This window comes from Bradyrhizobium sp. USDA 376 (genome assembly GCF_054063675.1).
In genome coordinates this window covers 4,114,803-4,170,496 of record NZ_JBSSGN010000001.1, presented here as the reverse complement: position 1 = coordinate 4,170,496, position 55,694 = coordinate 4,114,803, and the positions used below count along the sequence as shown (strand labels likewise).

Genomic DNA, 55,694 nt, shown 5'->3' with positions numbered 1-55,694 from the left:
TGAACGCTGCCGGGCGAGCGCAGGCAAGCTGGAATTTTGCGGAGCTTCTATCCAGCCGCCCGCCGCGGCGTCAGATTGGCGGCCCCTTCCGCCGGCGGCGCGACGTGCATCAGAATGGTCTGGGTCGCCGAAGCGACCTCGATGCCGTTCTGCTGGAAGCGCTGCTTCATGCGGCGATTGAATTCGCGCTGCACCGGCCAGCGGCCGGCCTCGGTGCAGCGGATCTGGCCGACGATCGACACCATGGCGCCATCGACCTTGTCGATGCCCCACAATTCGAGATCGCCGCGGATCAGCGCGCGGAAATCCGCCTCGCGCCGCATCTCGTCGACGATATCCTTGAGGATCTGGCCGGCGCGGTCGGTGTCCTCCTTGTAGGCGACATTGACGCTGACGGAGGCGTTGCCGGCACCGCGGCTGGCATTGGTGATGGTGGTGACCGCGCTGAACGGCACGATGTGCACGGCGCCGTCGCCGGCGCGCAGGCGAATGGTGCGGATCGAGACGTTCTCGACGACGCCAGTCAGCCCCGAGACGCTAACGGTGTCGCCGACCTGCACCGTGTTCTCGAGCAGCAGGAACAGGCCGGTGATGAGATCCTGCACCAGCTTCTGCGAACCGAAGCCGATGGCGATGCCGACGATGCCGGCGCCCGCGAGCAGCGGCGCGACATTGACGCCGATCTCGCTCAGCGCGGTGAGTCCGACGACGGTGGCGATCAGGCAGAGCAGCGCGGTGCGCAGCATCGGCTGGAAGGTGCGCAGGCGCGCCGCGCGGGCGTAGTGCCCGTCCCTGGACAGCGAATTGATCTGGCGATCCAGCAGCGCATTGCTGATTTCCCAGATGGCCGCAGCAATAGACACGGCAATGCCGATCGTCACCACCGCCGAGATCAGCCGGCCGCCGATCTGGCCGCCGTAGAACCAGACGATGGCGTCCACGCCCCAGACCTCGAGCACGGCCACGAAGCCGATGAAGGCGATCGCACCCGAGACGATCTTGCGCAGCAGCGGCAGATAGCGGTTGGCGCGGATCTCCAGCCCCGGAAAGCGCTGCAGGATCTCCGGCTTGATGCGGAAACCGCGGTCGATCAGGCTGAGCGTCAGCATGATGGCGACGCGTGTGATCACGGCGACCACGATGGTCCCGACGAAATATTGCAGCAGCAGCGAATAGCCGTTGCGGATGTTCAGCGCCCACACCGCCCACAGCGCCAGATCGAGTGCGATGGCGAGATAATGCCAGCCGCCGGCGATGCGGTTGCACAGACGCGCCGCGATCCCCTGCCGTTCGGCGGGGGCGCGAATGGCCTCGGCGACCTGGCGGCGGCACTGCAGAATGATGACGACGACGAAGAGGTGCACGACCAGCATCACCATGCGGATCAGCGCGGCGTAACCGGCGCGATGCAGCCCGAGCAGCAGCGCCACATTGGCGAAGGCGATGCCGGTGACGCCGACACCGACGATGCGGCGCGCCCAGATCTCGATATAGGCCGCGGTCTCGGCCCGCACCGGGAATAGGCCGAATGGCCCCGCCAGCGCACGGACCAGGCAGATCAGCCCGCGCGAGAACGCATAGGCGTTGACGACCGCGAGGATCACGAGGCGCACCGTCGTGGGCTCGCCGATCTCCGTTCCGAGCAGCGCGGTGGCGATGCCGACGAAGACGAACACGGGAAGCAGCTCGAGCACGAAGCGTCCAAGCACGAAGGGCAGCCGCAGCATGACCTGCCAGACCCGCGCCAGACTGTGGCGGCGCTTTTGCAATTCAGGTGCTGGCGTCACGTCGGCCACCGATGACGGTGGATCGGCAAGGGGCAGCGCCTGTGCCGGCAGGCGCGCGGTTTGCGGCACGCGTCCTTCCAGAAACGCGACCGGACGGCGGATCAGACGGAAGATCACCCATTCGGCCGCGAGCGCGCAGCCGAGCACCAGCGCGAGCTTCCAGGCGATCTCGATCAGGAGATTGTAAGCCGCGGGGTCGTTCGCGGTGCGCATGATCCAGTAGTAGAAGGCCGGGAAGTGCGTGAGCGTCCGCGCCATGCCGGCGATCTCGCTCGATATCTCGCCGATCTGCTCCGACACCGTGAGCATGAGCTGCGCACCAAGGCCATCGGCCGCAAGCGGGATCGGCGATTTCTGTTCGGGCGCAGGCTGCTGCGGACCGGACGCATTGGCGATCGCGCGCAGCGTGTCGATCATCTGCGCGCGCTTCTTGTCATCCTGCAGGGTTTCCAGTGCGCGCTTCGCCTCATCGGGCGACAGCGCGGTCGCACCCTTGACGTCCGGCGCGGGCGGCGCGGCGCGAGCCGGGGAGACAGACGAGATGGCGAGGAAGAGCGCTGCGAGAAGCGCCGGGACAAGCTTATGCGACACGCGGATTCCCTAGAAAAAATGAATGCGCCGGCGGCGACGGAACCGCCGCCGAAGCACATGCGTCATGTCGGATGACTGCTATTCGCCCCTGCCCTGTGTCGGAAATTGGCCTTTGAGGCGACATTCTCTTGGCATTTGCCGCAATGCAGGATCAGAGACGGCGCCGCCTCGGCCAGGCGAAACGCCATTCAAACGCTGTGCGCGCAAACAGCCCGCCCGTCATTCCGGGATTCGGCCCGGAATGACGGCGAGGAGGAGGAGAGTGAGCAGTATATGAAAATGCATTCGTCGGGGCGGCCTCAGCACGGCCATCACAACGATCGATGTGATGCAAAATACAGCGCCGGGAAGGTAGGGGCCATGCCTCACTGATGCAGCCCGCTAAACCTTGACCCGGCGTGCCGTTCGCGGTTTCCGCCGCTATGCGATAGTCCGAACGAGCTCCATCGCAATTAACGCGGCTGGATTTGCGGAGGTGGCGTCATAGACCTCCCCTTGCTCATGAAGTGGACGTTACGCGTCGCTTGTTTGCGACCACGGAGATGCTCCTCCTGAGACACAAAACTGTCAAGCAGGATCGATGACCGAAGGATCACATTTGAACGCGCGAGTTCCCTGGACGGCTGCGCCCCCATCATGAATCGCCGGCCGCGCTCGGCAATGGGGAGCGCTTCCGCGCGATGTCGCCGACATTGAGGAGCAGCGGGGGCATGGTGACATCATGCCCCTGTTTTGCCCGACGAGTCAAACAAGCTTCTTAAAATCCGAACAACAGCGAAGCGTTCGCCAAGCCATTGATTCCGCAGGTACCGGCTACTGTGCATGGGGTTGTTTTCGCAGTTATTGTCCGTGACCGGCGCAGGCCGCCTAGAGAAACATGTCTGCCAGGTCGACCGTCGATGACTTTCCGATCTGGTCGAAGTTTCGCGCCAGCCAGCTTCGCGCCGCATCGCGGCCCTCGTCGCGCAGGCGACACAACAGGCTCCATTCGGGGTGGAACTGCGTGGCCGTGCCGAGCTGCGACATCAACAGGTCGTTGCCGATCCAATGCATGTACATGCGGCTGTGCCTGTCGCTGTCGAGCTCGCCATCGTCGATCAGCCGCGTGGCGAAGGCGATCGCGCGCATCTCGCGCATCAAGGACGAATTGAAGCTGATCTCGTTGATGCGGTGGAGGACATCGGCCGCGCTGGTCGGCAGCTCGTCGCGCCTGATCGCCGTGACCTGCACGATGATGACGTCGTGACTGCCCTTGCGATAGATCAACGGATAGATCGCGGGATTGCCGAGATAGCCGCCGTCCCAATAATGCTCGCCGTCGATCTCGACGGCCTGGAAATAGGGCGGCAGGCAGGCCGAGGCGAGCACGGTTTCCGCCGTGAGCAGCGGGCTCTGAAACACCTTGATCTTGCCGGTGCGGACGTTGGTGGCGTTGAGAAACAGCTGCGGCGCCTCCGGCGAGGAATTGAGCCGGTCGAAATCGACCACGCGCTGCAGCAGCGAGCGAAGCGGATTGAAATGAAAGGGATTGAGCAGGCCCGGCGGCAGCGTGTGTGTCAGTGTGTGGATGACGGCATGGACCGGATGATATTCCGGCGGCAGCTTCAGCGCCTGGATCCACTGGTTCAGCGGCGACATCAGATCGTACGCCATGTCCATGCGCGACACTTCGTACCAGAATGCATGCAGGCTCTCCCGCGCGGCCTCCGCACCTCCGTGCGCCATGCCGGAGGCCATCACGACGGCATTCATGGCGCCGGCACTGGTGGCGCTGATCGCCTCGATCGCGAGCCTGCCGTCTTCGAGCACCTGGTCGAGCACGCCCCAGACGAAGGCGCCGTGCGCGCCGCCGCCCTGAAGCGCGAAGTTGACGGTCTTGCGGTCCGCGGTCCGATCAGCTGTCACTTTGCTTGCTTCTTGCCTCCCGTCCCCTCTTTCTCCAGCGCCTTGCGCACCTGCTCGAACTCCGCGAGTGAGGCCTTGTCGGCACGGGGAAAGCGCAGATCGAGCTTTTCGAGCGTCGCGTTGATCACCGAGCCGATCACGACGCGGGCGAACCATTTGTGATCGGCGGGCACGACGTACCAGGGCGCATGGGAGGTCGCCGTGTGGCGCACGATGTCCTGGTAGACCGCCTGGTAGCGCGGCCACAGCGCGCGCTCCTTGATGTCGTCCATGGAGAACTTCCACTGCTTGGCCGGATCCTCCAGTCGGTCGAGGAAGCGCTCGCGCTGCTCGTCCTTGGACACGTTGAGGAAGAACTTCAGCACCACGGTGCCGTTGCGGCAGAGATAGCGCTCGAATGCGGCGATGTCCTCGAACCGCTCCTTCCAGATGTTCTTCGTGACCAGCTTTTGCGGCAGCTTCTCCTTGGCGAGAATCTCCGGATGCACGCGCGTCACCAGGCATTCCTCGTAATGGGAGCGGTTGAAGATACCGATATGCCCGCGCTCGGGCAGCGCGACGACGTGACGCCAGAGGAAGTCGTGGTCGAGCTCCTTGCTGCTCGGCGCCTTGAAGGCCGTGACTTCGCAGCCCTGCGGATTGATGCCCTCGAAGATCGCCTTGATCGCACTGTCCTTGCCGCCGGCGTCCATGGCCTGGAACACGATCAGCAGCGACCAGCGGTCCTGGGCGTAGAGCTTCTCCTGGAATTCGATCAGCCGCTTCTTGTTGGCGTCGAGAATCGCCTGCGCCTTCTCCTTGTCGAGATCGCCCTTCTCGTTGGTCTTGTGGTCCTTGAGGTGAAACTTGCCCGAGCCATCGTAGCGAAATGGCGTGATGTAGCGGTCAAGTTCATGTGCGAGCGATTTTGACGGCTTCTTGCTCATGAGCGCGGGATACCTTGCGTTGCGGCTTCAGTCGGTCGAGCAAGCTACCAAGGATGCCCTTGGGAAGGAATATGATGAAGAGCACGAGCAGCACGCCGTAGACGAGATTGTCCCAGCCGACCGCCTTGGTGCCGAAACCGATGCGCAAGGTCTCGGCCAGGAGAATGGTGATGATGGCTCCGACGGTCGGTCCCAACGAGACGAACAGGCCGCCGACGATCGCCGCGAACACCATCTGCAGCGACACCGCGATGCCGCTGACCGTGTCGGGGGTGATGAACATCTGGTACTGGCAGTAGATCGCGCCTGCGAGCGCCGTCATCAACGCGCTGAGCAGCGTGATCTTCAGCTTCTCGGCGGTGACGTCGACGCCGGCCGCAGCCGCAGCGTCCTCGTCCTCCGAGATCGCCTCCAGCGCATAGCGGGCCATGCTGCGGTCGACCCAGTGCCAGACCACGATGCCGAACAGCCAGACCGCGAGTGCGATCAGATACCAGGTCGTCTTGTCGTCGAACTGCAGCGCCAGCAGCTTGTTGCCGGACGCGCGGTTCGGGGTGTAACCGAGCGAGCCGCCGGTATAGTCGCGCGTCGCCGTGATCACCTGAAGCACGATGCCTGACAGCGCCAGCGTCACCAGCACGAAATAATGCCCGGTGATGCGGAAGCGGAAGCAGGGATAGCCGACGATCATTGCCAGCGCGCCGGCCGCCGCCATGCTGATGGGAATGCCGATCCAGGGCGACAGTCCCAGGTGATTCCACAACAGCGCAGTGACATAGGCGCCAATCCCCATGAAGCCGCCATGTCCGAGCGAGACCAGGCCGAACCGCCCCATCATCGACCACGAGGTATAGGCGAACGACCAGATCAGGATCAGCACCAGGATGTGCAGATGATAGGGATCGCGATAGACGAAGGGCAGCGCGACCAGCGCCGCCAGTCCTACCCCCCATGCAGCAAGACGTCCCTGCCCCGTCATCGGCGCCTCGCAAGCAGGCCCGCGGGCCGGATGAACATCATGACGATGAAGAAGGCGAAGGCGAGCACATAGCCCCATTCGAGGTCGGAGAACAGGCCGCCGAGCGAGATGATCTCCGCGAACACGAAGGCAGCGATGAAGCCGCCGATGAAATTGCCGAGGCCGCCGAGCACGCAGATCAGGAAGGTGATCGGCCCGAAGGAGAGGCCGACGAAGGGATGCACGTCATATTGCAGCACCAGGAGGCAGGCGGCGAGGCCGGCGAGCGCGCCGCCGAGCGCGGAGGTGATGAGGTAGATCCGCTTGGTGTCGACGCCCATCAGCGCCATGATCTGCCGATCCTGCGAGATGGCGCGGATCGCGGTGCCGGTGAAGGTGCGCGTCATGAACAGATAGACGGCGACCATGCCGACCAGTGCGGCCACGAACGAAAGCAGCCGTGCGTAGCTGAAGTTCATGTCGCCGAAGGCGAGCACCGGCAGGCGGATGCCGAGATTGCGGAAGTCGATGCCGAAGGCGACGGTGGCAAAGCTCTGCAGCACGAACAGCACGCCGCCGGTCGCCAGCAGCTGGTTGATCGGCGGCGCAGTCAGCAGCGGCGCGATCACGAGGTAGTGCAGCGCCGCGCCAAGCACGGCGACCAGCAGGATGGTGAGCGGGGCGGCAACGAAATAGCTGAGGCCATAATACTGCACCATGAAATACATGCCATACATGCCGATCATCACCAGCTCGGCGTAGCAGATCCAGGTCACGTCGATGACGCCGAAAATCAGGTTGAGCCCGAGCGCGAGCAGCGCCAGCACGCCGCCGAGCAGGATGCCGTTGATCACGGCCTCCAGCAGATAGATGTCGAAAATGTCCAGGAACGCCTGCATGCCCGTCACACCCCGAGATAAGCTTCCTTGACCGTGTCGCTCGCCAGCATCTCCGCCGAGGTGCCGGACGCCCGGATCGTGCCCGCCTCGATCAGATAGGCGCGGTCGACCACCTTCAGCACCTGCTGCACGTTCTGCTCGACGATCAGCACCGTCAGCCCGCTGGCGCGGATCCGCTTCACCAGCTCGAACACCTGCTGCACCACGACCGGCGCAAGTCCGGCCGACGGCTCATCGAGCAGCAGCAGCTTTGGATTGGACATCATCGCGCGGCCGATCGCGCACATCTGCTGCTCACCGCCGGACATGGTGCCGGCCATCTGGTGGCGGCGTTCCTTCAGGCGCGGAAACAGGTCGAACACCACCTCCAGCCGCTCGGCGTAGCGGTCCCGCGCCTCCTTCATGAAGGCGCCCATCTTGAGATTGTCGTCGACCGTGAGCTGCGGAAACAGCCGCCGATTCTCCGGCACATGCGCGATGCCGAGGCTGACGATCTTGTGCGCCGGTGTCGCGACGACATCGACGCCTTCCATTCGGATCGATCCGCGCGAGGGACGGATCAGGCCGGAGATGACGCGCATCAAGGTGGTCTTGCCGGCGCCGTTGGGGCCGATGACGCCGACGGCTTCGCCGGCCTTCACGTCGAGATTGACGTCGAACAGCGCCTGGAAGGTGCCGTAGCCGGCATTGACGCCGCGGAGCTCCAGCATCGGCTAACCTCCCGCGCGACGGCGCGCTTCGGCGGCCGCGGCCTGCGTGGTCTCGGCATCGGTGCCGAGATAGACCTCGATGACGCGCGGATCGCCGGCGACCGCGCTCGGCAGGCCTTCCGAGATCTTCTCGCCGTGATCGAGCACCATGACGCGGTCGACGACGCGCATCAGGACGCCCATGATGTGCTCGACCCAGATGATGGTGATGCCGAGCTCGTCGCGGATGTTGCGCAGCATGTCGGCGGCCTGGTCCATCTCGGCCTCGTCGAGCCCCCCGAGGCTCTCATCGGCGAGCAGCAGCTTTGGCGCGGTGGCGAGCGCCTTCGCAAGTTCAAGCTTCTTCAGCCCCGCTGCGCCGAGGCCATCGACGCTGGCATGGCGATCGGTCGGCAGGCCGACCATCGCCAGCGAGCGCTCGGCCGCCTCCTCGGCCTTGGCGCGGCTGTGGCGGCCCTGGCCGTAGAAGCCGGCGAGCGCGACGTTCTCGAAAATGCTGAGGCGACGGAACGGCCGCGGAATCTGGAATGTGCGGCCGATGCCGCTGTTGATGATCCGGTGCGGCGCGAGGCCCGCGATCTCGTGGCCGGCAAACAGGATCGAGCCGGAGGTCGGGGCCAGCGTGCCGGAGAGCATATTGAAGATCGTGCTCTTGCCCGAGCCGTTGGGGCCGATCAGGCCGAGGATCTCGCCCTGGTCGACCCGGAACGACACGTTATTCACGGCGGTGAAGCCGCCAAACCGCTTCACCAGCCCGCTGACTTCCAACACCGGAGCGCTCCGCTACTGGTTGCTGTAGGTGGTGCCCTTCGGCAGCGGCAGCACGGCCTCACGCTGCGCCTGACTCTTGGGCCACACCACATAGGACTTGTCGTCGACGTACTGGATCACGACGGGGAACGAGCGTTCGTTCTGGCCGGCCATTGGCGAGCCCTCGCCGTGGAATTTGACGCCGAAGCCGAGCATGGTGCCGCCTTCGGGTATGTCGGTGTCGAGTGCGGCCTTGCGCAGGGAGTCGGGATCTATGCCGCCATATTTCTTGATCGCTCGTGGCAGCACGTCGGTCAGGAACAAGTAGGTGTTGGACGCAGCCATGCCGACATGGGCCGAACGGATGGCGACGCCCGGCTTGCGCTTGTCGAACTCCTCGCCAACCGCCTTGATGATCGGCGGCAGCTTCGCATCCATGCTCTTCTGGTTGGCGAGCCAGATCGAGATCGGATCGGTGTTGAAGACGTAGTTTACATCGGCGCCCAGGCCTTCCTTTAGCTTCTCATAGACCCCGTAGCCGGCACCATGTCCCACCAGTGCGCCGAACTTCAGCCCCTGTTCGCGGGCTTGCCGGAGCAACAGGGTGATGTCGGGATTGTAGCCGGTGTGGAAGATGACATCCGGCTTGGCTCGCTTCAGCTTGGTGACCAGCGCAGACAAATCCGGGGCCGTCGCCGAATAGCCCTCCCTGAGCACGATGTTGAAACCGGCCTTCTTGGCGCCGGCCTCATTGCCTTTGGCAACGTCGACGCCGTAGGCGCCGTCCTCATGGATGATGGCGACCCGCAGGTCTTTCGGATCCTTGCCTAACTTTTCCTTCGTGTTCTGCGCGATGAAGTCCATCGTCATCATACCGAACTGATCGCCGGAGGCCTGCGGGCGAAACACGTATTTGTAGTTCTTGTTCTCCAGCACCGCGGAAGAAATGCAAGTCGTGATCCACATGAACTTCTTCAGCTGCTCGACGCGCGCTGCCACCGGCACGCACTGCGCCGAGGAAAAGAAGCCGAGCAGCATGTCGACCTTTTCCTGCTCGATCAAACGGACCGCTTCATTGATGGCGACATCCGGCTTGCTCTGAGCATCGGCATAGATTGCCTCGATCTTGTAGCCCTCGACGTTCTTCGCGCTGTACTGATCCAGCATGATCCTTGCGCCGGTATATTGCAGCTCCGAACCGCCGCCGGCGAGCGGGCCGGTCAGATCATAGATGACGCCGATCTTGAGCTTCTTCTCTTGGGCCTGGGCCGAAGCCACCAAGCCCGTCGCTGATATCGCGACCAACAGCCCACGTACCAAGCGGGCAGCCATGCGCAGGCGCATCTAAACCTCCCTGGACGATTGTGCATTGCATTCTTGTTGCTTTTGCTTTTTTGCCCATCACATGGGCTGCGCGCGGCGATGTCAAGCCTCGCGCTCAGCGCGAGGCGAACTGCTGCTCGACAAAGGCCGTGACAAATCGCGGCATGGCCGGCGTGAGATCGCTCATCCCGCGCACGAGATGAATGGCCGACAGTTCCGGCTCGGTCTCGCGTGCAAGATTGGCCTCGATCCGGGCGCGGGCCACATCGCCGGGCATATCCAGGTTGATGACCTGCAGCATTGCAATCGAGGGGCCGGTGACGACGCAATGCCAGCCCGGCTCGACCCGGTAGTCGGCCGCAGTCAGGCCGGTCTCTTCCCCAAGCTCTCGGACGACACTGCCGGGAATGTCGAGCACCCCCTCCGTGACATCGTCGAGATCCGGCGTGCCCGAGGGGAAATAGACGCGGCCGGCATTGGCGGTATGGGGCGCCATCTCGCCCATGATGAAGGCGCCGTCGGACGCGCGCAGCGCACCCATGCCAAAGCCGTTGAACACGGCCTTGTCGGGAAAGCCCCAGTCGCGCCAGGCGAGGAAGCTTGCGAAATCGGTCTCGAAATAGGTCGCGGTCAGATGACCGTCCCTGAACATTGCATCGCGCCCGAGCAGGACGCGGCCGTTCCAGATCTTCGGCCGCTCACGCTGCTTCTCGGCGAAATGCGCCGCGATCTCCGCGCGCCGTTCCTCCGCGAACGGCCAGACGATCGGTCGCACGGCAAGGTCAAGCGTCGTGACGCGATGAATGACCGGTGACGTCATGACGCCTGGTTACCACGCCTTCGCGTCAGCTATTTGGCGCTCCCGGTGGTCTTCTTGGCCTGATCGACGAATTTGTTGGTGAAGGTCTTGCTGACGTCGATCTTGGCGTTCGCCACCTCGGGCGAACCGACGCTGAACACCGCAAGCACGGCGTCGGCGCCCTTCGGGTCCATCTTGCCGGTCTCGGAGAACATCGGAATCGTGTTCTTCAGCGCGGCGAGATAGAGGTCCTTGTTCTTGCCGACCGTCTCCTCCGGCATCTTCGCCATGATCTCCTCGGGCGAATGCGAATGGATCCAGGCAAGCGTGGCCAGGATCGCGTTGGTCAGCGCCTGCGTCTCCTTCTCGTGGCCATTGACCCAGGCCGCCGTCGAGTACAGCGCGCCGCCAGGATATTCGCCGCCAAAGGTCTCGAGCGTATCCTTCTGCGTACGGGTGTCGCTGAGGATGCGGAGATCCTTGTGGCTGCCCTGGAGCACGGTGACGGAGGGATCGAGCATCACGGCCGCGTCGATCTGCCCCTGTTCCATCGCGGCGACCGCGGTGGCGCCGAGGCCCACGCCGATCACGGCGGCGCTGGTGGGATCGAGCCCGTTCTTCTTCAGCATGTATTTGAGGAAGAAGTCGGTGGAGGAGCCGGGTGCGCTGACGCCGACCTTCTTGCCGGCGAGATCCTTGACCGACTTGATGTCATTGGTGCGCGAGGGCGCGACCACCAGCACAAGGCCGGGATAGCGGTCATAGACCACGAAGGACTGCAGCTCCTGCTTCTTGGCGGCGAGGTTGACGCAATGGTCGAAATAGCCGGAGACGACGTCGGCGCTGCCGCCGAGCACGGCCTTGAGCGCGTCCGAGCCGCCCTTGAGGTCGACCAGCTCAACATTGAGGCCGGCCTTCTCGTACTCGCCGAGCTGCTTGGCCAGCACCGTCGGCAGGTAGCACAGGCAGGAGCCGCCGCCGACCGCGACGGTGACCTTGCTTTGGGCTGCGGCAAGCGAGGTGGTGAGCGTCAGCGCGAGCAGCGCGCCGGCGAGCCTGGCAATCGTGTTCTTCATTGGTTTCCTCCGTTCGGCCGGCGGCACCATAGAGCAGCGGGCCTGGCTTGAGAAGCACTGCCTAAGTGGGCTGGCCATCGGCCCTTCGGCGCAATAGCATGGCTGAACAAGAACAATTCCTGATGGGGAGGATGATCCATGAATCGCCTTGTTGCCGGGCTGTCGCTCGCCGCCGCCTTTGCCGCCGGATGCGGCGCAAACCAGCTGCTCCGGCCGGCGCTGGCCGCCGAAAACATCACCGCACAGCTCATCCACACCGGCGAGATGGAGGGTGATGCGCTCGGCCCCGCCAACAATGTCGGCTACCGGTCCAAGATGTTCGCAAGCGCCGACGGCGCCACCGTCTCGATCCAGGTCGGCAATGTGCCCAAGCACATGCATCCCAACACCAACGAGATCCAGTACATCCTGGACGGGACCGGGACGATCTGGCTCGGCGACAAGGAGGTCACGGTCAAGCCGGGCGACCTCGTCATCATTCCGAAGGGTACGGCGCATGGCGGCACCAAGCCGATCAGCGGTCAGGTCAAGGCGATCGCCATCAAGACGCCGCCGCAGGCGCCGGATGACACCAAGCTGCTGGATTGATGACGGTGAGCTCCCTCTCCCGCTTGCGGGAGAGGGCTGGGGAGAGGGTGCCTCCGCGCCGGGACAATCCCCCAGAGGAGAAAACCCTCACCCGGCGCTCCGCGCCGACCTCTCCCGCAAGCGGGAGAGGTTAACTGCCGCCGCGGCTCGCACCAATTCTTGCAATAAGCATTGCAGCTAGCCGCGCCCATCCGATGCGGTCGGCCGCCACACCAAAAGGCGCCGCTCGACCAACGTCACGCCGTAGTCGATCAGGATGACGAAGGCCGACAGCACGAACATGCCTGCGAACACGCCGGCAACGTCGAAGACGCCCTCGGCCTGCTGGATCAGATAGCCGAGCCCGGCCGCCGATCCCAGATATTCGCCGACGACCGCGCCGACCACAGCGAAGCCGACCGAAGTGTGCAGCGAGGAGAACATCCACGACAGCGCCGACGGCCAGTAGACGTGCTGCATCAGCTGCCGCTCGCTCATGCCGAGCATGCGGCCGTTGTCGAGCACGGTACGGCTGACTTCCTTGACGCCCTGATAGACGTTGAAGAAGACGATGAAAAACACCAGCGTCACGCCGAGCGCGACTTTGGACCAGATGCCGAGCCCGAGCCATAGCGCGAAGATCGGCGCCAGCACGACGCGCGGCAGTGCGTTGACCATCTTGACGTAGGGGTCGAACACCGCGGCGACCAGCGGCTGGCGCGCGAACCAGAATCCGATCAGCACACCGCCGGCCGACCCGATCACGAAGGCAAGGATCGATTCCGTCAGAGTGATGCCGAGATGCTTCCAGATCACGCCGGACGCGAACCACTTCACGATCTGGCTGAACACGTCGAACGGATTGGAGAAGAAGAACGGCGGCAGCAGGATCTTGCCGAACACGGGGACGGTCGACAGCACCTGCCACAGCACGATGCACACGACCGCGACCAGAACCTGCAGCGCAAACAGCGTCGGGCGCGACATCAGACCGCCTCCGCCGCGTGGGTGGACTGCGCATAGCCCTTCATCACCTCGTCCTTCAGCACGCTCCAGATCTCGCGATGGAGCGCATGGAACTCCTTGTCGAGGCGCACCTCGAAGATGTCGCGCGGACGCGGCAGGCTGACGCGCCAGTCGCCGATGATGCGCGAGGACGGCCCCGCGGACATGATCACCACGCGGTCGGCGAGCGCAATCGCCTCTTCCAGATCGTGCGTCACGAACAGCACCGCCTTGCGGTCGGCGTTCCACAGGTCGAGCAGCAGATTGCCCATCACCTGGCGCGTCTGCGCATCAAGTGGCCCGAACGGCTCGTCCATCAGCAGGATTTTTGGATCTCGAATCAGAACCTGTGCCAGCGCCACGCGCTTGCGCTGACCGCCGGAGAGCATGTGCGGATAGCGGTTCGCGAAGGCGCCGAGGCCCACGGAGGTCAGCCATTTTCGGGCCTGCGGGAGCGCCTCGCTGCGCGACGTGCCCTTGATCTCGAGCCCGATCGCGACATTGTCGAGCGCGGTCTTCCAGGGGAACAGCGCGTCGGCCTGGAACAAATAGCCGGCATCCCGGTTCAGCCCCGCCAGCGGCCGGTCGAATATCTTGACACTGCCCGCGGCGGGCTTGAGCAATCCGGCCGCGACATTGAGCAGCGTCGATTTCCCGCAGCCGGTCGGGCCGACGATGGCAACGAACTCGCCCTGCGCGACCGCAAGGTGCGCCTTCTCCACCGCCGTATAGACCCGGCCGTCCCCCAGCCGGAACGCAACCTTGGTATCTTCCAGCGCCACTGCCGTTGGCGTCGTCATGTGTTTCCTCCGAATTCAGGCGATGCCTTAGCCTCTCGCGCGGCCAAGTTCAATCAAGCCGCCAAGCGTGCTACGCATGGGCCTGGCCGTGCTCCCCCTCCAGGGGAGGGTAAGAGAAAAGCGAGCCTACCCGCGATGCCCTCCAAGCTGGCGATCAGCTACCAAAAGGTAACCAGGAGATTCGGCTCCCTCACAGCCGTCGACGATGTATCGCTCGACATCGCCGAGGGCGAATTTCTGGCCATCGTCGGCGGCTCCGGCTCGGGCAAGACCACGCTGCTGCGCCTCGCCAACCGGCTGATCGAGGCCGATGGCGGCACGATCATGGTCGAGGGCGAGGACGTGCGGAACGTCGATCCGGTCGCGCTGCGGCGCCGGATCGGCTACGTTTTCCAGAGCGGCGGGCTGTTTCCGCATCTGAGCGTCGCCGACAATGTCGGAATCACGCCAAGACTGCTGGGCGAGCCGGCAGCGACCATCGCAAGGCGCGTCGACGAGCTGCTGGAGCTCGTGCAGCTGGACCGCACCGCACATCGCGATCGGCTTCCCGAAGCACTCTCCGGCGGCCAGCGCCAGCGCGTCGGCGTGGCGCGAGCGCTCGCCGCAAAGCCCCGCATCGTGCTGATGGACGAGCCGTTCGGCGCGCTCGATCCCCTCACCCGCGATGCGCTCGGCGAGGATTTTCGCGACCTGCACCGCAAGCTCGGCCTGACCACCGTCATGATCACGCATGACATGACCGAGGCGATCCTACTCGCCGACCGCATCGCCGTGATGCGCGGCGGAAAGGTGCTGGCGCAGGGCACGGCCGCAGAGCTCTCGGGCAGCAGCGACGATTACGTGCTCGAGCTGTTGCGCACGCCGCGGCGCCAGGTCGAGCGGCTGAATACGTTGCTGCCGAAGAGCGGTGCGGCATGAGCCTCTTCACCGATCCGCGCTGGGGCGAGGCGCTGTCGCATCTGGCGGACTATCTCGGCAACCATGTGCGGGTGAGCCTTGCCGCGCTGGCGCTTGGCCTCGCCGTCAGCCTGCCGCTTGCGATCCTGACACGCAACCGTCCGGCGCCGCGCGGCATCCTGCTCGCGCTCGCCAGCATCGTGCAGACCGTGCCGGGACTTGCACTGCTCGCGCTGTTCTATCCGCTGCTGCTGCTGGCGGCGTCGGTCGCGCTCACCTGGTTCGGCGTTTCCTTCTCGGCGTTCGGCTTTCTGCCGGCGATGCTGGCGCTGGCGCTCTATTCGATGCTGCCGGTGCTGCGCAACGGCATCACCGGCCTCAACGGCATCGATCCTGCGCTGATCGAGGCCGCCAAGGGCGTCGGCATGACGCCGCGTCAATCGCTCGTCATGGTCGAGCTGCCGCTGGCACTGCCGGTGATGATGGCGGGCATCCGCACCGCCGCGGTGTGGGGTGATCGGCACCGCGACGCTCTCGACGCCGATCGGGCAGACCAGCCTCGGCAACTACATCTTCGCCGGGCTCCAGACCCAGAACTGGGTGTTCGTGCTGTTCGGCTGCATTGCCTCGGCCCTGCTCGCGCTCGCAGTCGACCAGCTGCTTGGCCTGATCGAGAGTGGCCTGCGCCGGCGCAGCCGCTTGCGCGCGGGCCTCGGTGCGGTCGGAATCGTCGCGCTCGTCGCCGCAACGCTGGTGCCGACGATGGGACGCTCGTCGTCAGGCTATGTCGTCGGCGCAAAAACCTTCGCCGAGCAATATGTTCTGTCGGCGTTGATGAGGGACCGCCTCCAGGCGGCGGACCTCTCGGCCACGGCACGCTCCGGCCTCGGCTCCAGCGTGATCTTCGAGGCGCTGAAGGCGGGCGACATCGATCTCTATGTCGATTATTCCGGCACGCTCTGGGCCAACCAGCTCCATCGTACCGACATCAAACCGCGCGCGGAGCTGGTCGCCGAGCTGAAGACGGCGCTCGCGAAGGAGAACATCACCCTGCTCGGCGAGCTCGGCTTCGAGAATGCCTATGCGCTGGTAATGCCAAGAAAGCGCGCCGAGGCGCTTGGCATCCGCACCATCGCCGACCTCAGCGCACATGCCTCGGCGCTGTCGATTGCCGGCGACTACGAATTCTTCTCGCGCCCCGAATGGGCGGCCCTGCAAAAGGCGTATGGGCTCCAGTTCCGCGCCCAGCGCCAGATGCAGCCGGACTTCATGTATGCGGCGGTTGCCAGCGGCGAGGTCGACGTCATCGCCGGCTACACCAGCGATGGTCTCATCGCCAAATACGATCTCATCGCGCTCGACGATCCCAAACACGCGATCCCACCCTACGACGCCATTTTGCTGCTCGCGCCCAAGCGCGCCGGCGACGAGCGGCTCAAGACGGCGCTGCAACCGCTGCTCGGCAAGATCGACATCGCCACCATGCGCGAAGCAAACTTGCGCGCCAGCGGCAACGACGCGAATTCGTCGCCGGATGCGGTGGCGAAGTGGCTGTGGGGGAAGGTGGGCAAGCAGTAGGCCGGGATTTCGTAGGGTGGGCAAAGGCGCGTAAGCGCCGTGCCCACCGTCTCTGGACACGCGCGACAGGATGGTGGGCACGCTTCGCTTTGCCCACCCTACGATCCAGGTCTCGCGCAGCGATCAGGGCTACAATCCCCGGATCATCCCCGCATTGATCAGCAGCCGGTTCAGCCGCCGCGCCTCGGCGCCGTCCTTGCAGCCGTAGAAGAGGCCCTTGCAGCGGAGCATGACCGCCTTCTGCTCGGCGAAGGACGGGTCGAGCGGGATGCCGGCGGCTTCCTGGATCACCAGAGGCAGATACGGGCCGTCGATCGTGTCCATCACGGCATCGCTCTTGACCGGCTCGAAATTGACAGCGTCGATCGCGTAATAGGTCGCATAGAGGCGCGGATCGTAAGCGTCGAGCTTCTTGCCGATCGCGCCCTCGTCGAGCCCGGGCTCGAGCAGCTTCGGCGCAAATTCGGGCTGATGATCGCCATAGCGCACGATCAGGAAGGGCTCGCCGGGAAAGGTCTTCTTCAGGCCGGCGACGAACGCCTTGTACTGCTCGGCGCTCATCGCCTGCCGGCGCAGATATTCGTCGATCGACGCCACATTGCCCGGCGCGCGCCAGTTCGGCAGCAGGTCCGGGCGGAAGCGGGTCTCCCAGGGGAAATGATTGGCACCGAGATAGATGAAGGTGAACAGCGGCTTGTTCGGCGGCTGCTGGCCCATCAGCTGGAGCGCCTTGTCGTAGAAGAAGCTGTCGGGCTCGACATCCTTCGCGCCGAGGTCTTTCGAGTCGAGGAAGCGCTCGATGCCGGTCGTCATCTGGAAGCTGCGTGCGCCCATGAAGCCGCCATAGGCGGGATAGAGCGACAGCGTGTCGTAGCCGCAGCGGCGGAGCGCCAGCGGCAAGCCGCGCTCGACACGGCCTGTTGCGATGCGCGTCACGAAATAGGCGAAGCGACCGAACGAGCGCGAGGAGAGCCCTGCGAGCACGTTGTATTCGGTGAACCAGCTCGGCCCGCCATTGCTCTCGGCGAGGAACGTGCGCTGCTTGCCGTCCCACGACTTGAAATGATCGCCATAGCGCGGCGGCACCTTGATGCCCTGAGCGGAGCGGATGTCGAAGCTGGATTCATCATGGATCATGATGATGTTCGGCCGGCGGCCGGCGGGATGGCAGGCATCGACCAGCGGCATGTTGAGCCGCTCGTTGGTTGCGGCGGCGGACTCCATGAAACCATATTGGATGAAGTCGGAGACCGAACTGACGCCCGAGCGGAAGAACTTCGAGAGATAGCCGTCATCGTAATAGCCGCGCCAGGCCTCATCCGGATGGTAGAGCGAATAGCCGACCAGGGCGGCGAGACAAGCGAGCTTGCAGGCGAACGCCGGCAGGCGGCGGATGCGGAACGGATCGAGCCACCACAGCGCATACATCAGCGGCAGCGTGACGAGGCCCGCCAGGATCACCGACCAGCGCAAATTCGGGAAGATCGTGAACAGGAACGCGACGGTGTCGCGGTCGATCATCATCAGGTCGATGAAGTTGACCGTCATCTGCACGACGTCGTGCTTGAGCCGCGACAGCAGCACCAGCACGACGACCATGGTCAGCGACAGCGCACCCGACAGCGCCGGCCGCCGCAGCAAGGTGATCCAGAAGAAGTTAAGGATGCCCCAGGCCAGCGCGAAGGACAGGCGCGAGCCGAAATCGGTCTCGGTCTCGTACATCAGCGCGAGCGCCGCCAGATGCGGCGCTGCAACGGCGAGCAGCCGCCAGATGCCGAGCGCGGCGACGCTCGCCAGCACGGCGGTAGTGGCAGAAGGACCTGGATTGGGCGCGGACGCCATCAACGGCACGCAACTCTGGTCCGGCGCGGGTATGCAAAGCCGTCTGGCCGGCCACAAGACGGCCAGGGCGTCCGGCGCAGCCGGAAGCCTGCACCGTGTCATAAAATTGTAACGGAACAGTCAAGAACAGGCAACGCGTGCCGCGATCCGACGTTCGCTTAATGGTGGTGGGTGGCGAAGTGCCGTCCGCCTTATCCCCTCAGCGCTTCGCGATCCCCGCGATGAACAGGTCGATCACCCCTTCCGCCATCCGCCCGATCTCACCCTCCTCCACGCCCCAGCGCGGAAAGTGGCCGTCGAGATTCATCCGGGCGAAACCGTAGACCAGGGCGCGGCCGGCGATCTGGATGCGCTTGAGGTCGGCCGACCGCAGCAGGCCCTGCGCGGCCGCGTCTGCCAGCATCTGCTCGGTCAGGGCGATCAGCTCGGCGTTGTCGCGCGTCAGCTCCGGCGAGCTGCCATGGGCGAAATAGCGCCCCGTCGAGATGATCTCGAAATGCGCGGGGTTGCGCAGGGCCCAGCGCAGATAGGCGAGACCAAAGGCACGGAAGCGGCCGAGCGGGTCGGCGGCCGGAGCCTCACCCAGCGCCGCCTCGATCTCGGTTCGGAAGCGGCGCTGCGCCTCCCCGGCCGCGGCTGCCATCAGCGCATCGCGGTTGGGGAAGTGTCGGAACGGCGCCCCCGGGGATACCGCGGCCCGGCGCGCGGCCTCGCGTACCGACACTTCGGCGCCTTCCGCGGCGAGTTGCAACGCGGCATCGATCAACACGCGGCGGAGATCGCCATGATGGTAAGGCCGGGCTTCAGACGCTTGGCGGCGGGCGCGCGGCTTGGAGGTCGGACGGGCGGGCATGACACCCCCTTCTAGCATCACTCCATCGTGAATGTAAGCAGCGATTACACCGTTGACGGATACGCGATCCCTAAATGTAATCGATGCTTACATCCAGAAGGAGATCGCCATGTCGCAACGTCAAAGCTGGCTGGAAGGCTGGCGGCTGCTGGCCGCGCTGGTCGTGAGTCTGATCACCCTGAGCCTGTGGATCCCGTCGATGCGGCACTTCGAGGTCGAGGGCATGCGGATGGTGATCCGCTTCACGGCGCGAAGCTCGCTCACGCTGTTCTGCCTTGCCTTCAGTGCCGCGGCACTGGCGCGGCTGTGGCCGAATGCCTGGACGCGCTGGCAGCGTCGCAATCGCCGCTATCTGGGCCTCAGCTTCGCCGCCTCCCACGCCATCCACGCGGCAGCCATCGTCGCCTTCGCCAACATGGATCCGGCCGGCTTTGCCGAGGCGACCTCAGCGGCCTCCTACATATTCGGCGGCATCGGCTATGCCGTTATCATTATCATGAGTGCGACCTCGTTCGACCGCACCGCTGCGCTGCTCGGGCCGCGCGCCTTTCGCGCGCTGCACCTTGTGGGCGGCTACTACCTCTGGTTCCAGTTCATGGTGTCGTTCGGCAAGCGTGTGCCGGCGATGCCGCTTTACGCCGCCTTCCTCATTCCGCTGCTCGTCGTGATGGCGCTGCGGCTGATCGCGATGGCCGCCAATCCACGTGGGCGGACGGCCGAGGCGAGCTGAACGACGGTCACCCCTGCGGCAGCAACCCGAGCCGCTTGGCGATGATGCGGTCGAGCGTCCGTTTCGGCAGCACGGCGCCAATCAGATGGCGCAGCGGATCGGGCGTGATCTGGTAGCGCACCTTGGGGCTCGTCGCCGTGAGCGCTTCGAACACGATTTCGGCGACGCGCTCGGCCGGCAGGCCCTTGGCGCCGAGCTCCATCATGAACGCCATGACCTTGTTGAGGGCCGGCATATAGGGCGAATTCCTGTAGACGGAGAGATCGATCTGTTCGGCCTTGCTCCAGATCGGCGTCTTGACCGCGCCGGGAGCGACGATGATGACATCGATGCCGAACAGCATCAGCTCGCGGCGCAGGCTTTCCGACAAGCCCTCGACGGCGTGCTTGGAGGTGCAGTAAGGCGCCGACAACGGATTGCCGTTCTTGCCTGCAACCGAGCTGATCATCACGATCCGCCCCTTCGGCCCCTTCAGCGAGGGATCGGCGCCGAGCAGCGGCCCGAACGCCTGTGTCGCGATCACAGGACCGATGACGTTGATGTCCATCTGGCGGCGGAAATCATCCGCCGACAATTCGAGCACGGGACCGGCGACCGCGATGCCGGCATTGTTGACGAGGCCGGCCAGCGTCTCCCCGCCCAGCGCCTCGCGGACTTTTCGCGCAGCAGCGAGAACTGCAGCCTCGTCGGTCACGTCGAACAGGAGCGGCGTGAAGTTCGCACCGAACTCCCCCTGAAGCCGGTCGGCATCGGCTTGCTTGCGGACGCTGCCGAAGACACGATAGCCACGCCCGATCATGAGTTTTGCGACGGCCCAGCCGATGCCCGTGGACGCGCCTGTAACGACGACAGACCGCATGATCTCCCCCTCGCGTTTCCCACGATCATGTAGAGGGGAAGGTGCCGGTGCGCAATGCCGCCCAACGCTCCGGCAGGCGCAGCAGTTTACGTGGCTCAGCTAATGGACAGGATCCCGCCCGGCCCGCTCGCGAAGCCGGTAGAATTGGAGCGCAGCCTTTGCGGTACTTGGCTTCAACCGAAGGAAGCTCGCAAAGCACTCCTCCAATCGCTCTTTCGACCGCTCTTTCGACTCCTGGGCGGAGCCGGGCTGAAACGTCAAGATCGCCTTCGTCGTCTCCCAGGATAGCCCGATCGCCTTCGCCAGGATGAGAATCTGCTCGGGCTCAGAGCGGACCAGCGCGCGCTCGATCGCCCCGATCGGCAGATCGGTCATGAGCGACAGCGCAACCGCTGTCTTGTCGAAGCTTCGCTCGCCGATGAAGCCGAGCACGCGCGCCTCGTCGAGTTGCCCGCCCGAATGCAGGGACCTCACCTCGGCCAACGCCCGGGCATGCTCGCTTGAGCCTACGCGCGCCATGGACTGCAGCTCATCGGAGCCCTCCGCGATGGCGCTCCGAATGAGGGCCGCCTGGCGTGGATCGGCTGCCTCCAGCTTGCGCCTCACCATCTCGGAGGCATGAACGAACAATTTCAGCAGGGTCTCGCGCGGGATGTCGGGCCGAGCCCAGATGCACATGGCGAGCGCGCCATTGTCCCGCGCCCGCCTGACGAGCCCAGACATTCCCTGGGGCGAGAAGCTGGCTCCGCCGTTGCCGGCGGTCCGCAGGGCGACAGCGTTGTTGCCGCGCTCGACGAGGACATCGGTGACGGGTTCTCTCAAGCGGATGCGGCCGGCGATGGCCAGCAGGTGATCCTGGCTCTTGGTCCGCGCATTCTCCGCCAAGCTCGCCTCGTCGAGCCGTGGCGAGTGCTCCAGGACCGGCGCCGCCACCTCCGGTGCGTCGTCAAACGCCAGCATGCGGATCGTCCGGCGCGGCGCGTCGGGCAATCTGGAAAGCCTGCTCCCGAAGGCCGCCCGGGCGGTGCATTCAATGTTCTTGAGGAGAGTGCTCATCACCTCGTCGAACAGATCGATCTGCTCGTCCGAAAACTTGCCCGAGCCGAACACGAAGAGATCGGCGACATGCCGCAGGAGCTCGGCGCGCTTCGACAGCTCCGGGTTCGCCAGTGCGATCTCGAGTTGGTCGATCAGGCTGTTCTCCAGATTCATCTCCCGTACTGGCGGTGGAGTTGTCTGTGTTCCTGCGGAGTTCATGAGATCACGCGACGTTTTGCGCCGGCACCGGCGCATCGAAGCAGATTTCGGAGTTCGGCACGGGTCGCCCGAACAGGTATCCCTGGACGAAGTTCACGCCCGCCGCTTGCAGAGCCTCGAACTGAGCGACGGTCTCGACCCCCTTGCCCACCGTGGCGACATCGAGACCGTGCGCCAAAGCCACGGCGGAGGCGACGACCGCCGCGCAATCCCTTCGTGTCGTGCAGCCCTGCACGATCGCCCGGTCGATCTTGAACTTGTCGAACGGGAAACTCTGGAGGTAGCTCCCCGCGGAATAGCCCACACCGCAATTGTCGAGGACGACGCCGACACCGAGGTTCTTCAATTGCCGGACCGTGAGCAGATGAGTCGCCAGATTCCCGTCCAGGAGCGCAGAGTCCGGTATTTCGAGCTCGAGCCGCTCCGGCGACAATCCCGATTCAACCAGCGCGCACAGGACGACGTCCAGTATGTTACCCCGGTGAAACTGGGCGGCACTCATGTTGACGGCGACCCGGATGTGTGGCGGCCAGGCCGCCGCGTCCAGGCAGGCCTGCCGCAAGATCCATTCACCGAGCGGCAACATCAGTCCGGCCTGCTCCGCGATACCAAGGAACTCCAAAGGCGCCAGCATGCCCTTCGACGGGTGATGCCAGCGCACGAAGCATTCCAGGCCCGTCATCTTGCGCGTTCGAACATCGATGACCGGCTGGTAGTGCAGCTCCAGCTCGTCGCGAGCCATTGCCTCCCGCAGCTCACCTTCCATCGACTTCTGTGTGTCGGCAGCTTCCGTCATCTCGGGCTGGAAGATGCGAAAATCGTTTCGGCCGGCGGATTTCGTCGCGTAAAGCGCGACGTCCGCCTTCTGCAGCAAGGTGTCCGCGTCGACGCCGTGCTCCGGCGCGAAGGCAATTCCGACGCTGGTGCCGACACTGACGCGATTGCCGTCCAGATCGAAGGGTTGATCGATCAGCTCGATGATTCTCAGCGCCAGCGCGATCGCGCCTTCGCTCTGATTTTTCTCGTTCTCCTGGATGATCGCGAATTCGTCGCCGCCGAGGCGGGCCAGCACGTCAGTGTCCCGCAGCGACGACCCCAGCCGCCGCGCGACCTCGACCAGCAGCTGGTCGCCTGCAGCGTGACCGAGCGTATCGTTGACGATCTTGAACCTGTCGAGATCCAGCATCAGGACGGTGAATGTCGTGCCGTGGCGCTGCAACCGCTTTGCAGCTTCGTCCAGTTTTTCGGAGAACACTGCGCGGTTCGCAAGACCCGTGAGAAGGTCGTGTTGCGCCAGATATGCGATGCGTTTCTCGCTTCTCGCTCGCTCGGTAATGTCCTCGTGGGTCGTGAGCCAGCCGCCATCGGGCATCATGTGACGCGCGATCGCGACCACCCTGCCGTCGGCAAGTTCCCGGATCTCGCTGAGCTGCTTCACGTTCTGGGTGAGATAGACATCCGGCGCGACGTCGACGAAATGCGTGCCTTGCTCGCGACGATACTCGAGAATCTGCGCCAGCTTCGTTCCGGGCCTGATCCGACCGGGGTCAATGTGGTAGATCTCGCTGTAGCGCGCGTTCGACACCACGATCCGCTGGTCCGCATCGAACATGCAGAGCCCCTGGGACATGTTGTTCAGCGCGGCGTCGAAGCGCATGTTGATCGCCTGGAGCTCCGCGGCCTTCTGAGCCAGCATTTGCTCGCCACGTTTCTGCTCAGTGACGTCTTCGTGCGTCGCCACCCAGCCACCATCCGGCAGCGGCTTGCGCTGGATCAGGATCTGGCGCTGGTCCTTCAGCGCATACTCCTGTTGCCGCTGGGTCGGCATGATCTGGATATGCTGGGCGACCGTTAGCGAGCTCGTTTCGCCACGATCCGCATAGTGCTGCAATATCCGGTGCAGCGGCGTGCCCGGCTGCACCAGATCGTCCGGCAGATCGTACATCTGCTGGTAGCGGCTGTTGGAGACGACCAGGTTCTTGTCGGCATCAAACAGGCACAGGCCCTGATTCATGTTGTTGATCGCGACATCGAACCGCGCATTGATGAGCTTCAGCTCGGCGGCATTTTCGGCCAGCAGGATCTCGCCTCGCCGCTTCTCGGTGATGTCCTGATGGGTCGCGACCCAGCCGCCATCGGCCATGGGCGTGCGCAGGATCGAGATCATCCGGCCGTCGCCAAGCGTGAGGATCCGTGGCGCCCGGTGCTTTGCGCCTTCGAGAAAATCCTCCACGTCGAGCTCGGCTCCCCTCGCCTTGTAGTCGCCCACGATGCTGCTGAGTGGCGTTCCAGGTTCGACCTGCGCCTTCGTGAGACCATACATCTCGCGATAGCGGCTGTTGGCGACCAGCAGCCGCTCGTCGGCGTCGAACATGCTGAGCCCATGCGGCATGTTGCTCAGGGCTGCATCGAACCGGGCACCCGCAGCCGCAAGCGCATTGGTTTGCCGCCGAAGCAGGAGTGTGCCGATCAGAATGATGGCGACGATCGCGACAGCCAGCGGACCAAACGTGTAGAGATGCCGATACCATGGCTGCAACACGTGGCTGCGCGAGTAAGTCACCGCCAAAACCAGCGGCAGGCCGGACACGGCCTTGTAGCCTGCAATGCGCCCGATGCCGTCGATGGGGCTCACGAGCTCGTATGAACCCGTCTCGGAGACCGGCAGATACCGGGTAAACAGCGGGCCGCCGGCGACCGACATGCCCACGGCATCCTTCTGTTCCGGTACGCGCGCGAGGATCCGTCCGCCGCGATGGAACAGAACCACCGAGCCGTCTGCGCCGAGGTCGATCTTGCGGTAGATCTTCAGCAGGAAGGATTGATCCAGCGGCGCAGTCACCACGCCGGCAAAGCTCCCATCCGGATTGTTCAAGCGGCGTGACGCCGCAGTGAACCATTTGTCGCCGGTTGCCGAGCGAAAGGGTGGCGCAACGAACAACCCGGTGCCGGCGCCATCGCGCTGCGCGATGAAGTGCGGCATGTCGGAGATGTTGCTACGCGGCAGCGCGTGATCGTAGGAATGCGCGATGACCGCTCCGAATGCATCGGTCCAGCCGACCGCGACCAGAATCGACGAGCTCTTGACCAGTTGACGCAACGCGAGATTGGACGCACCGCGCTCGGCGTATCTTCCCGACAAGGCGTCCTTGCGGATCGCCTGCGCCTCGAGCAGCACACGATCGATGTCTTCGAAAGTCACCGCAGCATGCTCGGCCAGAATGGCCGAGAGATTGAGAGTGTCGGTCTTCGCTAGTGCGATCGCCTCGCGATAGCGGATACCCGAGTCGACGAGGAACAGGGTGACGACGACAAGCGAAAACACCGAGCCCAGGACCGTGACGGACGATCCCGGCGATCCGGTCAACCTTCGCCAAGCGTTCAGCATTGTCCATCTGCGGTACGAGCAATGGCTCACCATCGCTCGGTCGCGCTAAGATTTGGTTGATCGGGCCGTTGCAATTCGACTCCGTACGTACTGGTACGGGAATTACGTCAGCAATAGTGTCCTAATACTCGGAGGGTACTGGAAAGCGCCCTATACTCCCGTGCGAAACCGAAGCCGGTTTCAGCAGGAGCAAGCCGCGCGCATGGTCGGCAAAATCGCGCCGGGCAGGTCGAACGCTTGCCTCACCGTGCCATTGCCGGGGCAAGCTCAAGAAAACGAATAGGATTGAGGTCCGGGGACGCAACCTCGTCACGTCCCCGGAACAACGGCGGTACCGTCAGTTCTTGCTCTTGTCGACCAGCGCGCCCTTCTTGATCCAGGGCATCATGTCGCGGAGCTTGGCGCCGACTTCCTCGATCGGGTGTGCGGCGAGCTTGGCGCGGGTCGCCTTGAACGAGGTCTGGTTGACCTTGTTCTCGAGCATCCAGTCGCGGGCGAACTTGCCGCCCTGGATGTCGGCCAGAACCTTGCGCATCTCCTTCTTGGTCTCGTCGGTGATGATGCGCGGACCGGTGACGTACTCGCCGTACTCTGCGGTGTTGGAGATCGAGTAGTTCATGTTGGCGATGCCGCCTTCATAGATCAGGTCGACGATCAGCTTCACTTCGTGCAGGCACTCGAAATAGGCCATCTCGGGCGCGTAGCCGGCTTCGACCAGGGTCTCGTAGCCGCCCTTGATCAGCTCGACCAGGCCGCCGCAGAGCACCACCTGCTCGCCGAACAGGTCGGTCTCGCACTCTTCCTTGAAGGTGGTCTCGATGATGCCGGCGCGGCCACCGCCGACAGCCGAGGCGTAGGACAGGCCGAGGTCGTGGGCGTTGCCCGAGACGTCCTTGGCGATCGCGATCAGGCAGGGCACGCCGCCGCCGCGCTGATACTCGGAGCGCACGGTGTGGCCGGGGCCCTTCGGCGCGATCATCAGCACGTCGAGGTCGGCGCGCGGATCGAGCAGGTTGAAGTGGACGTTGAGGCCGTGCGCGAACACGAGGGCAGCGCCCTTCTTCATGTTGTCGTGCAGGTGCTCGCGATAGATGTCGCCCTGGAGTTCGTCCGGGGTCAGCATCATGACGAGGTCAGCCCATTTGGCGGCCTCGGCGACTTCCATCACCTTGAAGCCGGCGGCTTCCGCCTTTTTCACCGAGCCCGAGTCCTTGCGCAGCGCAATGGCGACTTCCTTGACGCCGGAGTCCTTCAGGTTGAGCGCATGGGCGTGGCCCTGGCTGCCATAGCCGACGATGGCGACCTTCTTGCCCTTGATCAGGTTCAGGTCGGCGTCGCGATCGTAATAAACACGCATAGGTCGTTTCCTCGTTCAGGGCCGAAATCGGCCGATGGTCAATGTCCGAAGGGTGAAATTTGCGGATTTCGGGGGCTGTCTAGAGCATTTTCAGCCCTGAGGGAAACCCGTTTCTGCATGGAAATCCGCGACATCATGCATCCATGAAAACGGGGTAGAGGGAGGCCAGCAGCAGGATCGCCATCAGGATATTGAAGGCGCGGACCAGCCGCTCGGAGGTCAGGATCGGCCGCAATGCGGTGCCGAACAGCGCCCAGACCACGGTCGAGACCGTGCCGACGAGCAGGCTGATCAGGGTCTGGATCACGATGTTGATGGGAAACTGGGCAATCGCCGCGTAGGCGGTGATGGTGCCGATCACGATCACCCAGCCCTTGGCGTTGATCCATTGGAACATGGCCGCGCCCCAGAAGGTCATCGGGCCGCGACCATCTTCCTCGCCCGGCTTGGTCGGACCGGACATGGCGATCACCGCGGCAAGATAGATCAGGTAGACCGCACCGGCATATTTCAGAATGGTCTGGAGGATCGGATAGGCTAGGAACACGGTGCCGAGCCCGAGGCCGACGGTGGCGACCATGAAGGCAAAGCCGATGACGATGCCGACGATGTGCGGGATGGTGCGGCGGAAGCCATAGGTCAGGCCCGAGGACAGCAGCATGATGTTGTTCGGCCCGGGCGTGAAGTACATCACCACCATGAAGGCGAGGAAGGCGTAGAACAGCGAATAGGCCATGTTCACCTCACGCGGCCTTCGGCAGGACTTGCGGGCGCTTCGCCAGCACCATCACGGCGATACCGCCGATCACGGTCAGCATGCCGGCGAGGCGCAGCGGGCCGAACCGTTCGCCGAACACGATGCTGGAGGCGGCGGAGCCGACGAACGGCACCAGCAGCGCGAACGGTACCACCTGGGCCGCGGGATAGTCGCGCAAGAGGCGGCCCCACAGCCAATAGGCGATGCTGGTGGAAATGCCGCCGAGCATCAGCATGCAGAGAACCGATGCGAGCGAGATGTGCGTCAGCGACGTCCAGGTCGACCCCGGCCCGTTGGCGATCAGCGCCAGCACGAACAGCGGCACGGCCGAGACGAGGCACAGCCAGGCGAACAGGTCGAACATCGGCACGCCGCGGGCGCCGCGCAGCAGCAGATTGCCGACGGCAAAGCTGACCGGCGAGATCATCAGCACCGCAAAGGCGGCAACGCTGAAATCATAGCCGACGGTGCCGCAGATCATCAAAAGGCCGGCCGCGGCGATGACGACGCCCAGCGTCTGCATCGGTGTCGGCCGCTCACCGAATGCGAGCGCGGCAAAGCCGATCGTGAACAGTGCCTGACTCTGCACGACGACGCTGGTCAGGCCCACCGGCACGCCGTGGGCGATACCGTAGGCCTGCGACAGGAACTGACCGAGGAACAGTGTGAAGCTGATCGCGATCAACAACGACCAGGCGACCTTCGGCTTGGGAATGAACAGGCACGGCACCGCAGCGATCGTAAAGCGCAACGCCGTCATCAGCTCCGGCGAAAGCTCGTCGAGCGCGATCCGGCTCGCCACGAAGGCAAGCCCCCAGATGATCGCCACCATGACGGCGATGAGGATGTCGGCCGGCTTCATTGTTGTTTCCGGTTCTGCTTTGTCGTGCAGCCCTGTTTGTTGTTCTTGTCTAGCCTTGCTCGCCGGCTTTCGGTTTCCGCAGCAGATACGTGCCGTGCATCGGTGCGTGGTAGTCAGCCGAGATCAGCGTGAAGCCGACGTCGGTCAGCATCCGCTCCATCACCCAGCCGAAGGTGGAATATTCGTCGCGCATATGCGTCACCACGCCCTCGCGCGAGAAATCGTGATTCTTGATCTGGAAGTCGGCCCATTGCTCGACGTCGCGCTCGACGGCGTCAGGCATCGACGCATAGACGATGTCGCGCAGGTAAAAGCTCGCACCCGGCTTCAGCGCGCGATAGATCCGCGACATCGCCACCACCTTCCAGAAATCCGGCAGGTGGTGCAGCGTGAATTCACTGACGATGAGGTCATAGGATTCCGGACGGTAGGCGAAGCTGAGCAGGCCGGCGGACTGGGTGCGCACGGGCGCCTTACGGTCCCGTGCGTAGATCTCGGCGAGCGCCAGCATCGCCGGCGAAATGTCGATGGCGTCGACCTCGGCGCCCATCAGCGCCGCTTCGGTGGCGAGCACGCCGTTACCGCAGCCGATGTCGGCGATGCGCCAGCCGCGCTGGGCCCCGAGCATTTTCAGCGCGGCGCGCGCCCGCAGATCGGCATCGTCATGGTTGTCGTAGATCGACGCCACCGCGGGCTCGATCCCCATCCGGTTCCGCTCGTTGTAGTACCAGTCGCGCGCCAGCATGGTTCACATCCCTTCAGGCCCGCGACCGATCGCGGCAACACCCGTGCGCGACACCTCGACAAGGCCGAGCGGGCGCATCAAATCGATATATTGATTGATCTTGTCCGTATTGCCTGTGATCTCGAACACAAAGCTCTCGGTCGTGGCATCGATCACCCGGGCGCGGAACGCATCCGCCAGCCTGAGCGCCTCGACGCGGTGCTCGCCCTGGCCGCGCACCTTCACCATCGCCAGTTCGCGCTCGATCGAGCGCTTGGTCTGGGTCATGTCGACGACCTGGTAGACCGGGATCATGCGGTCGAGCTGGTTCTTGATCTGCGCGATGACCATCGGCGTGCCCGTGGTGACGATGGTGATGCGCGACAGATGCTTCTGGGCCTCGGTCTCCGAGACCGTGAGGCTCTCGATGTTGTAGCCGCGCCCCGAGAACAGGCCGATGACGCGCGCAAGCACGCCCGGCTCGTTCTGCACGAGCACCGCAAGCGTGTGCGTCTCGTTGGGATCGTGGCGGTCCTCGATGAAGTAGGCGGATGCGGGCTGGTTCATGGTCGTCCCCTCTTGTCTCTCCATCACGCCATCGCTGGCGCGTCCGTCCCGACCCAACGGCGGAACAGATCGAAATCGATATTGCCGCCGGACAGCACGAGACCGACGCGCTTGCCCTTCAGCTTGCTCTTTTCCTGCAGCGCCGCGGCAAGCGCGGCGGCACCGGCGCCTTCGGCGAGATTGTGCGTATCGGTCCAGTAGGCGCGGATTGCGGCCGCGACCTCGTCGTCGGTGACCTGGACAATGCGCGAGGCGCCCTTGCGGATCAGCGCGAACGCATCCGCGTCTGGAATGCGCGTCGCCATGCCGTCGGCGCGCGTATTGCTGGTCTCGGTCGTCACGATCTCACCGGCCGCGAACGACAGCGCATAGGACGGCGCCTCCGTCGACTGGACGCCGACGATCTCGGTCTTCAGGCCGAGCAGGTCGCGCGCCATGATGCAGCCGCAGATGCCGGAGCCCTGCCCGATCGGCACGTAGAGAACATCGAGATCTGGCGCGGACCGAAACAGCTCGAGTGCGTAGGTTGCAACACCCAACACGAGGTCGGGGTGAAACGACGGCACCATATGGAGCCCGGCGAACTGCGCGCGGCGCTCGGCTTCCTCGCGCGCAGCCTGAAAGTCCTCGCCATGCTCGACCAGGTCGGCGCCAAAGGCCGTCATGGCCCGGTTCTTCTCGACCGAGTTGCCGCGCGGCACGTAGATCACGGCGGGTACGCCGTGGCGGCTCGCGGCAAAGGCCAGGCTCTGGCCGTGATTGCCGCGCGTCGCCGAGATGATGCCTGATGTCTTCGGCCGCTCGCGCTTCAGCCGTTCCAGATAGACGAGCCCGCCGCGCACCTTGAAGGCGCCGATCGGCGTGTGGTTCTCGTGCTTGACCACGACCTCGGTGCCGAGGCGCTCAGCGAGCAGCGGCCAGCCGCGCGCCGGTGTTGCCGGCACCGCCTGCCCCACGATCGCATGTGCGCGCTCGAGCTCCCTCAGGTCGAACATGGCCTCACACCAGCGCCTTGCCGCCGGCGAACGCCTTGGCGGTCGCCTCGTCGTTGGCCTGCTCCGGCAGCAGCATCTCGTTATGCGCCTTGCCGGAGGGGATCATCGGGAAGCAGTTTTCGAGCGCGGCGACGCGGCAGTCGAACAGCACCGGGCGCTTGACCGAGATCATCTCCTGGATCGCGCCATCGAGATCGCCCGGCTTGTGCACCTGGAGGCCGACGCCGCCATAGGCTTCCGCGAGCTTGACGAAATCCGGCAGCGCCTCCGAGTAGGAATGCGACAGCCGGTTGCCGTGCAGCAGCTGCTGCCACTGGCGCACCATGCCCATGTACTGGTTGTTGAGGATGAAGATCTTGATCGGCAGCTCGTACTGAACCGCCGTCGACATCTCCTGCATCGTCATCTGCACCGAGGCGTCGCCCGCGATGTCGATCACGAGGCTGTCCGGATGCGCCACCTGCACGCCGACCGCGGCCGGCAGGCCGTAGCCCATGGTGCCGAGACCGCCCGAGGTCATCCAGCGATGCGGCTCCTCGAAGCCGTAGAACTGCGCCGCCCACATCTGATGCTGGCCAACCTCGGTCGTGATGTAGGTATCCTTGCCGCGCGTCGCCTCGAACAGGCTCTGGATCGCGTGCTGCGGCAGGATCACGTCGTTGCTCTTCTTGTAATAGAGCGAGTTGCGGGCGCGCCATTGCGCGATCTGCTGCCACCACGACTTGATGTCCGGCTTCTTCGCCTCCGCCTTGAACACCTGGAGGATGTCGCCGAGGATGTTGCCGCAATCGCCGATGATCGGCACGTCGACGCGGATGTTCTTGTTGATCGAGGACGGATCGATGTCGATGTGGATCTTCTTCGAGCCCGGCGAGAACGCATCGACGCGGCCGGTGATGCGGTCGTCGAAGCGCGCGCCGACGCACAGCATGACGTCGCAATCATGCATCGTCATGTTGGCCTCGTAGGTGCCGTGCATGCCGAGCATGCCGAGCCAGTTCTTGCCCGAGGCCGGATAGGCGCCGAGGCCCATCAGCGTCGAGGTGATCGGAAAACCGGTGACCTCGACCAGTTCGCGCAGCAGCCTGGTGGCCTCGGGGCCGGAGTTGATCACGCCGCCGCCGCTGTAGATCACGGGACGCTTGGCATTCGCGAGCAGCGCCACGGCCTTGCGGATCTGCGTCGCATCGCCCTTCACGCGCGGCGCGTAGGACCGGTGCACGTCGGACTTGCGCGGCGGATGATAGGTGCCGGTCGCGAACTGCACGTCTTTCGGCACGTCGACCAGCACCGGACCCGGACGGCCCGAGGTCGCGACATAGAAGGCCTCGTGCAGCACCTTTGCGAGGTCGTTGACATCGCGCACCAGCCAATTGTGCTTGGTGCAGGGCCGCGTGATACCGACGGTGTCGCATTCCTGGAAGGCGTCGTTGCCGATCAGATGCGTCGGCACCTGGCCGGAGATGCAGACCAGCGGGATCGAGTCCATCAGCGCGTCCGTCAGCGGCGTCACCATGTTGGTGGCGCCGGGGCCGGAGGTCACCAGCGCAACGCCGGGCCTGCCGGTCGAGCGCGCATAGCCCTCGGCGGCGTGGCCCGCGCCCTGCTCGTGACGGACCAGGATGTGCTGGACCTGGCTCTGCTGGAAGATCTCGTCGTAGATCGGAAGCACCGCGCCGCCGGGATAGCCGAAAATGTCGGTCACGCCGTGATCGATGAGCGCGCGGACGATCATCGCGGCGCCGGTCATCTGGTTCGGATCGTGGCTCTTGTCGCTCATTGGCTTGCTCCGGATGCGCTGTTGTCAGCGGCTTCGTTCTGGGTTCGGGAAATAAAAAAGGCCCCGAAGAGGGCCCATGCACACCGCCTGTCTTGTGGATGGCAGCTAGCCATCCCCGGCGGTGTGCCTGGGTACGACGGCGATAAGGAGTTTGGTAATAATGTTACGCATGGCAGGCGCCTGGCTTCCCAAAGGTTGCGCGAAACATAGCGGCCAAAGCCCGGATGTCAAGGCAATGCGGCCGTTCCCGCGCAATTTTGGCAGTGTAGCGGTGTTCCCAGGGTTCGGCGAGAGGTAAAATCGGGAACCCGGCACAAATGCGCGTCACCAGGCCGCTCGTCATTCCGGGGCGATGCGAAGCATCGAGCCCGGAATCCATAGCCACAGGCCGAGTTGGGTGGCGAGATGGTGGCCAATAGCCGTCGCCACATGAGCGCTTGGGGGTATGGATTCCGGGCTCGCGCTACGCGCGCTCCGGAATGACGACCGAGGGCTACCTCTCGTCTCCGGCCGCGCTGACGATCGCCGCCAGCCAGCCCCTCGCCTCCTCCGGCTTCACCCACTCGAATTCCGGCAATTGGTGCCGGAACCAGGTGAACTGGCGCTTGGCGTAGTGGCGGGTGTCGGCGCGGCCGATCGTGGCGGCCTCGTCCAGGCTGAGCTCACCGCGCAAATGCCGGATCAGGGCCGGCACGCCGTGGGCCTTCATCGCCGGCAGCAGCGGATCGAGACCGCGAGCGGCGAGCCGCTCGACCTCCCTCAGGGCGCCGGCACCCAGCATGGCATCGAAGCGGGCGTCGATGCGGGCATAGAGGTCGTCGCGCTCGGGAGCGAGGAATACCGCGCGAAAACTGTCCCTGGGCAACAGCGGCGGCTGGCCCTCCTGGTGCCAGTCGAGCAGCGAGCGCCCGGTCGCTTCGACCACTTCGAGCGCACGGGCGATGCGGGTGCGGTCGCGCAGGTTCAAGCGCTCGACCGCGCGCGGATCGCGGGCAGCGAGTTCCGCATGCAGCGCCTCGACGCCGTTCCGCTCCAGCCGCGCCCGCACGTCCTCGCGCACCTCGGCGGGGATTGGCGGCACCACGGAAAGGCCCGCCGTCAGTGCCTTGAAATAGAGCCCGGTGCCGCCGATGAAGATCGGCAGCCGGCCTTCGGCCCGCGCCTCCTCGAGCGCCTTCGCCGCGTCAGCAACCCAGGCTCCGGCCGAGAAATTGACGGCCGCATCGACATGGCCGTAGAGGCGATGCGGAACGCGCGCCTCATCGCCATGGGTCGGGCGTGCCGTGATGATGCGGAGATCGCGATAGACCTGCATGGAATCCGCGTTGATGACGGTGCCGCTTGCGCCGAGGGCAAGCTCGAGCGCCAGCGCCGACTTGCCGCTGGCGGTCGGGCCTGCGATAAGCACGGCCTTGCTCGAATGCCCCTCGCTCACGAAAACCTCAAATGTCCCTCGTCGCCACGCTGATCTGCAACCCTGACAATCCTGCGCTCGACTCTACCATCGTCGACGGCGCCCGCGCCGTGCTGCCTCAGGCCGCTCCCGCGCACTGGCTGTTCGACGGGGTTGCGGCCGACATTCCCTTCGGAGCCGACAGTAACCTCGAAGGCGACCGTCACGCCATCGAGCAGCGGCTCCGCGAGCTTCGCGGCGACCTGCCCATCGACATCGTCGTGCAGCCTGCCGGCTTCCGGCGCAAGAAGCTTTTTCTCGCCGACATGGATTCCACCATGATCGGCCAGGAATGCATCGACGAGCTCGCCGACCTGGTCGGGATGAAGGCCCATGTCGCAGGCATCACCGAACGGGCGATGCGCGGCGAGATCGAGTTCGAGCCGGCGCTGCGCGAGCGCGTCGCGCTGCTGAAGGGCCTCCCCGCCAGTGTGGTCGACGAGGTGCTGGACAAGCGCATCACGCTGACGCCGGGCGGCCGTGAGCTGGTCGCGACCATGCGCGCGCACGGCGCCTATACCTGCCTCGTCTCCGGCGGCTTCACGCTGTTCACGAGCGCGGTCGCCGTCAAGATCGGTTTCCAGGAGAACCGCGCCAACGAATTGATCGTCCGCGACGGCAAGTTCACCGGCGAGGTCAAGGAGCCGATTTTGGGCCGCGCCGCCAAGCTGGCGACGCTGGTGGATCTGATGGAGTCGTTCGATCTCGACGACGTCGACTCGGTCGTGGTCGGCGACGGCGCCAATGATCTCGCGATGATCCAGGCGGCAGGGCTGGGCGTGGCGTATCATGCCAAGCCGGCTGTGGCGGCGGCCGCAGCTGCAAGGATCGACCACGGCGATCTCACCGCACTGCTCTATGCGCAGGGGTATCGGCGCGACGAGTTCGTGGAGGACTGACAATCGTCGTTCCGGGATGGTGCGAAGCACCAGACCTCAGGTGCGCAATTGCGCACCGGGGAACCTCGAGATTCCGGGTTCGATGCTTCGCATCGCCCCGGAATGACGGATGAAGTTACTGCACGCTCAGCGCCACAAACCGCAGCTCGCCGTCGGCGTTCGAGACCAGCAGCAGCACCGACTTCTTGCCGTCCTTCTTGAGCTGGTCGACGCGCTTCTGGATGTCGGCACCGCTGGAGACGGCTTCCTGCGCCACCTCGACGATGACGTCGCCGGCAGAGAGGCGCTTTTCGGCGGCATCCGAATTGGCGTCGACATTGGTGACGACCACGCCCTTGACGCTGTCCTTGATCTTGTAGCGCGTGCGCAGGTCCTTGCTCAGCGCCGCGAGATCGAGACCGAGCGCCTTCTGCGTCACCGGCTTCTCGGGCGCCGGCTCGTCGGTCTTCACCGCGGCCTGCACCTTCTCGGGATCCTGCAGGCGGCCGAGCGTGACCTTCTTGGTCTCTTCCTGGCCCTTGCGGATGATGACGACATCGACCTCCTTGCCGACCGCGGTGTCGGCGACGACGCGGGACAGGTCCTTCGGGTCCTTGACGTCCTTGCCGTCGAACTTGACGACGACGTCGCCGGGCTCAATGCCGGCGGGCTTGGCCGGGCCCTTGTCATCGACGCCGGCAACCAGTGCGCCGCGCGGCGGCTTGATGTTGAGGCTTTCGGCAATCTCGTCGGTGACGCTCTGGATGCGCACCCCTAACCAGCCGCGACGCAGCTCGCCGAACTGGCGGAGCTGGTCGACGACGCCCGCAACCGTCTTCGACGGCACGGCGAAGCCGATGCCGATCGAGCCGCCGGAGGGCGAGATGATCAGGGTGTTGACGCCGATGACATCGCCTTCGAGGTTGAACAGCGGGCCGCCGGAATTGCCGCGGTTGATGGCGGCGTCGGTCTGGATATAGCTGTCATAGGGACCGGAAGAGATGTCGCGGTTCTTGGCCGAGACGATGCCGGCGGTCACCGTTCCCCCCAGGCTGAACGGATTGCCGATCGCGACCACCCAGTCGCCGAGGCGCAGCTTGTCGCTATCGCCGAACTTCACCGCGACCAGCGGCTTGGTCGGCTTGAACTTCAGCACCGCGAGGTCGGTCTTCTTGTCGACACCGACCAGCTCCGCCTTGATCTTGGTGCCGTCGTTGAGGATGACGTTGATCTCGTCGGCATCCGCGATGACGTGGTTGTTGGTGACGACGACGCCTGACGTATCGATGATGAAGCCGCTTCCGAGCGAGTTGGTCTTGCGCGGCGGCTGGCTGCTGCCGCTGTCGCCGCCCTTGCTGCCGCCACCGGGGCCCCTGCGGTTCTTGAAGAAGTCGTCGAAGAACTCCTCGAAGGGTGAGCCGGGCGGCAGCTGCGGCATGGTGTTGGCACCGCCCTTGGCCTCGACGGTCTGCGAGGTCGAGATGTTGACGACCGCGTCGATCACCTTCTCGGCAACGTCGGCGATGCCCTCCGGCCCGCGCGCCTGAGCTGGGGTGCCGAGCGCACCGAAGGCACTGATGGCGAGCGCGGCCAGCCCAATTCGCACACCATGGCGCAAGCGGGTCGGGGCAATGATGGCAGCGGTCATTGTGATCTCCAGAGAACTAGAATTCGGCGCCAGACTGCGCTCGAACGGGGGCACGGCGCAAGCGCGGACCTTAACGGGTCTCAAGACCCGGATAATATGGCGAAAACCGGCGTCTCGCCTTCACTTTGGCGTTGGCTCTGCGGCTAAACCGGACGGCGCATCACCCAGATCAGGATCAGGCCGGCGACGGCCGAAGCGATCCCGACGGCCCGCAGGACGTGGTCGGGAGTGGCCATCGCACTCTTCATGGCCTTGCGCATCCAGTTTGGACTTGCCGCAAACATCAAGCCTTCCAGCACGAACAGGATGCCTAAGCCGATGAGGAAGTCGGCGAACGCAATGGACCTCATCGGATTGGAACCTCCCGTAGCGCTGTTCTTGTCTGGACGAAGGGCGGCCAGATCGGCCGCCCTTGTCTAGCTTACGGCTTCGCCGGCGTCTCGGTCGCCGTCTTGCCGGCCGGGTTACCGAAAAACCGGAAGAAATCCGATTCCGGCCGCAGCAGGAAGCGGGTGTCGTTCGCACGCAGCCCGTTCTCATACGCCGTCATCGACCGGTAGAAGGCGAAAAAGTCTGCGTCCTTGCTGTAGGCCTCGGCGAACAGGCGGTTGCGCTCGGCATCGCCCGCGCCGCGGGTCTGCTCGGCCTGCGAATTGGCTTCCGCGACGATCACGGTCGCCTCGCGGTCGGCCTTGGAGCGGATCTCCTGCGCCTTCTGGCCGCCCTGCGCGCGGAACTCGGCCGCCTCGCGCTCACGCTCGGTCTTCATGCGCAGATAGACCGCCTGGCTGTTCTGCTCCGGCAGGTCGGCGCGCCGGATGCGGACGTCCACCACCTGGATGCCGTAACCGTCGGCCTCGCGATCGAGCTGGTCGCGGATGCGCAGCATCAGCTTCTCGCGGTCGTCGCGCACCACGTTGATGAAGGTGACCTCGCCGAGCACGCGGCGCAGCGCCGCGTTCAGGAGCGTGGTGAGCTGGATGTTGGCAGCCTGGATCGAGCCGACGCTCTGATAGAAGCGCAGCGCGTCCTTGATGCGGTAGCGCGCGAAGGCATCGACCACGAGCCGCTTCTGGTCGGAGGCGATCGCTTCCTGCGACGGGTTCTCCAGATCGAGGATCCGCTTGTCGATGTTGATCACCGAATTCCATGGCGCCTTGAAGTGCAGGCCGGGGGCGGTGACGACGTCGACGGGCTTGCCGAACTGCAGCACGATGGTCTGTTCGGTCTGTTGCACCGTGAACAGCGACATGTAGCCGACGATCACGACGAGCAGGAGGCCGAGCAGCGTGACGATACCTGTGACCGGAGACCTCATCGGCTGCCTCCGCTCGAGGTCTGACCGGTGGTAGGCGGCCGCTTGGTCGTCAGTTCGTTGAGAGGCAGGAAGGGCACGACGCCCTGGCCCGAGGGACCGCCGTCATAGACGAGCTTGTCGGCACCGCCGAGCACGCGCTCCATCGTCTCGAGATAGATCCGTTCACGCGTCACGTCGGGCGCCTTCTTGTATTCCTCGTAAACCTTCAGGAAGCGCGCGCTCTGGCCCTTGGCCTCGGCGATCGCCTGTTCCCTGTAGCCTTCGGCGGCCTGCTGGATCTGCGCCGCACGACCGCGGGCCTGCGGTACCACCTGGTTGGCATAGGTCTGCGCTTCGTTCTGCAACTGCTCGAGATTGGCGCGCGCCGCCTGCACGTCGCGGAAAGCGTCGATCACCTGCGCCGGCGGATCGACCTTCTGCATCTGCACCTGGGTGACGAGAATGCCGGCGCCGTAGCTGTCGAGCGTCCTCTGGATCAACTCCTGCACGCCCTGCTCGATCGTGTTGCGGGCGCCGGTCAGGATCGGCTGGATCTGCGAGCGGCCGATCACTTCGCGCATCGCGCTCTCGGCCACCGCCTTCACGGTGCCTTCCGGGTTCTGGATGTTGAACAGGAAGTCGCCGACACCGCCGGCATCGGGCTTGATCCGCCAGAGCACGGTGAAGTCGACATCGACGATGTTCTCGTCACCGGTGAGCATCAGGCTCTCTTCCGGCACGTCACGGATGGAGCGGCCGCGCCGCGCCGGATCGTCAATCAGGGTCATGCCGATGGAGGTGGTGTTGACGCGCAGCGCCTTCGGCAGCAGCACGGTCTCGATCGGATAGGGCAGATGATAATTCAGGCCGGGGTCCACGGTGCGGACATGCTTGCCGAAGCGCAGCACGACGCCGCGCTCTTCGGACTGCACGCGGAAGAAGCCCGACAGCAGCCAGAATGCGATGATGAGCAGGATGATCAGCGTGATGCCGACGCCGGAGAAATAGCCCCCCGGCATGATCTGCTGCAGGCGGTCCTGGCCGCGCCGGAGAAGGTCTTCCAGATCCGGCGGCCTCGGCCCGACCGGTTGCGGGCCTGAGCCCCATGGTCCTTTCGGACCCGAGCCCCATGGGCCACCGCCCTGATTCTTCCACGGCATTCGACGCTCTCCTCGGCAGGGTGGAATTGCCCCCGCCCGCTTTGTCCGGTCCGGCTTTATAGGGGACAGGCAGGTCCCTTACAACGCAGCCTTGGCTGCCTTTCGAGCTAAGCTCGGGGGCAGAAAAGTCAACGTTAACATTGGCGAATGCGGTTAATGACCCGCCCGCCGACGATATGTCACATAGGAGAAGTCGGCGCTGTCGTCGGGGCCGGCAGGATGACGGATGCGCCCCACCTCATCCCACTCTGCCTTGCCGATGTCGAAATGCGTGTCGCCGTCGGGCCGCGCATGCACTTCGGTGATTTCGAGGCGATCGGCGCGATCGAGCCATTGCCGAAAGATCTCGGCGCCGCCGATCACCGCGACCTCAGTGACCGAACGCCGCAGGGCATCGCCGCGCGCAACTGCGTCTGCGTCCGCCGCCGATGTCGTGACGATGGCGCCCGCGGCGCGATAGTCCGCATCGCGCGTGATGACGATATTGGTGCGGCCCGGCAGGGGACGGCGGGGCAGGGATTCGAAGGTCTTGCGGCCCATGATGACGGGCTTGCCGATCGTGAGCGCCTTGAAGCGCGCCATGTCGGATTTCAAGCGCCACGGGATCGCGTTGCCGGCGCCGATGACGCCATTTTCCGCAATCGCGACGACGAAGACGATCTCCATCAGGACGTGCTCCCGGCAAGCCGCCTCAGCGCAGGACCGGTGACGCGGCACAGCGTCCAGTCGTCCATCATGACGGCGCCCAGCGACTTGTAGAACGCGATCGACGGCGTGTTCCAGTCGAGCACGGCCCATTGCAGGCGCGACCAGCCGTTGTCGACGCACTCCCGGGCGAGATAGACCAGCAGCGCCTTGCCAAGGCCCCTGCCCCGATGCGACGGCCGCACATAGAGGTCTTCGAGATAGATGCCGTGGCGGCCGCTGAAGGTGGAGAAATTGGCGAACCAGACCGCAAAGCCGACCGGCTCGCCGTTCCACTCGGCGATCGCGCAATAGAGCTGCGGCCTCTCGCCGAACAGCGCCTCCGCGATGTCGGCCTCGGTCGCCTCGACCTCGTGCGACAGCTTTTCGTATTCGGCGAGCTCGCGGATGAAGGAGAGAACGAGACCGGCTTCGCCCGGGCGCGCGCGGCGAATATTCAGTGACATCTAGACCGCAACTTCCGCCTTGATGTGCGGATGCGGATCGTAGCCGACGAGCTCGAAATCCTCGTAACGGAAGGAGAAGATGTCCTTCACATCGGGATTGATCCGCATCACCGGCAGCGCGCGTGGCGCGCGCGTGAGCTGGAGCCGCGCCTGCTCCAGATGGTTGGAGTAGAGATGGGTGTCGCCGAGCGAGTGCACGAAGTCGCCGGGCTTCAGGCCGGTGACCTGCGCGACCATCATGGTGAGCAGCGCATAAGAGGCGATATTGAAGGGCACACCGAGGAAGACGTCGGCCGAGCGCTGATAGAGCTGGCACGACAGCTTGCCGTTGGCGACATAGAACTGGAACAGCAGGTGGCAGGGCGGCAGCGCCATCTTCTCGACGTCGGCCGGATTCCAGGCGGTGACGATCAGCCGGCGGGAATCCGGGGTGCGCTTGATCATGTCGATGACATTGGCGATCTGGTCGATGCTGCGCCCGTCGGCCGTGGGCCAGGAGCGCCATTGATGGCCGTACACCGGCCCGAGATCGCCATTGGCGTCCGCCCACTCGTCCCAGATGGTGACGCCGTTGTCGCGCAGATATTTGATGTTGGTGTCGCCCTTCAGGAACCACAGCAGCTCATGCACGATGGCCTTCAGCGGCAGCCGCTTGGTGGTCAGCATCGGGAAGCCGGCCGACAGGTTGAAGCGCATCTGATGGCCGAACACCGACAGCGTGCCGGTGCCGGTCCGGTCGGTCTTCTCGGCGCCGTCTGAGAGAATCCGCTCGAGCAGGTCCTGATATTGGTGCATGTGCGATAGTGCCTTTGGGGAAGCGGCGAACTTAACGGCCACCCCCGCGCTGCGACAGCGGCGATTCGCTGCTCCCACAGATTATACCCGGAAAAGGTGAGCGTTCCCGCGGCAAACGACAAGGGGCGGAACTCACGTCCCGCCCCTCGCCTATCGGCTTGAAAGTGCTGATTAAGTTGCCGGCTTGAGCACCGGGCTCCACTTCGCGATTTCGTTCTTGACGAGGGCCGCAAGGGCCTCGGGCGTCCGGTCCTTCGGTGCCGGGATGATGCTGCCGAGCTCGAGCAGGCGCTTCTTCACGGTCTCGTCGTCCAGCGCCTTGATGGCCGCGGCGTTTAGGCTTGCAATGATCGCGGGCGAAGTTCCCTTCGGCGCGAACATCGCGTTCCAGGCCTGGGCCTGGAACGCAGGCAGGCCCGCTTCCGCCGTCGTCGGCACGTTCGGCAGCGACGGGTTGCGCTCCGGCGTTGCGATCGCATAGGCCTTGATGGTGCCGGCGTTGATCTGCGGCACGGCGTTGACGATCTGGTCGCACATGTAATCGACCTGCCCCGCCACCAGCGCATTCATCGCGGGGCCGGTTGCCGTTGAAGGGCACGCCGACCGGCTTGACGTCGAGGATGGAGTGCAGGAGCTCGCAGGAGACGTGCGAGACCGAGCCGACGCCGGCATGCGCCGCATTCACCTTCTCTGCATTGGCCTTCACGTACGCGACGAACTCCTTCAGGTCCTTCGGCGGAAAGTCCTTGCGCGCGAGGATCAGGATCGGGGTGCCCGCGAGCAGCGCGATCGGCTCGAAATCCTTCTCCGGATGATAGGCAAGCTTCGGATAGAGCGGCACGGACGCCGCATGCGTGCCCATATGCCCGGTGATGAGCGTATAGCCGTCATTGGCGGCACGCGCCGCACGCGTGGTCGCGGTGGTGCCGCCGGCGCCGACCACATTCTCGATGATGATGCTCTGGCCCAGTGTCTGCGCCATGTGCCCGGTGACGATGCGCGAGATCACATCGGTCGGGCCGCCCGCTGCGAACGGCACGATCATCGTGATGCTGCGCGTCGGATAGGTCTGTGCCTTCGCAGGTGCAACAAAGGTGCACAGCGATGCGAGCGCCGCGACACATGCGCCCGTAGCAAGCGCGCGAAGAGAGGTCATATCGTTTTCCCCGGGACACAAACAAAAATGCCGGCCACAAGGGCCGGCATTTTCATGTCACGAAGACATTACATACGTCGATTCGACTTCCGAATGCGGCGCGCCGACGCAGGGCCCGGCGCGACGCAGCGCGATCAGTTCTCGGACTCGGTGAACACCTCGTCACGCTTGGCGCGCAACACCGGCAGCACGGTGAGGATCAAGAGGCCCGCCGCGATCGCAAGCAGCACCGCCGACAACGGACGCGTCAGGAACACGCTCCAGTCGCCGCGCGAGATCAGCAGCGCACGGCGCAGGTTCTCCTCCATCAGCGGTCCGAGCACCATGCCGAGCAGCAGCGGCGCCGGCTCGAAATCGTGCTTGATCAGCCAGTAGCCGACGAGACCGAACACGCCTGCGAGGATGACGTCGACCGGCGCGTTGTTCACCGAGTAGATGCCGATCGCGCAGAAGATCACGATCGAGGGAAACATCAGCCGGTAAGGCACGCGCAGCAGGCGGACCCAGATTCCGACCAGCGGCAGGTTGATGATGATCAGCATCAAATTGCCGATCCACATCGAGGCGATCATGCCCCAGACGAGGTCGGGCTGCTTCTGCATCACCTGCGGACCCGGCACGATGCCGTGGATGGTCATCGCGCCCACCATCAGCGCCATCACCGCGTTCGGCGGGATGCCGAGGGTGAGCAGCGGGATGAAGGAGGTCTGGGCGGCCGCGTTGTTGGCACTCTCCGGCCCCGCCACGCCCTCGATCGCGCCGCGGCCGAACCGCGACGGGTTCTTGGCAAGCTTCTTCTCGAGCGTGTAGGCCGCGAACGACGCGATCACCGCGCCGCCGCCCGGCAGGATGCCGAGGATCGAGCCGAGCACGGTGCCGCGCAGGATCGGCGGCGTCGAGTCGATCAGATCCTTCTTGGTCGGCATCAGGCCGGTGATCTTCTGCTGCACGAGGTCACGGTTCATCTCGGCGCCGGCGTCGAGATTGCGGATGATCTCGGCAAAGCCGAACACACCCATCGCCACCGTCGCAAAGCCGAGACCATCGGCGAGTTCGGGAATGTTGAAGGCCATGCGCGAGGCGCCGGTCTCGATGTCCGAGCCGACCATCGACAAGAGCAGGCCGAACACGATCATCGCGATCGCCTTCAGCACCGAGCCCTTGGCCAGCACCACCGCGAAGATCAGGCCGAGCACCATCAGCGAGAAATACTCGGCCGGACCGAAGGCCAGCGCGAGCTTGGTCAGCGGCGCGCCGAGGACAGCGATCAAAATGGTCGCGACGCAGCCGGCAAAGAACGAGCCGATCGCGGCGATCGCCAGCGCCGGGCCGGCGCGGCCCTGCTTGGCCATCTGGTGACCGTCGATGGCGGTGACGACCGATGTCGCCTCGCCTGGTATGTTGACCAGGATCGACGTGGTCGAGCCGCCATATTGGGCACCGTAATAGATGCCGGCGAGCATGATCAGCGCGCCGACCGGCGGCAGTCCGAAGGTGATCGGCAGCAGCATCGCGACCGTCGCGATGGTGCCGATGCCCGGGAGAACGCCGACCAGCGTGCCGACGAGGGCGCCTATCAGGCACATCAGGAGATTGATCGGAGAGAACGCGACGGCGAAGCCGTGAGCGAGGTTGGCAAAAATATCCATCACGCCCTCACTGGATCAGGAAACGCGGAAACATCGGCATCGGCAGCCCGAGCACGTACGGGAACAGGATAGCGCAGCCAAGCGTCAGACAGGCGCCTACAATGGCCGCTTCCAGCCAGCGCGTCTCGTGCGAGCCCACTGCGGCGATCATGAAGCTCACGAAGGCCGTGACCACGAGACCGAGCGGCCGGATCGCCAGTGCGAAGAACAGGATCGCGGCCACCACGAATAACGGCCCCCGCCAGGAGTAATGGGCAAGCGCGGCTCCCTCCGTCAGGAGGCCCGTCAAGGCGATACCCGCGGACAAGGCGACCAGCAATCCGCCGAACATGCGCGGCGCGGTCCCTGCGCCGAAAGAGAAGCCCCGCATGCCCTGCAAATCACTCGACGCCCACAGCGCGAACAGGGCAACCGCCATCAGGACGACGCCGCCGACATAGTCCTGCGCCGACCGGATCGTCATGAACACCGTGAGGATCGCCACCACGAACAGCGGGTAGGAATAGATCAGCGCCAGCAGCACCTCGGACGACGCCTTCTTGGTGCCGCCGCCGAACGATCCGAATATGGTGCTGGGCGCGCCCGCGAGCAGCGCCATCGCGTGGCTGGTTACGACCGTCGCCGGGCCTCGGCCGGTCCCCCAGCCGAAGATCGTCCCGATCGACCAGATCAATTCGAAAATCTGCGGCGCAATCGCCAGCAGACAAAAGCCTAGCGCCAACCGGGTGTTTCGGGCGGTTGTCGCTGAGTGGCCCATCGTCTCGGCCATGCATGTCTCCTCCGCGACCCGTAAGTCACGAGCACTGTTGTTCTAAATCGGCTGGAAAGGGATCCCCCGGGCCGCAGCACTGCCTAGCGATTTTCATCACACAATGCCAGCAAAACCCAACAGGCCCCCGGCAAGCAGGAGCCAGAGGGGATTGATGCGCGAGACCGATGCGATCACCGCAACCATCGCGGTCAGAAGCACTGCAGCAATTGTCCGGTCGGTCGACTGGGCCAGGATCACGGCACTCGCCGCCATCAATCCGATCGAGAGCGGAACCAGTGCAGCCTGGATCAGGCCGGGCCAGCGCGATTGACTGGGCCGGTTCAGGAGCCGGCTGACATAATAGGCAACCAGCGCGGTCGGCAGGCACATCGCCAGTGTCGCCGCGAGCGCGCCGGGGATGCCGGCGACCGCATAGCCGATTAACGTCACGATAAGCACGTTCGGACCTGGCGAAAGCTGCGCGATCGCATAGGCATCCGTGAACTGCTTGTCGGTCATCCAGTGATGTACGTCGACCGCGATGCGGTGCATCTCGGGCACCGCCGCGGCGGCGCCACCGACTGCGAACAGCGACATCAGGCCGAAGGTCGAGATCAGCGCCCAGACCGGGTTCTCGCTGTTCATGCTGCTACCTTCCGCCGCAGGAGGAAGGTAGCGCCGACACTCACGGGGATCGCGACCAGCAGCACCGCCTGGAGCGGCAGGCGGAGCACGCCGATGGCGAGGAAGACACCGAGCATCAGGATCAGCGCGACCGCCTCCATCCGCTTCAGGAGCGGCATCATCATGCGGAAGACCACCTCGATCAGGAGGCCGACCGCCGCGCAGGAGATGCCTGCGAGGATGCGGCGCAGCACCTCGAGGTCGCCGAACCGGGCGTAGGCGATCGCGAGCACGGTCATGATCAGCATCGGCGGCAGCAGCAGCCCGGCAAAGGCGGCGACACCTCCCGCGATCCCGCGCAGCCGCGCACCGAACACCATCGATAGATTGACGATATTGGGGCCGGGCAGGAAATGGCAGAGCGCAAAGGTCTCGTTGAACTCGTCGGCCGTCATCCAGCGGTGCTGCTCGACGATCGCCCGCCGCGCAAACACCAGGACCCCGCCGAAACCCGCCAGCGACATCCGGGCAAAGGCCACGAACAGCGCGGTCAGGCTGGGCGGGGCGGCAAGCAAGGCTGGCTGGTCCGGCTCTTGAGCGGCCGGCGCTGAATCGGCGGACATCTCAGGAGCTTAGAACGGCGGCCGCGGCGCGGCCAAGATCGGGCCTGCGGCGTTCCGGAAATCTGTCCCAAGGGAACCGCACATCGCCGCTCGAAACCTCTGTTTTTTGAAACCTTTGCCGCCTATATTGGGGGTGCCGGTTCGCCGGCTATGGAAATAAACGGTCGTCGCAATAAACCATTCGGACCCGGGGGCGGTACCCGGCGCCTCCACCAAAGCCCACCCATCGGGCTCACCCAGAAGCGGGCTTTGGCGGGGGCGAAATAGGATCGACGAGGGCGTAAAGGGCGTACTTTTTCCCGGTATTGTTCCGCCGTTATCGGGCTACTGCAATAGTTGCCAACGACAACTTTGCTCCGGTTGCTCAGGCTGCGTAACGCAGTTTGAAAGACCACTTTAAAGTCCTAGCGGGTTAAGCTCCGCTAGGCGGGGTTCGGAGGCACCTGGCAACAGAAGCCTCCACTTGCCTTTTATTTCCTCCCCGGCAGGGACTCCTGCTGACCCGTTAGGCGCGGTACTATTGCGGCTTGGCGAGTCGGGCCGGCAGGGCCGAACTCCTGGAATGCAACAGGACCACCATGGCGACCGATCATATCCGATACGATGTGCTGGCCCGCGACGCGTTGCGCGGCGTGCTGCGGAAGGTGCTGACCGATGCCGCGGTCCATGGCCTGCCGGGCGAGCACCATTTCTTCATCACCTTCGTGTCGAAGGCCGAGGGCGTGAAGCTGTCGTCGCGGCTGCTGGCGCAATATCCGGAGGAGATGACGATCATCCTCCAGCACCAGTTCTGGGATCTGACCGTGCTCGAGGACCGCTTCGAGGTCGGCCTGTCTTTCGGCGGCATTCCGGAGCGGCTGGTGGTGCCGTTCAGCGCCATCAAGAGCTTCCTCGACCCGTCCGTGAAATTCGGCCTCCAGTTCGATACGTCCGATGTCGCCGAGGTGGAGCCGGAGAATTTGCCGGCGGCCCCTGCCCCCTCGGCCGTAGCGGTGCCTGCCGCCGCCGCCGAGAAGGCTGAGACCGCGGAAGAGCCGACGCCGCCGAACCAGGGCGGCGCCGAGGTCGTGCGGCTCGATCGTTTCCGCAAGAAATGATCTAGGTTGGGCGCGCAGCCATCGCGCCCGGTCAAACTGTCTATATAGAAGAGCACATGAAGAGGCCGTGCGGCGTTTCGCGCGGCAGAATGGATGTGCTCATGGCCAAAGCTTCCCGCTCCAAGCCCACTAACTCAACGACCGCCCGCCCCGCAACCCGCACCGAGACCGACAGTTTCGGTCCCATTGAAGTGCCCGCCGATCGCTATTGGGGGGCGCAGACCGAGCGGTCGCGGCAGAATTTTCGCATCGGCACGGACCGCATGCCGATCTCGCTCGTGCATGCGCTCGGGATCGTCAAGCTCGCCGCCGCGCAGTCCAACCTCGAGCTCGGCCTGCTCGACCAACGCCGCGCCAATGCCATCATCCGCGCCGCGCGCGAGGTGATCGAGGGCAAGCTCGACGACCATTTCCCCCTCGTGGTGTGGCAGACCGGCTCGGGCACGCAGAGCAACATGAACCTCAACGAGGTGATCGCCAATCGCGCCAATGAGCTGCTCGGCGGCGAGCTCGGCGCCAAGAAGCCGGTGCATCCCAACGATCACGTCAACATGAGCCAGTCGTCGAACGACTCCTTCCCGACTGCGATGCATATCGCTGCCGCCAGCCGCATCAATGCCGATCTCGTCCCCGCCCTCGGCGAGCTACTGCGCGCGCTGCGCAAGAAGGAGAAGGAGTTCGCAAAAATCGTCAAGATCGGCCGCACCCACACCCAGGATGCGACGCCGCTGACGCTCGGCCAGGAATTTTCCGGCTATGCCGCGCAGGTCGAAAGCGGCATCGCGCGGCTCAAGGTGGCGGTGAAGGACCTCTACCCGCTGGCGCAGGGCGGCACCGCGGTCGGCACCGGCCTCAACTCGAAGCCGCGCTTTGCAAAGCTGTTCGCAAAGCACGTTGCCGGGATTGCGAAGCTGCCCTTCACCAGCGCCGCCAACAAATTCGAGGCGCTGGCCTCGAATGACGCCTATGTGCTGGCGCATGGCGCCATCAATTCGGTCGCGACCGGCCTGTTCAAGATCGCCAACGACATCCGCCTGCTCGGATCGGGCCCGCGCTCGGGGCTGGGCGAGCTGGTCCTGCCGGAGAACGAGCCGGGCTCCTCGATCATGCCGGGCAAGGTCAATCCGACGCAGTGCGAGGCGATGACCATGGTGTGCTGCCAGGTGTTCGGCAATCACACCGCGATCACGGTCGCCGGCAGCCAGGGCCATTTCGAGCTCAATGTCTACAAGCCGGTGCTGGCCTACAACATGCTGCACTCGATCCGCCTGATGGCGGATGCGGCGCGCTCCTTCACCGAGCATTGCGTCAGCGGCATCCGCGCCGACGAAAAGCGCATCAGGGAGCTGATGGAGCGCTCGCTGATGCTGGTGACGGCGCTGGCCCCGAAGATCGGCTACGACAACGCCGCCAAGGTGGCCAAGACGGCGCATGCCAACGGCACCACGCTCAAGGAGGAGGCGCTGCGGCTCGGTTTCGTCTCGGCCGACGAATTCGACCGCCTGGTGCGCCCGGAGAAGATGACCAGCCCGGGCTAGATTTCCGAATTCCGATAGTCATCCGTAATGATACGGACGCTGGGCGCCCCAGAAATATGCGGTTTTGGGGGCGGGATTTGATTACCGTCAATGTTGCGGCGGGGCGGCGTGTTACGGCAGCCTCACCGCCCCTTGACGGGGCGAAATTCATCGTTTGGTGGCCCGAAGGGCCGATTGACGAGGACGAGCGAATGGCGATCAAGTCTTGTGGGGCGCAACGCGCTACCCTGTTTTTGAATGTTTCATCCTGCCTGCCGAGGATCGGATGATGGAGACGCGGCATGGGGAACGTCATCAACCTGAATCGCTTCAGGAAGCGCGCCGAGCGGGAAGCTTCGGCGAAGCAAGCGGACGCCAACCGGGCGAAGTTCGGCCGCACCAAGGCGGAGCGGTCGGTGGAGGAGACGCGCACGGACAAGGCGAAGGCGCACCTGGACCAGCATCGGATCGATCGCGAGGAGCAGCCATGAAGTCGCCCGTCGTGAAACGATCGATCGTCGTCGCTGGCCACAAGACCAGCGTCAGCCTGGAAGAGGCGTTCTGGAACGGCATGAAGGAGATCTCGGGCCTGCGTAACATGACGCTGTCCGAGCTCGTCGGCGAGATCGACGGCAACCGCCAGCAGGGCAATCTGTCCTCGGCGATCCGCCTGTTCGTGCTCGACTACTTCAAGAGCCGGGCCATGGCCGTCCAGCCGGACAAGGTCCCGGCGCAATAGCCGCCGGGGCGTGTTTTTCTGTGCGACCCCCGGCGCCTGCACTTTAAAATCACTCTAAGGTGCAGTTTCGGCCGCCGAGTGCGCTTGACCTCAATGCCCTGCGTTGAAAATACAGGGCATGACCGACCATGATGACACGCGCCCGCATATGCCGCTGGGTCTGGCCCTGCGCGGCTATACCGGCGTCATTCAGCACCTTTCCACCAAGGATACGGGTTCGGCGCTTTCGGACATCGAGCTCGAGAGCCGCCTGATCGAGCTCGGCTTCGTCGAGGGGGCCCGCGTCGAGGTCCTGCACGAGGGGCTGGTCGGGCGCGACCCGATCGCGGTCAGGGTCGACAGCATCACGATCGCAGTCCGTCGGCGCGAAGCCATGGCCATCATCGTCGCCTAGTCAGCGACCGGATAACTGCCCCCAGGCCCTTGATCCCATGGAAGCACCCCTGCTGCATCTCGCCCTGGTCGGCACGCCCAACAGCGGCAAGACCTCGCTGTTCAATGCCCTGACCGGCAGCCGGCAGAAGGTCGCGAACTATCCCGGGGTGACCGTCGAGCGCAAGGAAGGCTTCTTCGTCACCCCGCAGGGACGCCAGGTCTCCGTGGTCGACCTGCCCGGCACCTATTCGCTGCGCGGCCGCAGCCCGGACGAGGAGATCACCCGCGACTTCGTGCTCGGCAAGGCCTCCGGCGAGATCGTGCCGGATCTCGTGCTGTGTGTGGCCGATTCCACCAATCTGCGCCTGACCATCCGCCTGCTGCTCGAGCTGAAGCGCACCGGCCGGCCGATGATCCTCGTCCTCAACATGTTCGATATCGCAAGCCGCCGCGGCATCACGGTCGATGTCGAGCGGCTCGCCAAGGAGCTCGGCGTTCCCATGGTGACCTCGATCGCGGTGCGCAAGGGCGGCACGGCCGACCTGCTGGCGCTGACCGACGAGATTTCCGCCAAGCTTGCCGCCGAACCGACCGAGAACAGCTGGCGCGCGCTCAGCGTCTCCGAGCTGCGCGCCACCCAGCGCGAGGCCGACCGCATCATCGCCGACTGCGTCAGCCTGCCTGCTAGGCCCGACACCTGGACCGCGCGGATCGACGCCGTGGTGCTGCATCCGGTCGGCGGCCTGATCGTGCTGGCGCTGATCCTGTTCGTGATGTTCCAGGCGGTGTTCGCCTGGGCGCAGCCGGCGATGGACCTGCTCAAGTCCGGCTTCGACGCGCTCGGGGAGCTCGTGCAGGCCACCCTGCCCGACGGCCTGTTGCAGAGCTTCCTGCAGAACGGCGTGATCTCGGGCGTCGGCAGCGTCATCGTGTTCCTGCCGCAGATCATCCTCATCTTCCTGTTCATTCTGCTGCTGGAAGATTTCGGCTACATGGCGCGCGCCGCGTTCCTGATGGACCGCATCATGGGCGGCGCCGGCCTGCACGGCCGCGCCTTCATTCCGCTGTTGTCGAGCTTTGCCTGCGCCATTCCCGGCATCATGGCGACGCGGGTGATCGACAACAAGCGCGACCGGCTGACCACGATCCTGATCGCGCCGCTGATGACCTGCTCGGCGCGCATCCCGGTCTACACGCTGATCATCTCCGCCTTCATTCCCGCAAAGGACGTCTGGGGCTTCATCAACCTGCAGGGCCTCGTGATGTTCGGCCTCTACGTCACCGGCATCGTCAGCGCGCTTGCCGTCTCGTTCGTGATCAAGTTCTTCATGATCCGCGACTATGCGCCGGCACCGTTCATGCTGGAGCTGCCAGACTACAAGATGCCCAGGCTGAAATCGATCGCGATCGGCATCTACACCCGCGCCAAGATGTTCCTGCAGCGCGCCGGCACCACGATCTTCTCGATGATGGTGCTGATCTGGTTCCTGGCCTCGTTCCCGCAGCCGCCGGCGGGCGCGACCGAGCCCGCCATCGACTTCAGCCTCGCCGCCATCATCGGCAAGGCGCTCGAGCCGCTGCTCGCGCCCGTCGGCTTCAACTGGCAGATCGCGGTGGCGCTGATCCCCGGCATGGCGGCCCGCGAGGTCGCTGTCGCCGCCCTCGGCACCGTCTACGCGATCGAAGGCGGCAAGGAAGCGGCCGAGCAGATCGGTCAGGTGCTGGCGACGAAATGGTCGCTCGCCACCGCGCTGTCGATGCTGGCCTGGTACATCTTCGCCCCGCAATGCGCCTCGACGCTCGCCGTGATCCGGCGCGAGACCGGAAGCTGGGGCTGGATGGCCGTCACCTTCACCTACATGCTGGTGCTGGCCTATGCGGCGAGCCTCGTGACGTACAACGTCGCGGTGGCGCTGGGCGCGGGATAGCCCTCTCAAAACTCAAACAGCGAAAACAACCCCATGCACAGTAGACGGGGGTTGTGAAATCAATGGCTTACGCGTGCGCGACTCCGTAGCCCGGGATGGAGCGCAGCGAAATCCGGGAATCTCGCCCAAAGCACCACCGGACCCGGATTACGCTGCGCTCCATCCGGGCTTCGGACTACGCCGGTTGCGCCGTCGGGCAAAACACTGGCATGATGGCATCATCGACCTGCGTTCGCATCTCCGTGCACAAGTCAACCGCGTTTGGCTTTGCGGCCGCGCGCACTCGCTTTCGCCGGCACGCTCTTTCCATACTTCGTCCACCACGCCGTCAGCGCCTCCATGGTCGGGCCGAGCCCGCGCGCCTTTTCGGTGATCTCATACTCGACCCGCAGCGGCACTTCCGCGAACACGGTGCGCGACACCAGGCCGTCCGCCTCGAGCTCGCGCAGCTGCGCGGTCAGCATGTGCTGCGTGATGCCGGGGATCGCCTTGCGCAGCTCGCCGAAGCGGTAGACCCGCTGGTTGAGCAGCCACATGATCTCCAGCTTCCACTTGCCGGAGAGCAACGCGAAGGCGCGTCGCATCTCCTCGTGCATGTTGATCGCCTTGTCGGCCATGGTCTGGTTTTCCATACTTGCAGCAGATTATTCATCCTACTTGCGAAAATTCATCCTGCTTAGCATTTTCGATAAGTGATGCCGCGCACCGACGAAGGCTGCGCATCCACAGGAACCAACGAGACGAAGGAGAGATTGCCGCGTTCAGTGGCGATCAACGAGACCTCATGGCTGCAATCCACATCTACTGGATCAGCACGGCGCTGCTGTGCCTGCTGTATCTGACCTCTGCCTACATGTACCTCACCAGGAGAGACTGGGTCCGGCAGGCGCTCGGCGAACTCGGCTACCCCGCCTATCTCGTACCGGTCATGATCGTCGTGAAGGTGCTGGGCCCGGCCGCCATCCTGTTGCGCGTCAGCGTCGCGCTCAGCGATCTCGCCTATGCCGGCATTTTCTTTCACCTGCTGCTGGCGGGCCTTGCCTATCTCGGCGTCAGGAAGCCCGGCGGTGCGGTGCCCGCAATCGTGGGCCTCGCGCTGCTAGCCACCTCGTTCGTCACACAGAACGCCGCGCGGGACGTTCCCTCGCCTTATGTGCAGACGGCGATGTTGTGACGCCGTAGACAACTCAGGGGCCGGTTGCAGCGGCGAGCGCGCCAGACCGGCTCGCCAAAACTCTTACTCGGGGCGAATACCGCAAGAAAGCTCGACCTCACATTCGAAGATGCTTCGTCTTCGATTCGTGAAGTGCTCGGTGACCTTCAATCTCACCGACATGGTGCAGCACCCACGTCGCGAGTTGCATGAGCGGCTCGGCAAGGGAAGCGCCCAAGTCGGTCAAACTGTACTCGACCTGTGGCGGGACGGTCGCGTGGACCCTACGACTAACCATCCCATCCTGCTCCAGAGATTTCAGGGTGCGGGTGAGCATCTGCTGTGAGACCCCGCCTATGAGACGCTTCAATTCATTGAAGCGTCGCGGCCGCTCCTTGAGCATCGAGATGGTGAGGATGGTCCACTTGTCGCCCATGCGGCCGAGGATCGCGTTGACTCTCCGGCAATCGGGATTCGTTCCGGGCTGATCTGGAGGGGCGGGCATACGCGTGTGACCAGGCCTCGAAAATATGCGTTCTTGCGATGACGGCGGTCACTAAACCATATCTGGTCAGCAAATCATACTGCACTCAAGGAGCTGCCGTGCCTTTCAGCAGAACGATCGCCGTATCCACCGACCCACGCCGCGCCAGAACCCGTCATCCGGCCGTTTTCCGGAGGGCGACGAGATGAAGATTGCGCTTTTTGGATCAACGGGGCCGACTGGAAAACACATCATCGAAGAAGGGTTGAGACAAGGATACACCTTGTCCGTCTACACGCGCGATACAGCCAAATTGTCGGCCTTTGCCGGCAAGATCGAGATCGTCGCCGGCGATCTCAAGAATCTGGAAGCGATCAAGAATTGCATCGCAGGTTCCGACGTGGTGATCAGCGCTCTGGGGCCGAACGGTATCAAGACGCCAGAGAAGCGACCGATCATGCATGGTCTCCGCAACATCATGTCGGTCATGGACGAACTGAAAGTTCGCCGTCTCATACAGATCTCGACCGCAAGCTATCGCGACCCCAAAGACGGCTTCGACTTGAAGTCAAAGGCCTTGGCTACGCTGTTCAGCGTGATCGCGCACGGTGCCTATGACGATATCAAGGCGACCGGCGAGTTGATCGCTGGCTCACGCCTCGACTGGACGCTGGTGCGTATTCCATTCCTCAAGGACGGCCCTGCCCGGGGTGACATCGATGTCGGCTGGTACGGCAAGACACGGCTTGGCATGAAACTATCCCGAGGAAATCTCGCGAAGTTTCTGATCGATCAGGTTTCGGACCGTCTGTTTGTGCGAGCCGCTCCCGGCATCGCCGACCATTTGTGAATGGGAACCATCATGTTGAGGATCGACCTCTATACCGAGATCTCTTGCCCCTGGTGCATCATAGGGCAGCATCGGCTCGATAAGGTACTGGCGGAGCGCTTCCCCGCATTAGCGGTGGAAATTCTCCACCACCCGGTCCTGCTCTTGCGGCATACACCCGGATCCGGGCTCTACATACCCACCTTGCTTCGGTCTCGCTACGGTGTGACTGATCCAAAGCAAGCGTTCGCGCGGCCCGAGGCCGAGGCGCGTGCTTCGGGGCTAGACCTTGATCTTGGCCGGCAGCTTTGGACTTATCCAACCGAATCCGCACACGCCCTCATCATGGCAGCCCGCGTGCGCGGCACACAACACAAGCTCGCGGCGGCAATTACAAACGCCTATTTCCTCGACGCGAAGAATATCTCCGACCCCGATATGCTTGCCGATATCGCAGCCGCCCACGGGTTCGATCGTGACGAGGCGCGCGCAATCGCCGTTGACCCGGCCGAACACAGACGGGTGGAGGAAGAGGCGGCGAGGTCTGCTGCGGCTGGCGTTGCCTCTGTTCCTCACTTCGTCTTTGGCGAACGCGTGGCAATAAACGGCGGCCGAAGTGAAGACGAGATTGCCGCGGCCATTCAAGAAGCCGCACGTCTCGGCAAGGCTGCTCCGTGATCGCGAGAGCGTCTTTGTCGGCCACGGCCGCGCGGGAGAGCCCCTCGCCTTATGTGCAAACAACGATGTTGGGCTTGTAGCCCCGGGTTGAGCCAGTCGGCCTGCGCCGCCTCATCCTCGCGGTTTCCTTGGTTCCCCATGAAAAAGGCCCCGGTCGCTGCCGGGGCCTGAGTTCACTGGAGAGACTGTGGTTCAATAGCGCGCCGTGACCGGCGCACCGTAACCGCCGAAGCGGTAGTTCAACCGAAGCGTGACCATGTCGATGTCCTGGGTGACCCCGCTGCCCGTGAGGGTGAATCCACCGGGCGTGACCACGCCGGCTCCAAAGGTGGTGTTGTCACGCCCCATCCAGAGATGGTCGTATTCGATACCGACCGACCAGTTCGGAGTGAAGCCATATTCCCAACCAACACCCAGGGCACCGCCCCAGCGCGTGTGACCTGCCGAGGCGAGGCCGACGCCGGTGACGTTGTTGAAGATGTCGAAACGATTGCGCGTCACGGCGGCACCACCCTTCACGTAGAGGAGCGAGGCGTTCCACGCCCAACCGAGCTGGGCCGTGAACAGCCCGATGGCATCGGTCTTGCCCGTGGTCGAGATCAACGGATCGATCACGCTGACGCGCGTGTTCTTGATCTCGGCCCAATCGCCCTGGGCTTCCAGGCCGAGCACAAACTGATTGGTCTGCCAGCGATACCCGATCTGTCCGCCAACGAGGCCTCCGGAGCGATCGGCGCAACCACTCGCGACCGTCCCTGCGGGCGTGAAGAAATCGACGCAACCATGGCTCTGCCCCCAGCCTCCGTTGGCACCGATGTAGAATCCGGTCCAATTGTAAACCGCCGCCACCGGCACCGGCGGTGGCACCGCCTTGGCGGCCATGTCGGCCGCCATGGCCGGAGCCGTCATGCTCAGCGCCGCGAAGCCGATCGCCGCGATCGAAAACTTTTTCATCGTCTCATCCCCTTTGCTCAAATCTCGTCCGTCAGAAACGAGCCCTTATGCAGGTTGGCGTGCATAAGTGCCGCGAACACTCTGAAGTTTATGCGCAAGGGGATTCCTGGCTCGTACCAAAATGGCAACACTCAAGTGCCATCGCTATGCACGGGAAAGTGCTTAGTCGTCATCTGAATTACCGGGTGCCGCGGCGCTGTCCTGTTCGTCGGC

The 55,694-nt window shown here is 64.4% G+C and carries 53 protein-coding genes, 1 other RNA gene and 2 pseudogenes (1 of these 56 only partly in view); 15 read left to right on the top strand and 41 right to left on the bottom strand.

The annotated features are described in order from the left end of the window. Positions 1-47 precede the first annotated feature (47 nt). The 10 genes from ACVJ19_RS19560 to ACVJ19_RS19515 all read right to left on the bottom strand — a co-directional run bounded on the left by ACVJ19_RS19560 (position 48) and on the right by ACVJ19_RS19515 (position 11,724). Positions 48-2,378, bottom strand: a complete 2,331-nt coding sequence (locus tag ACVJ19_RS19560; RefSeq protein ID WP_453950643.1) for a mechanosensitive ion channel domain-containing protein — start codon at positions 2,376-2,378, stop codon at positions 48-50. A gap of 867 nt (positions 2,379-3,245) precedes the next feature. Continuing rightward, positions 3,246-4,283, bottom strand: coding sequence for a patatin-like phospholipase family protein (locus ACVJ19_RS19555; RefSeq protein ID WP_453950642.1), 1,038 nt, complete (start codon positions 4,281-4,283; stop codon positions 3,246-3,248). Beyond that, positions 4,280-5,209 carry a polyphosphate kinase 2 family protein gene (locus tag ACVJ19_RS19550; protein ID WP_453950641.1) on the bottom strand — a complete coding sequence of 310 codons (930 nt, stop codon included), beginning with the start codon at positions 5,207-5,209 and terminating at the stop codon, positions 4,280-4,282. Before ACVJ19_RS19550 ends, ACVJ19_RS19555 begins: the two co-directional genes overlap by 4 nt. Next, positions 5,175-6,188 (bottom strand): branched-chain amino acid ABC transporter permease, encoded by a 1,014-nt coding sequence (locus tag ACVJ19_RS19545; protein ID WP_453950640.1) that lies wholly within the window; start codon positions 6,186-6,188, stop codon positions 5,175-5,177. The genes ACVJ19_RS19550 and ACVJ19_RS19545 overlap by 35 nt, the downstream gene beginning before the upstream one ends. Continuing rightward, positions 6,185-7,066: a branched-chain amino acid ABC transporter permease gene (locus ACVJ19_RS19540; RefSeq protein ID WP_453950639.1), complete on the bottom strand. Its 882-nt coding sequence runs from the start codon at positions 7,064-7,066 to the stop codon at positions 6,185-6,187. Before ACVJ19_RS19540 ends, ACVJ19_RS19545 begins: the two co-directional genes overlap by 4 nt. 5 nt (positions 7,067-7,071) lie before the next feature. Further along, positions 7,072-7,776, bottom strand: coding sequence for an ABC transporter ATP-binding protein (locus tag ACVJ19_RS19535; protein WP_453950638.1), 705 nt, complete (start codon positions 7,774-7,776; stop codon positions 7,072-7,074). Between the two features lie 3 nt (positions 7,777-7,779). Further along, the gene (locus ACVJ19_RS19530; RefSeq protein WP_036037489.1) at positions 7,780-8,547 is read right to left on the bottom strand and encodes an ABC transporter ATP-binding protein; all 768 of its coding nucleotides are present in this window, start codon (positions 8,545-8,547) and stop codon (positions 7,780-7,782) included. 12 nt (positions 8,548-8,559) lie between these two features. Then, positions 8,560-9,870 carry an ABC transporter substrate-binding protein gene (locus ACVJ19_RS19525; RefSeq protein ID WP_453950637.1) on the bottom strand — a complete coding sequence of 437 codons (1,311 nt, stop codon included), beginning with the start codon at positions 9,868-9,870 and terminating at the stop codon, positions 8,560-8,562. A 94-nt stretch (positions 9,871-9,964) separates the two neighbouring features. After that, on the bottom strand, positions 9,965-10,669 hold the full coding sequence (locus ACVJ19_RS19520; RefSeq protein WP_453950636.1) for an NUDIX hydrolase: 705 nt from the start codon (positions 10,667-10,669) through the stop codon (positions 9,965-9,967). Between the two features lie 29 nt (positions 10,670-10,698). Beyond that, positions 10,699-11,724 (bottom strand): ABC transporter substrate-binding protein, encoded by a 1,026-nt coding sequence (locus tag ACVJ19_RS19515; protein ID WP_456739414.1) that lies wholly within the window; start codon positions 11,722-11,724, stop codon positions 10,699-10,701. A 138-nt stretch (positions 11,725-11,862) separates the two neighbouring features. Here ACVJ19_RS19515 and ACVJ19_RS19510 point away from each other — a divergent pair, with 138 nt between their 5' ends. Beyond that, positions 11,863-12,312: a cupin domain-containing protein gene (locus tag ACVJ19_RS19510; protein ID WP_453950635.1), complete on the top strand. Its 450-nt coding sequence runs from the start codon at positions 11,863-11,865 to the stop codon at positions 12,310-12,312. Between the two features lie 177 nt (positions 12,313-12,489). On the opposite strand, the gene ACVJ19_RS19505 is transcribed toward ACVJ19_RS19510, so the two are convergent. Both ACVJ19_RS19505 and ACVJ19_RS19500 read right to left on the bottom strand, forming a co-directional pair. Beyond that, positions 12,490-13,278 (bottom strand): ABC transporter permease, encoded by a 789-nt coding sequence (locus tag ACVJ19_RS19505; protein ID WP_453950634.1) that lies wholly within the window; start codon positions 13,276-13,278, stop codon positions 12,490-12,492. Then, the gene (locus tag ACVJ19_RS19500) at positions 13,278-14,096 is read right to left on the bottom strand and encodes an ABC transporter ATP-binding protein (protein ID WP_453950633.1); all 819 of its coding nucleotides are present in this window, start codon (positions 14,094-14,096) and stop codon (positions 13,278-13,280) included. The genes ACVJ19_RS19505 and ACVJ19_RS19500 overlap by 1 nt, the downstream gene beginning before the upstream one ends. Positions 14,097-14,231: 135 nt before the next feature. Between ACVJ19_RS19500 and ACVJ19_RS19495 the strand changes: the two genes are divergently transcribed. Together ACVJ19_RS19495 and ACVJ19_RS19490 are read left to right on the top strand one after the other, a co-directional pair. Beyond that, complete coding sequence (locus tag ACVJ19_RS19495) at positions 14,232-15,014, top strand: ATP-binding cassette domain-containing protein (protein WP_453950632.1); 783 nt, start codon at positions 14,232-14,234, stop codon at positions 15,012-15,014. Further along, positions 15,011-16,571: pseudogene (locus ACVJ19_RS19490) on the top strand (glycine betaine ABC transporter substrate-binding protein). The gene ACVJ19_RS19495 and the pseudogene ACVJ19_RS19490 overlap by 4 nt, the downstream one beginning before the upstream one ends. A 129-nt stretch (positions 16,572-16,700) precedes the next feature. On the opposite strand, the gene ACVJ19_RS19485 reads toward ACVJ19_RS19490, so the two are convergent. Both ACVJ19_RS19485 and ACVJ19_RS19480 read right to left on the bottom strand, forming a co-directional pair. Continuing rightward, on the bottom strand, positions 16,701-18,413 hold the full coding sequence (locus ACVJ19_RS19485; RefSeq protein ID WP_453950630.1) for a sulfatase-like hydrolase/transferase: 1,713 nt from the start codon (positions 18,411-18,413) through the stop codon (positions 16,701-16,703). Between the two features lie 199 nt (positions 18,414-18,612). Continuing rightward, positions 18,613-19,266 (bottom strand): TetR/AcrR family transcriptional regulator, encoded by a 654-nt coding sequence (locus tag ACVJ19_RS19480; protein ID WP_453950629.1) that lies wholly within the window; start codon positions 19,264-19,266, stop codon positions 18,613-18,615. 109 nt (positions 19,267-19,375) lie between these two features. On the opposite strand from ACVJ19_RS19480, the gene ACVJ19_RS19475 reads away from it, so the two are divergent. Beyond that, positions 19,376-19,996, top strand: coding sequence for a hypothetical protein (locus tag ACVJ19_RS19475; RefSeq protein WP_453950628.1), 621 nt, complete (start codon positions 19,376-19,378; stop codon positions 19,994-19,996). A gap of 7 nt (positions 19,997-20,003) precedes the next feature. Here the strand turns inward: ACVJ19_RS19475 and ACVJ19_RS19470 are convergent, their stop codons facing one another. The 11 genes from ACVJ19_RS19470 to miaA form a co-directional block, all read right to left on the bottom strand. Next, a complete protein-coding gene (locus ACVJ19_RS19470; protein ID WP_453950627.1) occupies positions 20,004-20,855 on the bottom strand; it encodes an SDR family oxidoreductase in 852 nt (283 codons plus the stop codon). Between the two features lie 99 nt (positions 20,856-20,954). Beyond that, positions 20,955-21,965, bottom strand: coding sequence for a DUF2336 domain-containing protein (locus ACVJ19_RS19465; RefSeq protein WP_453950626.1), 1,011 nt, complete (start codon positions 21,963-21,965; stop codon positions 20,955-20,957). Between the two features lie 151 nt (positions 21,966-22,116). After that, complete coding sequence (locus ACVJ19_RS19460; protein WP_453950625.1) at positions 22,117-25,500, bottom strand: bifunctional diguanylate cyclase/phosphodiesterase; 3,384 nt, start codon at positions 25,498-25,500, stop codon at positions 22,117-22,119. A gap of 337 nt (positions 25,501-25,837) precedes the next feature. Further along, entirely contained in the window at positions 25,838-26,857 is a 1,020-nt protein-coding gene (gene ilvC / locus ACVJ19_RS19455) for a ketol-acid reductoisomerase (RefSeq protein ID WP_060735242.1), read from the bottom strand. A gap of 133 nt (positions 26,858-26,990) precedes the next feature. After that, entirely contained in the window at positions 26,991-27,593 is a 603-nt protein-coding gene (locus ACVJ19_RS19450) for a LysE family translocator (protein ID WP_453950624.1), read from the bottom strand. A 7-nt stretch (positions 27,594-27,600) separates the two neighbouring features. Then, entirely contained in the window at positions 27,601-28,476 is an 876-nt protein-coding gene (locus ACVJ19_RS19445; RefSeq protein ID WP_453950623.1) for an EamA family transporter, read from the bottom strand. Positions 28,477-28,525: 49 nt separating this feature from the next. Then, positions 28,526-29,221: a class I SAM-dependent methyltransferase gene (locus tag ACVJ19_RS19440; RefSeq protein ID WP_453950622.1), complete on the bottom strand. Its 696-nt coding sequence runs from the start codon at positions 29,219-29,221 to the stop codon at positions 28,526-28,528. A 3-nt stretch (positions 29,222-29,224) separates the two neighbouring features. Next, the gene (gene ilvN, locus ACVJ19_RS19435) at positions 29,225-29,767 is read right to left on the bottom strand and encodes an acetolactate synthase small subunit (protein ID WP_018640841.1); all 543 of its coding nucleotides are present in this window, start codon (positions 29,765-29,767) and stop codon (positions 29,225-29,227) included. A 23-nt stretch (positions 29,768-29,790) separates the two neighbouring features. Continuing rightward, positions 29,791-30,762, bottom strand: coding sequence for a threonine dehydratase (locus tag ACVJ19_RS19430; protein WP_453950621.1), 972 nt, complete (start codon positions 30,760-30,762; stop codon positions 29,791-29,793). Positions 30,763-30,766: 4 nt separating this feature from the next. Then, the gene (locus ACVJ19_RS19425; RefSeq protein ID WP_453950620.1) at positions 30,767-32,542 is read right to left on the bottom strand and encodes an acetolactate synthase 3 large subunit; all 1,776 of its coding nucleotides are present in this window, start codon (positions 32,540-32,542) and stop codon (positions 30,767-30,769) included. 493 nt (positions 32,543-33,035) lie between these two features. Continuing rightward, on the bottom strand, positions 33,036-33,977 hold the full coding sequence (gene miaA, locus ACVJ19_RS19420) for a tRNA (adenosine(37)-N6)-dimethylallyltransferase MiaA (protein ID WP_453950619.1): 942 nt from the start codon (positions 33,975-33,977) through the stop codon (positions 33,036-33,038). Between the two features lie 11 nt (positions 33,978-33,988). On the opposite strand from miaA, the gene serB reads away from it, so the two are divergent. Continuing rightward, positions 33,989-34,894: a phosphoserine phosphatase SerB gene (serB, locus tag ACVJ19_RS19415; RefSeq protein WP_453950618.1), complete on the top strand. Its 906-nt coding sequence runs from the start codon at positions 33,989-33,991 to the stop codon at positions 34,892-34,894. A gap of 115 nt (positions 34,895-35,009) precedes the next feature. On the opposite strand, the gene ACVJ19_RS19410 is transcribed toward serB, so the two are convergent. From ACVJ19_RS19410 to ACVJ19_RS19355, 12 genes and pseudogenes are all read right to left on the bottom strand, one after another. Continuing rightward, positions 35,010-36,521 carry a Do family serine endopeptidase gene (locus ACVJ19_RS19410; RefSeq protein WP_453950617.1) on the bottom strand — a complete coding sequence of 504 codons (1,512 nt, stop codon included), beginning with the start codon at positions 36,519-36,521 and terminating at the stop codon, positions 35,010-35,012. 143 nt (positions 36,522-36,664) lie between these two features. Next, the gene (locus ACVJ19_RS19405) at positions 36,665-36,871 is read right to left on the bottom strand and encodes a DUF2065 domain-containing protein (protein ID WP_453950616.1); all 207 of its coding nucleotides are present in this window, start codon (positions 36,869-36,871) and stop codon (positions 36,665-36,667) included. A gap of 71 nt (positions 36,872-36,942) precedes the next feature. Further along, positions 36,943-37,839 (bottom strand): protease modulator HflC, encoded by an 897-nt coding sequence (hflC, locus tag ACVJ19_RS19400; protein WP_453950615.1) that lies wholly within the window; start codon positions 37,837-37,839, stop codon positions 36,943-36,945. Continuing rightward, on the bottom strand, positions 37,836-38,978 hold the full coding sequence (gene hflK / locus ACVJ19_RS19395) for an FtsH protease activity modulator HflK (RefSeq protein WP_212339547.1): 1,143 nt from the start codon (positions 38,976-38,978) through the stop codon (positions 37,836-37,838). The genes hflC and hflK overlap by 4 nt, the downstream gene beginning before the upstream one ends. 153 nt (positions 38,979-39,131) lie before the next feature. Beyond that, positions 39,132-39,644: a dihydrofolate reductase gene (locus ACVJ19_RS19390; protein ID WP_453950614.1), complete on the bottom strand. Its 513-nt coding sequence runs from the start codon at positions 39,642-39,644 to the stop codon at positions 39,132-39,134. Further along, positions 39,644-40,129, bottom strand: a complete 486-nt coding sequence (locus ACVJ19_RS19385; protein WP_453950613.1) for an N-acetyltransferase family protein — start codon at positions 40,127-40,129, stop codon at positions 39,644-39,646. Before ACVJ19_RS19385 ends, ACVJ19_RS19390 begins: the two co-directional genes overlap by 1 nt. After that, positions 40,130-40,924: a thymidylate synthase gene (locus ACVJ19_RS19380; protein WP_014493053.1), complete on the bottom strand. Its 795-nt coding sequence runs from the start codon at positions 40,922-40,924 to the stop codon at positions 40,130-40,132. 171 nt (positions 40,925-41,095) lie between these two features. Then, positions 41,096-42,080: pseudogene (locus ACVJ19_RS19375) on the bottom strand (tripartite tricarboxylate transporter substrate binding protein BugD). A gap of 134 nt (positions 42,081-42,214) precedes the next feature. After that, complete coding sequence (locus tag ACVJ19_RS19370; RefSeq protein WP_453950611.1) at positions 42,215-43,729, bottom strand: tripartite tricarboxylate transporter permease; 1,515 nt, start codon at positions 43,727-43,729, stop codon at positions 42,215-42,217. A 7-nt stretch (positions 43,730-43,736) separates the two neighbouring features. After that, the gene (locus tag ACVJ19_RS19365; RefSeq protein ID WP_453950610.1) at positions 43,737-44,498 is read right to left on the bottom strand and encodes a tripartite tricarboxylate transporter TctB family protein; all 762 of its coding nucleotides are present in this window, start codon (positions 44,496-44,498) and stop codon (positions 43,737-43,739) included. A gap of 96 nt (positions 44,499-44,594) precedes the next feature. Next, a complete protein-coding gene (locus ACVJ19_RS19360; protein ID WP_453950609.1) occupies positions 44,595-45,125 on the bottom strand; it encodes a chromate transporter in 531 nt (176 codons plus the stop codon). After that, positions 45,122-45,727, bottom strand: coding sequence for a chromate transporter (locus tag ACVJ19_RS19355; protein ID WP_453950608.1), 606 nt, complete (start codon positions 45,725-45,727; stop codon positions 45,122-45,124). The genes ACVJ19_RS19360 and ACVJ19_RS19355 overlap by 4 nt, the downstream gene beginning before the upstream one ends. 96 nt (positions 45,728-45,823) lie before the next feature. Here ACVJ19_RS19355 and ssrA point away from each other — a divergent pair. From ssrA to feoB, 7 genes are all read left to right on the top strand, one after another. Next, positions 45,824-46,191: a transfer-messenger RNA gene (gene ssrA, locus ACVJ19_RS19350) on the top strand. A gap of 114 nt (positions 46,192-46,305) precedes the next feature. Next, positions 46,306-46,824 (top strand): SspB family protein, encoded by a 519-nt coding sequence (locus tag ACVJ19_RS19345; RefSeq protein WP_453950607.1) that lies wholly within the window; start codon positions 46,306-46,308, stop codon positions 46,822-46,824. Between the two features lie 89 nt (positions 46,825-46,913). Further along, positions 46,914-48,362, top strand: a complete 1,449-nt coding sequence (fumC, locus tag ACVJ19_RS19340) for a class II fumarate hydratase (protein ID WP_453950606.1) — start codon at positions 46,914-46,916, stop codon at positions 48,360-48,362. A 281-nt stretch (positions 48,363-48,643) separates the two neighbouring features. Then, complete coding sequence (locus ACVJ19_RS19335; protein ID WP_453950605.1) at positions 48,644-48,832, top strand: DUF4169 family protein; 189 nt, start codon at positions 48,644-48,646, stop codon at positions 48,830-48,832. Next, positions 48,829-49,080 (top strand): ribbon-helix-helix domain-containing protein, encoded by a 252-nt coding sequence (locus tag ACVJ19_RS19330; protein ID WP_011089261.1) that lies wholly within the window; start codon positions 48,829-48,831, stop codon positions 49,078-49,080. Before ACVJ19_RS19335 ends, ACVJ19_RS19330 begins: the two co-directional genes overlap by 4 nt. Before the next feature lie 118 nt (positions 49,081-49,198). Beyond that, a complete protein-coding gene (locus ACVJ19_RS19325; protein WP_018640861.1) occupies positions 49,199-49,474 on the top strand; it encodes a FeoA family protein in 276 nt (91 codons plus the stop codon). Positions 49,475-49,511: 37 nt separating this feature from the next. Beyond that, positions 49,512-51,383, top strand: a complete 1,872-nt coding sequence (gene feoB, locus ACVJ19_RS19320) for a ferrous iron transporter B (protein ID WP_453950604.1) — start codon at positions 49,512-49,514, stop codon at positions 51,381-51,383. 251 nt (positions 51,384-51,634) lie between these two features. Here feoB and ACVJ19_RS19315 read toward each other — a convergent pair whose 3' ends face one another. After that, a complete protein-coding gene (locus ACVJ19_RS19315) occupies positions 51,635-52,015 on the bottom strand; it encodes a winged helix-turn-helix transcriptional regulator (RefSeq protein WP_453950603.1) in 381 nt (126 codons plus the stop codon). A 152-nt stretch (positions 52,016-52,167) separates the two neighbouring features. On the opposite strand from ACVJ19_RS19315, the gene ACVJ19_RS19310 reads away from it, so the two are divergent. Beyond that, on the top strand, positions 52,168-52,557 hold the full coding sequence (locus ACVJ19_RS19310; protein ID WP_453950602.1) for a DoxX family protein: 390 nt from the start codon (positions 52,168-52,170) through the stop codon (positions 52,555-52,557). 97 nt (positions 52,558-52,654) lie between these two features. On the opposite strand, the gene ACVJ19_RS19305 is transcribed toward ACVJ19_RS19310, so the two are convergent. After that, positions 52,655-52,972: a winged helix-turn-helix transcriptional regulator gene (locus ACVJ19_RS19305; protein WP_453950601.1), complete on the bottom strand. Its 318-nt coding sequence runs from the start codon at positions 52,970-52,972 to the stop codon at positions 52,655-52,657. Between the two features lie 253 nt (positions 52,973-53,225). Here ACVJ19_RS19305 and ACVJ19_RS19300 point away from each other — a divergent pair, with 253 nt between their 5' ends. After that, positions 53,226-53,870: an SDR family oxidoreductase gene (locus tag ACVJ19_RS19300; RefSeq protein WP_453950600.1), complete on the top strand. Its 645-nt coding sequence runs from the start codon at positions 53,226-53,228 to the stop codon at positions 53,868-53,870. A 12-nt stretch (positions 53,871-53,882) separates the two neighbouring features. Beyond that, on the top strand, positions 53,883-54,527 hold the full coding sequence (locus ACVJ19_RS19295; RefSeq protein WP_453950599.1) for a DsbA family oxidoreductase: 645 nt from the start codon (positions 53,883-53,885) through the stop codon (positions 54,525-54,527). Between the two features lie 192 nt (positions 54,528-54,719). Here the strand turns inward: ACVJ19_RS19295 and ACVJ19_RS19290 are convergent, their stop codons facing one another. Both ACVJ19_RS19290 and ACVJ19_RS19285 read right to left on the bottom strand, forming a co-directional pair. Then, complete coding sequence (locus ACVJ19_RS19290) at positions 54,720-55,481, bottom strand: outer membrane protein (protein WP_453950598.1); 762 nt, start codon at positions 55,479-55,481, stop codon at positions 54,720-54,722. 162 nt (positions 55,482-55,643) lie between these two features. Then, a protein-coding gene (locus tag ACVJ19_RS19285) for a hypothetical protein (protein WP_453955164.1) crosses the window boundary here: on the bottom strand, positions 55,644-55,694 show its end. Its footprint extends 216 nt past the window's final position; the window shows 51 of its 267 coding nt (coding positions 217-267); the start codon falls outside the window, past its right edge — the gene reads right to left on this strand; the stop codon is at positions 55,644-55,646.

Excerpts from the sequence above, each read along its gene's own strand:
- ACVJ19_RS19330 (WP_011089261.1), top strand. The coding sequence starts at position 48,829 with ATGAAGTCGCCCGTCGTGAAACGATCGATCGTCGTCGCTGGCCACAAG.
- ACVJ19_RS19505 (WP_453950634.1), bottom strand. The coding sequence starts at position 13,278 with ATGTCGCGCCCGACGCTGTTTGCGCTGCAGGTTCTGGTCGCGGTCGTG.
- ACVJ19_RS19355 (WP_453950608.1), bottom strand. The coding sequence starts at position 45,727 with ATGTCCGCCGATTCAGCGCCGGCCGCTCAAGAGCCGGACCAGCCAGCC.
- ACVJ19_RS19390 (WP_453950614.1), bottom strand. The coding sequence starts at position 39,644 with ATGGAGATCGTCTTCGTCGTCGCGATTGCGGAAAATGGCGTCATCGGC.
- ACVJ19_RS19425 (WP_453950620.1), bottom strand. The coding sequence starts at position 32,542 with ATGAGCGACAAGAGCCACGATCCGAACCAGATGACCGGCGCCGCGATG.
- ACVJ19_RS19430 (WP_453950621.1), bottom strand. The coding sequence starts at position 30,762 with ATGTTCGACCTGAGGGAGCTCGAGCGCGCACATGCGATCGTGGGGCAG.
- ilvC (WP_060735242.1), bottom strand. The coding sequence starts at position 26,857 with ATGCGTGTTTATTACGATCGCGACGCCGACCTGAACCTGATCAAGGGC.
- ACVJ19_RS19495 (WP_453950632.1), top strand. The coding sequence starts at position 14,232 with ATGCCCTCCAAGCTGGCGATCAGCTACCAAAAGGTAACCAGGAGATTC.
- ACVJ19_RS19335 (WP_453950605.1), top strand. The coding sequence starts at position 48,644 with ATGGGGAACGTCATCAACCTGAATCGCTTCAGGAAGCGCGCCGAGCGG.
- ACVJ19_RS19405 (WP_453950616.1), bottom strand. The coding sequence starts at position 36,871 with ATGAGGTCCATTGCGTTCGCCGACTTCCTCATCGGCTTAGGCATCCTG.
- ACVJ19_RS19295 (WP_453950599.1), top strand. The coding sequence starts at position 53,883 with ATGTTGAGGATCGACCTCTATACCGAGATCTCTTGCCCCTGGTGCATC.
- ACVJ19_RS19305 (WP_453950601.1), bottom strand. The coding sequence starts at position 52,972 with ATGGGCGACAAGTGGACCATCCTCACCATCTCGATGCTCAAGGAGCGG.
- ACVJ19_RS19470 (WP_453950627.1), bottom strand. The coding sequence starts at position 20,855 with ATGCGGTCTGTCGTCGTTACAGGCGCGTCCACGGGCATCGGCTGGGCC.
- hflK (WP_212339547.1), bottom strand. The coding sequence starts at position 38,978 with ATGCCGTGGAAGAATCAGGGCGGTGGCCCATGGGGCTCGGGTCCGAAA.
- ilvN (WP_018640841.1), bottom strand. The coding sequence starts at position 29,767 with ATGAACCAGCCCGCATCCGCCTACTTCATCGAGGACCGCCACGATCCC.
- fumC (WP_453950606.1), top strand. The coding sequence starts at position 46,914 with ATGGATGTGCTCATGGCCAAAGCTTCCCGCTCCAAGCCCACTAACTCA.
- ACVJ19_RS19520 (WP_453950636.1), bottom strand. The coding sequence starts at position 10,669 with ATGACGTCACCGGTCATTCATCGCGTCACGACGCTTGACCTTGCCGTG.
- ACVJ19_RS19450 (WP_453950624.1), bottom strand. The coding sequence starts at position 27,593 with ATGGCCTATTCGCTGTTCTACGCCTTCCTCGCCTTCATGGTGGTGATG.
- ACVJ19_RS19325 (WP_018640861.1), top strand. The coding sequence starts at position 49,199 with ATGACCGACCATGATGACACGCGCCCGCATATGCCGCTGGGTCTGGCC.
- ACVJ19_RS19535 (WP_453950638.1), bottom strand. The coding sequence starts at position 7,776 with ATGCTGGAGCTCCGCGGCGTCAATGCCGGCTACGGCACCTTCCAGGCG.
- ACVJ19_RS19300 (WP_453950600.1), top strand. The coding sequence starts at position 53,226 with ATGAAGATTGCGCTTTTTGGATCAACGGGGCCGACTGGAAAACACATC.
- ACVJ19_RS19480 (WP_453950629.1), bottom strand. The coding sequence starts at position 19,266 with ATGCCCGCCCGTCCGACCTCCAAGCCGCGCGCCCGCCGCCAAGCGTCT.
- feoB (WP_453950604.1), top strand. The coding sequence starts at position 49,512 with ATGGAAGCACCCCTGCTGCATCTCGCCCTGGTCGGCACGCCCAACAGC.
- serB (WP_453950618.1), top strand. The coding sequence starts at position 33,989 with ATGTCCCTCGTCGCCACGCTGATCTGCAACCCTGACAATCCTGCGCTC.
- ACVJ19_RS19445 (WP_453950623.1), bottom strand. The coding sequence starts at position 28,476 with ATGAAGCCGGCCGACATCCTCATCGCCGTCATGGTGGCGATCATCTGG.
- ACVJ19_RS19515 (WP_456739414.1), bottom strand. The coding sequence starts at position 11,724 with ATGAAGAACACGATTGCCAGGCTCGCCGGCGCGCTGCTCGCGCTGACG.
- ACVJ19_RS19540 (WP_453950639.1), bottom strand. The coding sequence starts at position 7,066 with ATGCAGGCGTTCCTGGACATTTTCGACATCTATCTGCTGGAGGCCGTG.
- ACVJ19_RS19290 (WP_453950598.1), bottom strand. The coding sequence starts at position 55,481 with ATGAAAAAGTTTTCGATCGCGGCGATCGGCTTCGCGGCGCTGAGCATG.
- ACVJ19_RS19385 (WP_453950613.1), bottom strand. The coding sequence starts at position 40,129 with ATGTCACTGAATATTCGCCGCGCGCGCCCGGGCGAAGCCGGTCTCGTT.
- ACVJ19_RS19310 (WP_453950602.1), top strand. The coding sequence starts at position 52,168 with ATGGCTGCAATCCACATCTACTGGATCAGCACGGCGCTGCTGTGCCTG.
- ACVJ19_RS19440 (WP_453950622.1), bottom strand. The coding sequence starts at position 29,221 with ATGCTGGCGCGCGACTGGTACTACAACGAGCGGAACCGGATGGGGATC.
- ACVJ19_RS19365 (WP_453950610.1), bottom strand. The coding sequence starts at position 44,498 with ATGGCCGAGACGATGGGCCACTCAGCGACAACCGCCCGAAACACCCGG.
- ACVJ19_RS19485 (WP_453950630.1), bottom strand. The coding sequence starts at position 18,413 with ATGGCGTCCGCGCCCAATCCAGGTCCTTCTGCCACTACCGCCGTGCTG.
- ACVJ19_RS19510 (WP_453950635.1), top strand. The coding sequence starts at position 11,863 with ATGAATCGCCTTGTTGCCGGGCTGTCGCTCGCCGCCGCCTTTGCCGCC.
- ACVJ19_RS19525 (WP_453950637.1), bottom strand. The coding sequence starts at position 9,870 with ATGCGCCTGCGCATGGCTGCCCGCTTGGTACGTGGGCTGTTGGTCGCG.
- ACVJ19_RS19315 (WP_453950603.1), bottom strand. The coding sequence starts at position 52,015 with ATGGAAAACCAGACCATGGCCGACAAGGCGATCAACATGCACGAGGAG.
- ACVJ19_RS19550 (WP_453950641.1), bottom strand. The coding sequence starts at position 5,209 with ATGAGCAAGAAGCCGTCAAAATCGCTCGCACATGAACTTGACCGCTAC.
- ACVJ19_RS19500 (WP_453950633.1), bottom strand. The coding sequence starts at position 14,096 with ATGACGACGCCAACGGCAGTGGCGCTGGAAGATACCAAGGTTGCGTTC.
- ACVJ19_RS19360 (WP_453950609.1), bottom strand. The coding sequence starts at position 45,125 with ATGAACAGCGAGAACCCGGTCTGGGCGCTGATCTCGACCTTCGGCCTG.
- ACVJ19_RS19380 (WP_014493053.1), bottom strand. The coding sequence starts at position 40,924 with ATGCACCAATATCAGGACCTGCTCGAGCGGATTCTCTCAGACGGCGCC.
- ACVJ19_RS19410 (WP_453950617.1), bottom strand. The coding sequence starts at position 36,521 with ATGACCGCTGCCATCATTGCCCCGACCCGCTTGCGCCATGGTGTGCGA.
- hflC (WP_453950615.1), bottom strand. The coding sequence starts at position 37,839 with ATGAGGTCTCCGGTCACAGGTATCGTCACGCTGCTCGGCCTCCTGCTC.
- ACVJ19_RS19475 (WP_453950628.1), top strand. The coding sequence starts at position 19,376 with ATGTCGCAACGTCAAAGCTGGCTGGAAGGCTGGCGGCTGCTGGCCGCG.
- ACVJ19_RS19345 (WP_453950607.1), top strand. The coding sequence starts at position 46,306 with ATGGCGACCGATCATATCCGATACGATGTGCTGGCCCGCGACGCGTTG.
- ACVJ19_RS19545 (WP_453950640.1), bottom strand. The coding sequence starts at position 6,188 with ATGACGGGGCAGGGACGTCTTGCTGCATGGGGGGTAGGACTGGCGGCG.
- ACVJ19_RS19460 (WP_453950625.1), bottom strand. The coding sequence starts at position 25,500 with ATGCTGAACGCTTGGCGAAGGTTGACCGGATCGCCGGGATCGTCCGTC.
- ACVJ19_RS19370 (WP_453950611.1), bottom strand. The coding sequence starts at position 43,729 with ATGGATATTTTTGCCAACCTCGCTCACGGCTTCGCCGTCGCGTTCTCT.